This is a genomic window from Salipaludibacillus keqinensis, from assembly GCF_003226325.1.
GTDB classification, from domain to species: domain Bacteria; phylum Bacillota; class Bacilli; order Bacillales; family Salisediminibacteriaceae; genus Salipaludibacillus; species Salipaludibacillus keqinensis.
Window position 1 is genome coordinate 115,344 of sequence record NZ_PDOD01000002.1, and the last position, 57,671, is coordinate 173,014.

The following is a 57,671-nucleotide window of genomic DNA, read 5'->3' on the forward strand; positions in this document are numbered from 1 at the left end:
AAATGTCTGATTGTTCTTGTTTCGTTGGGAGTCCAGTACTTGGTCCTCCACGCTGAGTGTCTACAATAACTAACGGTGTTTCCGTGATCCCACTCAACCCTATAGCTTCCATCATTAGAGACAGACCAGGGCCAGCAGACGCAGTCAACGATCGTACACCTGCATAGTTGGCTCCGATAGCCATTGTACAAGCAGCAATTTCATCTTCTGTCTGAATGACCGTTCCACCGTATTCTGGTAACTTTTTAATCAAGTATTCCATGATTTCTGAAGCTGGAGTGATGGGATAGGCAGGCATAAATCTTGCTCCACCTGTTAAGGCGCCCAATGCAAGAGCATCATTCCCAATCATAAATAAACGGCTTTGGCCGTCTGCTTCTGCAAGTTTGAAATCACCGACATTCCCTTGAGACTCTTTCTCAAAATACTCCATGCCCGTTCGAATGGCGTCCATGTTCTTAGAGACGACCGCTTCGCCTTTTTTCAAGAAGATTTGCTCGACAACAGATTGAAAAATATCTGTGTTAATTCCTAATAAAGAAGCTGATGCACCAACGGCCACCATATTCTTCATCAAGGATGTTCCTAGTTCAGTTGCGATTTCAGTGAAAGGCACGGCAAATAGTTTAGCGTGGGACCCTTCAGGTAATTTCGGGCCAAACTTACTATCACCAATGACTACACCACCTGTACTTAGTTCGTGGTGATTAACATCGATCGTTTCTTGGTCGAATGCTACTAATATATCTAAATCATCTGATATAGAATTGGTTGCTGACGTGCTGACACGGATCTTGTTATTTGTGTGACCACCTTTAATTCGAGAAGAAAAGTGTCTGTACCCATACAAATAATACCCTTGACGATTAAGTGCCATTGAAAAAATTTCCCCAGTACTCTCAATACCTTCACCTTGCTGGCCGCCAACTTTCCATGAAAGTTGATTAATCATTTCCACTACACCCCTTTATGATCTGACAATGCTTCCTACGACATCGAATTGGACCATTATTCGTTTGTTATGTGAATGTGAATACATTCATATAACACTCTTCAATTTATGTACATCTTTGGTGTCAAATACCCATTGAGTAAATGTACTCTAAAACACCTCACCTTTCAAGACATCTTACTCATGTCTTTATTAAAAAATGAAATGAAAACGTTTTTTAAAAAAACAAGCCAAAGCTCAAGCGTCTCAATTGAGTAAGCGTTTTCACTCTTTTTTTATTACTTACCTTTATATTGTAACATAACATTCATATTTACTAAAAGCATGAAAATTCACTATTTTAAGAAAAGCTCACTATCATGAATCTATTATTATGAAAATAACATACCAATAAAAAAGACTGCCTCATAGGCAGTCTTTGTTTATCTTGGTTCAATAATTAATTTGATTGCTGTTCTTTCTTCACCATCAATTTGAATATCGGTAAAGGCCGGTATGCAAATTAAATCGATTCCGCTTGGCGCTACAAACCCTCGGGCAATAGCGACAGCTTTCACGGATTGGTTCAGAGCTCCTGCCCCAATGGCTTGGATTTCTGCCGTTCCTCTTTCACGAATAACTCCTGCTAATGCACCAGCTACAGAATTTGGATTGGATTTTGCTGAAACTTTTAATACTTCCATTTCAGTACCTCCTTTAGGACTGTTGAATATAATTAGTGGATTGTTCAGCACACTTTAGTAGACATGTACCGTGTTCATTAAGCTCATAATAGCCTCATTCACGAAAATGTGTAAAGTGTATTGATACTTTATATGAACATTACCTCTTTTTGTATATATTCAAAACCTTAAAATATATACTTTTTCCATTTCATCCAGTACTTACTCCAAAAAAGAAGTATTAGAGAGCGATGCGTTCGTGATACGACAGTTTCTTAAAAGTTACTAACATTCAAAAAAACTACAAGAATCAGGACAAACCTATGAATAAATCACAGCTTTAAATGTCAGGTTAGTCAAAGAAAGGTCGATCCTCGTTTATTGAAATACGTGAGATTTTCGTGGCTCTTCCCGTTTGATTATCAAGTTGTATCACGACTCCATTACATTGTTCCCTACCTGTTGTTACTTCAAACCTTGCAGGGAGGTTGGTTAAAAAACGTTGAATAATAACGTCTCTGTCCATACCTAATATACCGTCATACGGCCCTGTCATGCCCACATCAGTTATATATGCGGTTCCATTTGGTAAAATTCTTTCATCAGCTGTTTGAACGTGAGTATGGGTCCCAACAACGGCTGAAACTTTTCCGTCTAAATACCATCCGACTGCCAACTTTTCACTCGTAGCTTCAGCATGAAAGTCTACGAAAATAAATGGCGTCTCCTGCTTCACTTCTTCTACAATTTCATCAAGTTTTCGAAAAGGACAATCAATCGGAGGCATAAACGTTCGACCTTGAGCATTAATAATTCCTATCTTTTTGTTTCCTACTTTTTTTATGATATACCCTTTTCCAGGATTTCCATCGGGAAAATTAGCTGGTCGTATCAAATCAGGGACATCGTCTATAAATTCAAAGATTTCTTTTTTATCCCAAGTGTGGTTTCCCATCGTTAAAAGATCGGCACCTGCTTCATGGATTTCATGATAAATTTTTCTAGTTAATCCTTTTCCACTAGCTGCATTCTCACTATTGACAATCGTAATATCCGGGCGATATTTTGATTTTAGTTTTGGTAAGTACTCCTTTAATGCATTTCTTCCTGGAGATCCAACAATGTCTCCGATAAATAAAATGTTCATAATTCTAACTCCTTCTTTAAAAAACGATGTTTTTTCTAAAATGGCTAAAATACGGAATTGATAAGACTGGATTTATTTACAATCAGCTTTAATTATTCCTTTATATCTTCTATCATATTATGGCCCGTTAGTGCAAACAAAGTTCAACGATTTAAAAAATGTCTATAAAAGAAAATAAAGTGGTGAGTTGCACCACTTTATTTCGCATACTCCACTGCCCTTGTTTCACGAATCACAGTCACTTTAATATGACCAGGGTAGTCAAGTTCATCTTCAATTTTCTTCGTAATGTCTCTTGCAAGTCGGTATGAATCTTCATCCGTAATGGAATCAGGCTTGACCATAATTCGGACTTCGCGACCCGCTTGAATAGCATAAGTCTTCTCTACACCTTCAAAGGATTCAGAGATTTCTTCTAACTTCTCAAGACGTTTAATATACGTTTCTAGCGTTTCACGTCTTGCTCCTGGACGAGCGGCTGATAAAGCATCAGCTGCTGCCACTAATGTAGCAATGACAGAAGTAGCTTCTGTGTCTCCGTGGTGTGATGCAATACTGTTTATTACAACTGGATGTTCTTTGTATTTTGTTCCTAATTCAACACCAATTTCAACATGGCTTCCTTCCACTTCATGGTCAATAGCCTTACCTAAGTCATGTAACAGACCGGCTCTTCGGGCTAATTGCACATCTTCACCTAACTCTGCAGCCATGATCCCACTTAAGTGAGCAACTTCCACAGAGTGTTTTAGTACATTTTGACCATAGCTTGTACGGAATTTTAACCTACCCAAAATTTTAATTAAATCAGGGTGAAGATTGTGAATTCCCATTTCAAACGTAGTCTGTTCACCATATTCACGGATTAACTCGTCAACTTCTCTTCTTGCCTTATCAACTGTTTCTTCAATACGAGCCGGGTGAATTCGACCATCTTGGACAAGCTTTTCAAGAGTCGTCTTCGCAATTTCTCTGCGAATCGGATCAAAACCAGACAAAATCACTGCTTCTGGTGTATCATCAATAATTAAATCGATTCCAGTTAGCGTCTCTAAAGCTCGGATGTTTCGACCTTCTCTACCGATAATTCGACCTTTCATCTCATCATTCGGTAAATTGACTACAGAGACAGTTGTTTCTGCAACGTGGTCAGCTGCACATCTTTGAATAGATAATGAAAGAATTTCTTTCGCTTTTTTGTCTGCCTCTTCTTTTGCTCTCATAATAGATTCCTTGACGAGAACAGCCTTTTCATGTGTTAACTCGTTTTCCACTGTTTGCATAATGATTTCTTTTGCTTCATCTTTGGAAAATCCTGAAATTCTTTCTAATTCTAATTGTTGTTGATTCACTAGCTCCTCGACTTTGCTATTCATCTCGTCGATATCATGCTGACGTTTCGACAATCGCTCTTCACGTCTTTCAAGAGTCTCTTCCTTTTTGTCCAACGTTTCACTTTTTCGATCCAAAACTTCTTCTTTTTGAACCAACCGGTTCTCTTGCTTCTGAATATCGTTTCTGCGATCACGGACTTCTTTTTCCGCTTCTGATCGAAGCTTGTGAGCTTCGTCTTTAGCTTCTAAAATCGCTTCTTTCTTACTGGAATCCGCTTCACGTTTAGCATCTTCAATCGTTTGACGAGCTAAAGCCTCCGCACTGGAGATTTTGGCTTCTGCGATAGATTTGCGAACGAAGTATCCAACCAAGACACCGATTACTACAGTGAATAGCAAAATGAGGACTTGTACGATCAGATCCAAGACTGATTCACCTCCTCATGCTATTTCTTTGTTAGAACATAGTTCATTTCGTTTCAAGTTCATCAATTCATAAATAAAGCATTCACACATCCAGCACAACTGAAAATAAACAGTCGTTTAATGCAGTATTCTCACTAATTGTATGTCTCATTATTCATATTGTCAAGCATTGGTAAGGCTTGAAACCTATCAATATTCTCTATTACTACAGAGAAAATACCTATGTCATGGAACAAATGAAGAATGCTCCCTATAGTGGAAAATCAAGGTGCTATTCATCGGTATAGTTCAGTGGAGTGAGATTTATCTCGGAATACGAAGTTCATCTACCTCTATTCCCCTTACACATCCGGTTCTTTTCTACTCCGTTCATATGCCTTAAAAGTTTTTTAGCTATAGAAAAGACGAATTTTCTTTTGCCTACTTTTTGGAATGTCCCGCCCTCCTTATCGTGAGTATAGAGCGGTTATGTCGCAAATCCCTGCGAGTGACTTAGGCAGAACGAAATTATGAATGACAAAACAAAAGATCTCAAACATTCTTTCGTTTGAGATCTTTTATTAGGACTTATTTAAGATCTAACGGAAGGTCTTCTTCAGGTACATCAATTACTTCTTGACCTGGAACTAATCCGTGGTATTCTCGAACTTTGTTTTCAATTTCATTTGATATTTCTGTGTTCTCTTTAAGGAATTGCTTTGCATTTTCTCTTCCTTGACCCATGCGTTCTTCATTATAAGAGTACCAAGCGCCACTTTTCTGGACAATATCCAACTCAGAAGCAATGTCTAGAATAGAACCTTCTTTTGAAATTCCTAGTCCGTACATGATATCTACTTCAGCCGTTCTAAATGGAGGGGCCACTTTATTTTTTACGACTTTTAACTTCGTTTTGTTCCCCATGATGTCATTTCCTTGTTTTAGGGCTTCAGCTCTTCTTACTTCTAAACGAACAGAAGAATAGAACTTAAGTGCTCGTCCACCAGGAGTTGTTTCTGGGTTACCAAACATCACGCCCACTTTTTCACGGATTTGGTTAATAAACACTACGATCGTTTTAGATTTACTTACGGCACCTGAGAGTTTTCGAAGAGCTTGAGACATCAGTCTTGCCTGAAGACCTACGTGGCTATCTCCCATTTCCCCTTCAATCTCTGCTTTTGGTACAAGGGCTGCTACAGAGTCAACGATAACAATATCGATGGCGCCACTTCTTACAAGGGCTTCAGCAATTTCCAAAGCTTGCTCCCCTGTGTCAGGCTGAGATAATAAAAGTTCATCGATGTTTACACCTAAATTTTGAGCATAAACGGGATCTAAAGCATGCTCCGCGTCAATAAATGCTGCTTGACCGCCATTTCTCTGAACCGCTGCAATCGCATGAAGTGAGACCGTCGTCTTACCTGAAGATTCCGGACCATATATTTCAATGACTCGGCCACGTGGGTACCCACCAACACCAAGGGCAATGTCCAATGCTAGCGTTCCACTTGAGATTGTTGAAACTCGGTAGTCTGCCTGTTCCCCTAATTTCATAATGGAGCCTTTACCGAACTGCTTTTCAATTTGTTTCAAAGCCATATCTAGTGCTTGTTTTCTATCTGACATTTACACTCTCTCCTTTATATATCTATTAACTCTTTCATAAACTATGATTAAGAAATTGACGATACTACAAACATCCGTTCGCTTATTATTATAGACGGAAAAATCCGCCTTGTCAAAGGGAAAGGCGGATTTATTTTTACTGTCTTAATGTATGATGTTGTCAGGACTGCCTAGCCGTCTATTTACGTCTGGAATTCGTGCTAGTAACTACTTTCTTTTAGGACGAGGTTTAGCTGGCTCCAGATTAATTCTCGCACCGTTAACACGAGAATACTTCAATCCTTCATAAACAAATGGAGCAACTTCTTGAGGAACTTCCATGAATGTGAAATTCTCAAAGATATCTACTCTGCCAACAGTTTTCGGATTAATTCCTACTAATCTTGTTACTTCATCAACAAGGATTTTCGGAGAAAGATTCACATTTCGGCCAACATTAATAAAGAAACGTGTCATGCCTTTTTGGGCACCGGTTTCGCCAAAATCATACCCATCATCGTTCATATCGTCTCTGCTATAAAAGGCTAATTTCATAAGAGATGTGACGACTTTTTCCGGAGAATACTGATCTAATAAATCAGCTACTAATGAATCGTACAAACTTACTTCCTCGTCATCATTTTCAATGAGGTCGATAATTTGCCCTTTCCAAACGTGTTGTTGTTTCTCCACCACTTCTTCAACCGATGGCAGGTTACGAGATGGGATCGTCATTTTAATTTCCGCTTCAATGGAGCGAAGGTGTTTCATTTCTCTAGGTGTTACAAGCGTTAAAGCCATCCCGTCTCGTCCGGCACGTCCTGTTCGCCCAATTCGGTGAACATAGCTTTCCGGATCTTGTGGAATATCATAATTAATGACGTGACTTACGTTTTGAACATCTATACCACGGGCTGCTACATCCGTAGCGATTAAGAATTCAACAGAGGAGTCGCGGAATTTTTTCATGACCATATCCCGTTGTGACTGGGTTAAATCACCGTGGAGTCCATCAGCCATATATCCTCTAGCTTGGAGAGCTTCCGTTAGTTCTGCTACACCTTTTTTCGTTCGGCAGAAAATAATGCCTAAATCAATGGTTTCGCTATCAATCACTCTGCAAAGAGAATCTAATTTATTCTTTTCTAAAACTTTGTAATACACTTGGTTAATTGATGGCGCCGTAACTTCACCTTTACTGATTGTTACGTGTTTAGGTTGATTCATGTACTTATTTGATAACTTTCGAATAGCCGGAGGCATGGTTGCAGAGAAAAGCATCGTCTGCCGATTACGGTTCACTTGTTGAAGAATCTTTTCGATATCCTCAACAAAGCCCATATCCAACATTTCATCTGCTTCATCTAAAATCAATGTATGAACGTTTTGTAATTTCAATGTTCGTCGATTTAAATGGTCTAAAATTCGGCCCGGAGTTCCCACAACAATTTCTACACCACGTGTTAACGATTTAATTTGTTGTCCGATCGATTGACCGCCATATACAGGTAATGTTTTCACATTTTTAAATTTTGACAGCTTTTGAAGTTCCCCAGCAACTTGAATGGCTAACTCTCTGGTCGGCGTTAAGATCAACGATTGTACATGTTTCTCGTTCGTGATGTGCTCTAATAGGGGAATACCAAAAGCTGCTGTCTTTCCAGTGCCTGTCTGGGCTTGACCTATCACATCATGTTTGTTCAAAATTTGCGGAATGATTTTCTCTTGAATAGGAGAGGGAGCTTCGAAGCCCATTTCTTTTATTGCTTTTTTAATGTCATTGGATACTTGAAAATCTTCAAATTTCATCATTTCTATTCATCCACCTTTTCCTTACGTAAGCATTGAATTAAATAATAAAGTCCGTATTTCACAGAACGTTGCCGGATATTATCACGGCTTCCTGCAAGTTGAAGCTCGTATGAGACAACACGGTTCTTCGTTGCAATCCCAATGAATACATGACCTGGCTCATGCCCATCATGACTATCCGGCCCTGCTACACCCGTAAAGCTAATCCCTATATCACTGTTCAGTTTTTGTTTAATATTAGCAGCTAACGTTTTAGCACAAACGGAACTGACGGCTCCGTGACGCTCAAAAATCTCCTGAGATACAGACAATTCTGATTCCTTCACTGCATTACTATAACATATTACAGCGCCGGCAAAAACAGTTGATGCACCTGCAAGATCAGTTAATGTCGTGGAAAATAATCCACCTGTTAAACTTTCAGCAACTGCTAGGGTTTGCTTCGTATCATGTAATTCCTGTTGTAAGATAAGAGAAAGAGTCTGATCATCTTCACCGTAATAATAGTTTCCCAGTCGCTCAAGGATTTTAGATTTAAGGTTTTCTAATAACACGTCATTTTCCTTTTGATCTTGACCTTTGACAGTTAAGCGAAGAGTAATCTCCCCTTCAGAAGCAAGAGGAGCGATGGTTGGACTCGTCTGGTTCTCAATAAGATCGTCCAGTTTCTCCACTAGTTGGGACTCACCAATATCAAAAAACCTTAGTACTTTTGACTGAATTTGCTCCGCTGTTGATAATTGTTTTTTCAAGTACGGAATCGCATAATTTTTCACCATTGGTATCATTTCATTTGGAGGTCCTGGCAGCAGAACGATCGTTTTCCCATCTAGTTCCACAACGAGACCGCAAGCCAGCCCATGATCATTCGGAAGGATCTTAGCCCCTTCCAGAACCATCGCTTGCTTACGGTTATTATCAGTCATTACTTGGCGACGTTTCGCAAAGAAAGACTGAATCCTTTTTTCAGTAGCTTCATCATAAACTAGATCTTTATTTATCACTTTAGCTATCGTTTCTTTCGTTAAATCATCTTTCGTTGGCCCAAGTCCACCAGTGAACACTAGTAAATCTGAACGTTCCAAGCCTGATCTTACTACATCCGCTAGACGATGAGGGTTATCCCCCACAACTACATGATGATAAACATTGACCCCTATAGATGATAAGTCTTCTGATAAATACGTTGCATTAGAATTTTGGATCTGTCCAAGAAGTAATTCTGAACCTACTGCAATAATCTCAGCATTCATGTCGTTTCGTCCCTTCTCCGAAATTAAATCGATTTATTAAGGACGTGTTTATTTTTAATGAAATAATCCACACCTGAAAAAATGGTCAAGATCACGGCTACATAAATCATGAACGTATCAAAGGGGAGCGAAACCATTTCAAATACAATATTATGTAACAAAATAGCTGCTGCAGCAACAATTTGGCTGACTGTTTTCCATTTCCCCCACACGCTGGCCGCAATCACTTCTCCTTCACCTGAAGCAACAAGGCGAAGTCCAGTGACGGCAAATTCACGGCTTAAAATAACTACTGCCGCCCAAGCTGGAAACATATCCAATCCTACTAATGAAATAAAAGCAGCGGTAATTAACAATTTATCCGCTAAAGGATCGAGAAATTTACCCATATTTGTAACAAGGTTATATTTACGTGCATAATAACCGTCTAACCAATCTGTCGCGGCGGCAATTATGAAAATGATTGCAGCGATAAAGTGGTGGACCGGGATTTCTGCCCCAAGTAACCCCAGCTCTCCCCATTGAAAAGGGATTAGGAGAAAAATCATAAATATCGGAATGAGGATAATTCTAGAGATGGTAATTTGATTTGGTATATTCACTTTGAACCTCCTAACTTAATCGTGTTTCCCTTGTTATGTATGAGACCTATTTAATTTTATCAAAAAGACTAACATATTGCGAATAGTAGCTTGGAAAAATAATCAAAAATCTCCTTCTCTATTCTCTTTAGTAGCCTAAATCAGTTACCTGTTTTTCGATTGATGATTTGTTATCACTTCCGTAAAGAGGTTGCAGTTCGTCCGAGAAAAGAAGTCTTTGCAATCTGGATTAAGACAAGAATCCATTCAATTATCGCGCCCTGTGCATCATAAAAGGAAAGAAAAAGCAGCCCTTAAATGAAAGAGCTGCCTTAAAAGATGTGAATCAAGAATCACTGTTTTGAATGATAATGTATTGACGATGATCGTCAGAAGAATATTCTAGTAGTTCCTCATTTACATACAATTCTGCGGTTCGAACATTCCCCATATTAAAAGTAACTTCTGACTCCTCTGAAAAATCGAAACTTTCTTGATCTCCATCTGAGTGAGTTCCTTGGTGAAGCTCATCCCCATCTCCGTTCGTGATAGCTAGCCAGCTATCGCCAGTAAACTCCATTGTCACCTCGAAAGACTCAGCATCACTTAAATTATAAGTGGACCTGTTCCCTTCGGTTCCTTCCAATGATAACGTCTGTTCTGCTGGTTCTTCGTCTTCTTCATTGTTTGCATTTTCATTTTCCGGTTCTTCATTTGTTCCATTTTCATTACTATTTGCATTATTATCAACGTTTCCGTTGATCACCGGCTCATTTTCTTCTTCCTCATTGTTATTTACTGAGTCAATCATGTCAATCTCTGACGAACTTTGTGATTCTTCTCTAGACACACCTGCCGAGTCACTGCCGCTATCAAGTCTCATAAACCAAAACGCCGTAGCAATAGCAATAATAAACAATATAGCTATCAGGGTTGGGATAAGAGAAGACATTTTTGATTTCTTTTTCACTGTTTTCGGCTTTGACCGGTTTACACGAGGTGGTAAATCGGTCGGCTCCCTTTTCGGTTTTGGCAATTCATCATGATGCTCTTCAAATACCATCTCAGGGTCTAATCCCACCGCTTCACAGTAACTTTTCACAAAAGCTCTGCCATAAAATTCCCCAGGCATCTTCGAAAAATCACCTTCTTCAATGGCGAGTAAATAGCGCTTTTGTATTTTTGTGATTTTTTGCAACTCTTCATGAGAGTAGCCTTTCTCTTCTCTTGCCGTTTTTAACCTTAGTCCTAATTCTGACACTCTAAACACCTACCACTTAACTAATATCAAATGATGAGAAGCCAGACTCCACCGCATCATATGTAATTTCTTCGTTTTCGTCGCTGCGTAATTCAATAATATAATCAAAATCATCCAATGTATATTCTGTTTCCCGAACAAAAATATCAGGGTGTTCTACTACTTTCGTAGCAGGAAGACGCATCATTTCCGAGACTAGCATTTGATGGCGCTCTGAGGCACGCATCGTTGAAACGATCCCATCAATAATGTAAATATGGTTTTCAGACATTTCATCATCCGCTAACGTACTCCGAATCGTTTGTCTTAGCAATGTTGAAGATAAAAACGACCACCTTTTATTCGCACATACACTAGCAGCTACAACCGACTCTGTCTTTCCTACACGAGGCATGCCTCGAATTCCAACTAAGCGATGCCCTTCTTTCATAAATAACTCCGCCATGAAATCTACGAGCACACCTAATTCATCACGAACAAACCGGAATGTCTTCTTCTCATCCTCGTCCCGCTCGATATAACGTCCATGACGGATCGCAAGTCGATCCCGTAGTTTAGGCTGTCTTATTTTCCGCAAAGTAATAACATCCATTGTCTCCATAATGAATTTCAGTCTCATAATGGCCTCGTCACTTGAACTCTTAATTAACATTCCCCTTCGTCTATGCTCCACTCCATTGATCGTGACGATATTTATTCGAAGCATTCCCAATAGCGATGCTATCTCTCCTAATAAACCAGGGCGATTTTCATGGATTTGATATTCCATATACCATTCCTTCTGTTCCATAGGACAACCCCTCTCGTCATATTTAGTCAAAATTCGCCAATCCTTTTTTATCCTCTTTCATAATCATAATTGATTTTAGATTGCATTAAAAGAGATTTATCACATTATTAGTAAAATAGATACCATATCATTACTCAATAAGAAATTTCAAGGGAATATGTATGTATGATGACCTAAATAAAGTCAAAAAGTACCGCCATGATGACGATACTTTTCTCTCTCATGAAATCTACTGCCGTTGAACCAGTTTGACCATCATATTAGCAATTGCGTGTTGTTCCTCTTCAGACGCTACATGCCATAGATCTGCCAACACTTTTTCTTGTTCATTCTTCGGTTTCACTTCATTTGATAAATATTCTCCAACTTGATAGGCAACTTCATTCACAGTGTTCTGATCCATTCCTTCTTCTTCACCTTGATGCAATCTTTCACCTAAAAAGTCTTTCCACTGTTCCCAGTTATCTAGTACGGACATACTCATATTCCTCCTTGTATGCTTGTATTAACAATCATTACATAGCTTGTCTCAAAGAAGGAATAATATTCGCTGGAGAACATTTTTTTAACAATACCATGCCCCGTTAACTGAAATAATTTGACCATTAATGTAACGTGCATCTTCTGACAAAAGAAAGGCCACAGTACCTGCAATTTCCCGTGTTGAACCTAGACGTCCCGCCGGAATATCTTCTTTAAGAAGTCGAATATCCTCTGAGGAATAGTGAGCAAGCATTTCCGTATCAATTGCACCAGGTGCAATTCCATTCACTTGCAATCCGCTAGGGGCTACTTCTTTTGCCAATGCTTTGACAAAGGAATTCTGTCCGCCTTTCACCATAGAGTACGTCACCTCACAGGAGGCGCCAGTAAGTCCCCATATAGAGGTAATCATTATGATATGTCCTCTTTTCATGGATAACATTTTTGGCAAAAACATTTTTGTAATTAACGAAGGAGTCGTTAAATTAATCGATATTTGTGAAGTCAATTCCGACGTTCCAACATCTTGAAAGAGTGTTGTTTGTCCTGAACCAGAATTATGTACGATTACTTCCGGTTGGAGATTTAAATGGTTGATTTTTTCAAGTGTTTCTGACGTGTGACGAAAATCTGCTTGAAGAAGGGTACACGATTGACCATACTTGTCTTCAATCGTCGCCTTTAATTGCTCTACTGAATCCCGATTTTGACAGTAGTGCAGAACGACGTCATACCCAAGAGAAGCTAAACGGAGGCTGATCGATCCTCCGATGCCTCCGCTTGCCCCTGTAATAAAAGCTAATGGTGAGGAGCTATGCACGTAAACCTTCCTCTTTTACCACTAAACATTTACTTATTTGGGTATCTAGGTCAAAATGACTCTTCATCGTTTCGGTCAAATCTTCTTTCGTCAGCGACTCCAATGTCGGGATTACTTCAAACAAATCCATGTCGTTAAATTTGTAACGAGTAAACTGGTTCGCTATATATTCTGGAGAGTTCATTGCTTTTAAGAAGTAGCCTATTTTTTTCTTGCGGATACGTTCTATTACATCCTCTTCAAGACGTTTTTGTTTAAAGTTACTAAGCAATTCTTCAATACGGTCAGCCAATTTCTCCGGCTCACTAGAATCTCCACCAATCACAGAAAAGCCAAATCCATGCTCAGCTGTGAAATCAAAGCTGAAACTATCGTCAATGAGCCCTTCCCCATAAAGGGTCTGGTAGTTCTCAGAACTTTGCCCAAACATCATCTCAAGCAATAATTGCAAGGACAATTCATGTTTTAATAATTCTTTTCCTTGTTTGTTAGGTGTTCGTTCTTTAATGCCCACAAGACACTTTCCTGTATTCACAGGCATAGGGATGACTACTTTTTTCTCCCGTACTTCTGCCGGTTCATCCTCAACATACCTTGTGATTTCCTTTTGATCAGCAAATGATTTATCTGCCTGATTTTTCCGTACTTGGTTAAGGATCTCGTTAGGGTCCACATTACCAACCACAAACAATACCATGTTACTAGGATGGTAAAACGTATGGTAACAAGTATAAAGCAAATCCTTCGTTGTTTTATTAATCGATTCAACCGTGCCAGCTATGTCTATGGATACCGGGTGGTTTTTATACAACGCTTTTAACAGACCAAAAAAGTTCTGCCAATCGGGATTGTCTTCATACATCTTGATTTCCTGCTCAATAATTCCCTTTTCTTTATCAACAGATTCTTCAGTAAAATAAGGATGTTGGACAAAATTCAATAAGGTGTCCAAATTCTTTTCCACATTCATCGTGCTTGAAAATAGATAAGCCGTTCGTGTGAAACTAGTAAAGGCATTAGCTGAAGCACCTAATTTACTAAAGTCTTGGAAGACATCCCCTTCTTCATCTTCAAATAATTTATGTTCTAAAAAATGCGCAATGCCATCTGGCACTCGTAAAGCTTCTTCTTCATTCAAAGGAATAAAATGGTTGTCAATAGAGCCATATTTCGTTGTGAATGTTGCGAATGTTTTATGAAATCCTTGTTTAGGAAGAACATACACTTTTAAACCGTTAGATAATTCTTCCACGTAGAGGGTTTCTTGCAATTGGTCAAAGGTCACCTTATTCATTAGCAGCTTCCTCCTTTCCTTTTAGAAAGTAAACAGTGTCCAATTGGATTTTTTGGGCCACTTTAATAATTTCTTCTTTGGTTACTTGATCGATTTTTTGTAGCCATTCATTTATAGGGACTGCTTTACTTGCAAGTTGATTATGGTATTCCAGTTCTATACGCCCTCTTGGCACATCCATTGTTTCAAGGACCTGGTTTTTGTAGACGGCTTTGGTTTGATCTAAATCTGCATCAGTAAATTTCCCTTGCTTCATTTCTTCCATTTGTTCAAAGATAATTTTCGTTGCCTGATCATACTTAGAAGATTGAATTCCTGACATGACGATCAGCAGGCCTTTATGACTCTCCACTCTCGATGCTGCATAATAGGCCAAACTTGCTTTTTCCCGAACGTTAATGAACAACTTGGAATGAGAAAAACCACCAAAAAGACCATTAAATAATTGCAAAGCAAAATAATCATCATCACCATATGTGACGTTGGTTCGATAGCCAATGTGGAGCTTTCCTTGTTGAACCGACTGTTCTTCAATGACTTCATTCTTTTCCTTCTCCTGAAAAAATTTATTTTCAGTAGAAACGTTGTCCTCAGGTGCTGCACTTTGTAGAGGGAAATATTTTTCGATCATCTTTTTCAGATCATCTACTTTCACGTCCCCCATCACATACAGGTCGATCTGATCTTCCACTAAAGCCTGTTGATAATATTCGTATAAGTTAGAACCATCGATTGCTTCTAAATCTTCTTCGTATCCTAAAACATGTAAACCGAACGGCTCATCTTCACACATTTCTTCTGTTAAGCGTTTGTTAGCGAATCGCATTTTATCATCGTAGACAGAAGAAATCTTTTGCCGGTGTGTTCTTTTTTCCTCATCGAGCATTTTAGAATCAAACTGTTTATTGGAGATCTTAGGATGAAGAAAAACAGATGAAAGTAGTTTTAAACCCCGATCCATTAGGGGCTCGCTATCTTTCAAAAATTTCTCGTTAGCTAAATCCATTCGAAATGAGATGATTTGTTGTTCGCCTTTTTTTGCAACATCTCCACTCAATGATGCACCATAAAGTTCCTCTAAGGCGCTTCGGATATGCTGTCTTGTGGGATAATCTTTTGTACCTGTTTGCAGAACGCTTGGCAGAATCGACCTCTTTGTGACTGTTTCTTTTTGTAAAGGGGCATTCATTTGTATAACAATGGTATTTGTTTTAAAAGTGGTAGACGGTATGACGTGCACACGAACCGGACCAACTTGGTAATGGACTACTTGTTCTTGTTCCATTTCTTTCCCTCCTTCTGTTATTCATAATATACCTAGAAAACGTATGATTATGTTTCTTTCCTTAATATACTAATTTTACGAAAGGATTGAATCTATAGCAAATATTAAAAGCAGCTTACTTAACGAAGACTAGAGTTCATGCCATAGTGAAGAAACAATTCCATCAGAACCAAAGGCGTTTTGTTATCCTTCGTTTCTTTTTAAAAAAACAGTGCCTACAAGTCAATGATGTAGGCACTGGTGAATATGAGTATTAATATACTCTTTTTCTTAACACGTGGAACTTGAACTTATCTGCACGAAAGTAATTAATAGAGTATAAAACAGGTTGTTCCTGTTCATCGTAATGCATTTGCTTTAAAACAAGAAGCGATGTTTCTGGATCACATTGCAAGATTTCAGATATTTTCTCGTGATAACCAAGGGGTTCAATCTGAGTCATCGCATAGGCAATAGTAGTACCCGATTTCTCAAGTTGATCAAATATAGACTGATGCTCATGTGACACATAATCAGGTAAATGTTGTTTAGGAATTTTATCAAGACAATAAACAACAGGTTCACCATCTGCTGTTCGAACACGTTCTATAACAATCATTTCATTTAGTTCTTCATCCAGGAAACGGCTACAGTCCTCTTCAGATGGACTATTAATTGAGGAAGAAAGGAAGTTGGTTCCAGGCTCTTTGTTCCCTCGTTTAATCATATCTGTGACACTAAACAATTCTTCAATTCCAGATGAAAACAGTGGCTTCGTATTAATAAACGTGCCTACGCCATGTCTTCGAATAATCACACTTTCATCTTCAAGCATCCTCAATGCTTCACGTAACGTAGCACGACTGACACCTAATTGCTTTGAAAGTTGAAATTCTGAAGGGAGTCTTTCCCCTGTTTGATAAATACCTTTGTCAATATCTTCTTTGATTTTATCGATCACTTGCAAATATAGTGGTCGTTGATCGGATTTAATCATTTAAACTCCCCCTGCAAAACAAGTTACTCATGATTCAATATAGTAAATGTAACATGAAATTCCATTTCAAACTATGTTTAAATAAACGTTTTCATACATTTTATTCAATAATATGGTGATCAACTTCGTTGATCACCATAAGTAAAGCCTTTTGTTATGACGATTCGTTCGACATCGAGTCTTGTTCTTTAGATATAAGCACTTCCCGTGGTTTGCTTCCTTCGTAAGGTCCAACTACACCTCTTACTTCCATCTCATCAATCAATCTTGCTGCACGAGCATACCCAACGCGAAAGCGGCGTTGCAACATGGAGACAGAAGCTGTTTGCATTTCTGTAATTAATTGAACGGCATCGTAATAAAGCTCATCTTGAACTTCTTCTTTAACAGGATCCATCTCTCCTTCTTTAGGCATCATTTCCTCTGCATATTGAGCCTTTTGTTGTTCAATACAATGCATGACGATTCTTTCTACCTCTTCATCTGATAAAAAGGCTCCTTGGATTCTCGTTGCTTTTGAGGCCCCGACAGGTAAGAAGAGCATGTCACCTTTACCTAAAAGTTTCTCTGCGCCATTCCCATCTAATATGGTTCTCGAGTCAGTTGAGCTCGATACACCAAAGGCAATTCTAGACGGAATATTGGCTTTAATTACACCAGTAATTACGTCAACAGATGGACGCTGTGTAGCAATTATTAAATGGATACCAGCGGCACGTGCCATTTGAGCAAGTCGAGTGATCGCATCTTCTACTTCAGAAGAAGCTACCATCATTAAGTCTGCTAATTCATCCACAATCACGACGATAAATGGCAGAGGTGAATAGGCTTCTGCTTCATCACGCTTTTTGTTTTCTTTTTTAATATATGCATTATAGCCTTCTATATTTCTTGTACCTGATGCCGCAAACAATTCATAGCGACGTTCCATTTCATTCACTACTTTTTTCAATGCTTGAGAGGCTTTCTTCGGTTCCGTCACTACAGGTGATAACAAATGAGGAATACCGTTGTAAACATTAAGCTCAACCATCTTTGGATCAATCATCATTAATTTCACTTCGTGGGGCTTGCATCTCATGAGAATACTAATGATAATTCCGTTTATACAAACACTTTTACCGCTTCCTGTCGCCCCCGCTACAAGTAGGTGGGGCATTTTATTCAATTCCGCAATGACCGCTTCCCCTGAGATATCTCTTCCTAGAGCGATCGCCAAGTGATTTTCTTTATTTTGCATAACGGTAGAGTCGAGAACTTCTCTTAAAGTTACAAGGGAAACCTCTTGATTCGGAACTTCAATCCCAATAGCTGATTTCCCTGGGATCGGGGCTTCCATTCGAATATCTTTTGCCGCAAGTGCTAACGCTAAATCGTCTGTTAAGTTGACAATTTTACTCACTTTCACGCCAGTACTTGGATATACTTCATATTTTGTTACCGCGGGCCCAAGATGGACTTTTGTTACTTTTGCGTTCACACCGAAACTTTCCAGCGTCCGTTCAAGCTTCCTCGCATTTTTTGAGAGCATGGCATGTTCTTTAGCTTGACTTGATTTAGCTGGGTTTGATAATAAATCTATTTCGGGAAGCAAGTAATCAGCATTCTCTGCAACCGCTACTACTAAAGAGGTTGTCTGTTTATGAGCATCCTCAACAACTGAAACATTTTCGTTCGTTTTTTCTTTGCTACTTTTATTAATAGGTTGATCAATTGGTTCAGACTCAATTGGCGTGACATCAATTCGATCTTGTTTTTTTGTTTCCGAAGCATTTTCTTCTTCATAAGCCGTTTTCGTAAAATCGTAAATAATCGGTTCTTCTAAAGGAACCTCTTCACTTTTAGGGTAAGATTCTTTCTCTGTTAGAGATCGTTGATGTTTTCTTGCTTTTTTCTCATCGATCCGGTCTTTGATTTTCATACCGAGAGCTTTTGAACTATCGACTAATTTATCTTTCATCGCTCGTAATAGATTCGCTGAACCTCCACTATTGTTTTTCACAAAATCAATGAACGATCTTCCTGTAACTAATACGATAGAGGCAATCATCAGACCGATAGCAAATACCACTGTTCCATGAGAAGAAAAAAGGACATGACTGACAGAATACCCGACAGCACCAAGCATTCCTCCCCCAAGGTCGTTGGTGATTGCCGTTCCTTGCAACTGTTGCCAATATAAATCCCATGTGTTCCGCACCACAGAACGGTCGATAAAATCAACTCTTGTTCCTAGTTCTCTGAACAGTTGTACATGACTTAACAATGTTAATGAAAAAACGAATAAATAAATTCCAATATACCGTCGGCTCCACAACACAGGCAGTTTTCTTTTCAGCATTAAATACAATGAAAATAAGCACAATGATATCGTTAATAAAATATGCCAACTCCCTAAGAAGAATCGGAATAGCTCTATTAACCCTTCTCCAACTATACCGAGTGAAGCAAAGGTGACGATGGAAATAATAAATAAAAATAATCCTGTTAATTCAAATGTTAATTGTTTTCGCCACTTTTGTGTCTTCTTTCTACGCTTTTGTGCCATCTAATCACCTCAACATAATATCTCACTACAAATGCAAGAAGCAGCCGATCGATCGGCTGCTATTCCTGACATTCACGAACGCTTGTTTCATTAATTATAGCACAGAGAGAGGATTTAATACTAGAATTGGCAAGAATTTGTCTTGTTTATTTCGAGGGTTTATATGGCTGTCCCGGAGTATACCGGGGATCTAAAAATAGATTAGGATCTGTCGACAATAATCGAACGATTCTATACTCATCGCTAACTTGCTCCAACATGAGCTGTCCTCCTGGAATATCAACAACTTGCTGCGCTTGATAATCTGATTCTTCGACGGGAAAGATCGAATCTATCTGTTGATAAGTGTATAAAATCATTGAATCACATCCTTTTTCTCTCCTTTGTTTTGTTCGATTAATTCATTTAATTTCCTTATTGCAGGACCTAAACCTCCCACTTCATTTATGATCCCTTCATTCACTGCATCTATCCCGATGACGTTTGTTCCAATATCTCTAGTTAGGTTTCCTTTTGACAACATTAAATCTTTAAACTTTTCTTCTGTAATGGACGAATGCTGGGTAACAAAACGGATGACTCTATCTTGCATTTTATCTAAGTACTCAAAGCTTTGTGGGACACCTATCACAAGTCCTGTTAAGCGGACAGGATGAATGGTCATTGTAGCACTTTCGGCAATAAAGGAATGAGTGCCTGCTACCGCAATAGGAACCCCTATGGAATGTCCTCCTCCTAGCACGAGTGTAACGGTTGGTTTAGACATAGAAGCAATCATTTCTGCAAGGGCCAACCCGGCTTCTACATCCCCACCTACCGTATTTAAAATTAACAAGAGTCCTTCAATTTTAGGATTTTGTTCTGCGGCGACTAATTGAGGGATCACGTGTTCATATTTGGTTGTCTTGTTTTGTGGTGGCAACTGCATATGGCCTTCTATTTGACCAATGATGGTCAGGACGTGAATATTACTTGCCTCCATTTGCGGAACATTCGTTTGTCCCAATTGCTGAATTTTATCAAGAATGCCGTCACCCTTTTCGTTTTTGTCCGGTTCAGGCTTTTCTCCTTGGTCTTGTTGGTAATCGTGAGTGTTTCTCATCATTTAATCCTCCCTTTTCCTTTTAGTATGGAAGAAGGGAGACGATTTCATGCAATGACAATCGAGAACAAATTCGGTGAGGGACGCAACATAAAATGGAGAGACTGCAACAAATAAAGTAAATATATGAACAAAAAAATCCAAAAGGGACAGCTAAAAGCTTGTCCTTTTCGGATTTACGACGATTCTATTCATTAAGTTTCCATAATAATTGGCATGATCATTGGGCGCCGTTTCGTCTTTTCATATAAGAAACGACTTAATTGATCGCGAACTTGCCCTTTTAATTGTGCCCACTCTGTTTGATTTTGCTCTATTGATTGATTTAACGTCTCAGTCACTAATTTCTCAGCGTTCTTTATTAATTCTTCAGATTCTCTCACATATACAAAACCTCTCGAGATAATGTCCGGACCAGATAGAATCTGATTATGACGTTTGTTTAACGTCACAACCACAACAAGGATACCGTCTTTTGATAGAAGGCGACGATCTCTTAACACGATATTGCCAACGTCTCCAACTCCTAAACCATCAATTAACACATGACCAGAAGTTACTTTATTCGCTAGCTTCCCTTTTCGCTTTGTAAACTCGACCACTTCTCCTTTTTCAAGAAGGAAGATTTTACTATCGTCTGTCCCTACAGTCTTAGCTAAGTTGCGATGAGCGTGTTGCATACGGTACTCTCCACTAACAGGAATGAAATGTTGAGGTCTAATCAAGTTCAACATCAACTTCAATTCCTCTTGACTAGCATGACCTGAAACATGAACTTTTTTCGTTTTTCCATAAACGACTTCAGCTCCGGTTCTAGATAAGAGGTCCACCATCTGTGAGACAACTTTTTCGTTCCCAGGATCAGGCATAGCTGAAATAACAATTCGATCATATTTCTCTATTTTCACTAACGAGTGTGACCCTTTAGCCATTTTAGCTAGACAACTCATAGGCTCGCCTTGACTACCTGTAGTTAGTATAACTATTTGTTCCCGATTATATTTTTTCATGTCTTGCTTGGAGATTAGCGTGTCATTTTCATCTTTTAAATAACCTAGATCTGTTGCGATTCCCACAGAACGTTCAATAGGTTTCCCAATGACGACCACTTTTCTCTCTTGTTTCTCCGCAGCATTTAGTACTTGCTGAATTCTGTGAATGTGAGAAGAGTAGACAGCAACGATGATTCGCCCGCTCGCTTCATGAAAGGCATCTTTCAAGCCCTCCGCTACGAATGATTCAGAAGGTGTATTTCCCGGAATTTCTGCGTTATGGCTGTCTGATAAAAGGCAAAGCACACCTTTGTCACCGATTTCAGTCAATTTCCCCATTTCAGTAGGCATTCCATCTACAGGATTTTGATCAAACTTAAAGTCTCCTGTGTAAACAATTGGACCCTGGGACGTATGAACAACAATTCCCAACGAATCAGGAATACTATGGTTTGTCCGGAAAAAGCTAATAGGTGTTTTTCCTATTTTGATTTTTGAATCGGAATGAACTTCTACAAAATTTGGTTGATGGCCTACTTCCACATCATCACAGTGGTCTTTCACTAGTGCTAATGTTAGCTTGGAACCATAAACAGGTACTTTCAAATCTCTTAATACATACGGTACAGCTGCAATATGGTCTTCATGGCCGTGACTAAGAATAATTCCTTTGATTTTCTCTTTATTTTCTACAAGATACGAAATATCTGGGATCACAATATCCACACCAAGCATGTCATCCGCTGGGTGCATACACCCTGCATCGATGATCATCATTTCGTCATCTAATTCAATCACATACATATTTTTCCCGACTTCACCTAATCCACCTAGGGATAATATGCGTATTTTTTCTGTTTGTTGATTCGACAATGGTAAATCCTCCTAATTAAATGATCTATTATTATACTTTCTAACTCGATCCGTTCACCCTCTGTTCATTAGTATAACGTATTCGCGTTTTCAACTACAAGTAAGAATAAACGAAACCAAGTTGAATTCGTTAGAATCTATAACAAATAGCTTTAACTAAACTTTTTTTCTCCCCTTCTCAAGTCACAAAAAAAGGGCTGTCTCAACAGGGTCCCTTTGAGAACAGCTCCTTTTTATCTCACCATATATTATTCAATCATTTTACTTTATCTCATCAAAAGACCTAGTCGTTCTTTTTCTCAATCTATAAGGCTTTTAATTCAACCCCCCTACAAAACGTCCTGTATCAATTGCCGCTCTTCCGAAGTTAAGGGGAGGAGTGGAAGTCTAACCCCTCCTACATCCATGCCTTTTAATTGTAACGCTGTTTTCACAGGAGCAGGACTTGGTGCGATAAACATCCCTTTCATAATAGGCAACAGCTTTTGATGAATCGATGCTGCTGTGTGGATGTCACCTTTTTTGAATGCTTTAACCATGTCTTGCATTTCCGTGCCTATAATATGACTGGAAACTGAAACGACACCGTCAGCACCTACGGCTAATGAAGGTAGTGTCAAACTATCATCACCACAGTATAAGGCGAAGTCATCAGGTGTATTCGAAATAATAGCCGTCACTTGATCTAAATTACCACTTGCTTCTTTCACAGAGGTGATATTCGGAATTTTCGAAAGGGCGATGACCGTTTCAGGAAGCATATTTACTACAGTTCTTCCCGGAACGTTATATAGCATGACGGGAAGGGAAGTCTTCTCAGCAATGGTCTTGAAATGTTCATACATACCTCTTTGTGACGGTTTGTTGTAGTATGGAGTAACAAGCATGATTCCGTCTACTCCAACTTTTTCAGCTCTTATTGTTAACTCTGCTGTAGCATACGTATCATTCATACCAGTTCCAGCATATACAGGAATTCTACCGGCAGATGCTTTTACTGCATAGTCGTAAAGGACAGCTTTTTCCTCAATACTTAACGTAGCTGATTCCCCTGTCGTCCCTCCAACGATCACCCCGTCCGTGCCATGATCGATTAGGTAGTTCATTAACTTGGGGATTTTTTGAAAATCAATATTCCCTTTAGAATCAAAAGGTGTAACCATTGCTGTTAAGACATTTCCTAAAGTCATCATCTTTCACTCCTTACTTTCCTTCATTTTCTATCAAAAACATTTCGTGAAGTGCATTGACAGCTTCAACCATATCTTCTTCTTTCACTAACACCCATATGGTCGTGTGAGAGTCAGCCGATTGTAATATTTGTATATGCCGGTCTGTTAAAGCTTCAACAATTTTAGAAGTGATCCCAGGGACACCTGTCATCCCCGCCCCAACAGCTGAAACTTTCGCACAGTTCTGTAAAACCTCAGGATGTAAATTCATCTCATTCAACACTTCAACTGTTAATTCAGTTAGGTGACTAGGTACCGTGTAAGCTACTCCAAACGGATGAATATTAATAAAGTCTACAGATATCCCAGCTGTCGCCATAGCTTTAAAAACCTTTGCCTGAAGATCAAATTCACCATCTGCGGCAGTCACTTTAATCTGAGAAACATTTTGCACATGAGCAATGCCTGTCACAGGTCTCTCAACAATATCTCTGCCTACTATAGAAGATGTACTCGTAGTAATTAATGTGCCAGTACCACCTTCAGAAGTCGATCTAATCCTTATTGGAACTTTTGCCTGCATAGCGACTTCGACAGCGCGAGGATGAATCACTTTGGCTCCTTGATATGCCATATTGCAAATCTCATTATATGTGACGACTGATAAAGGTTTAGCACCCTTGACAATTCTAGGATCCGCCGTCATGACACCAGCCACATCGGTGAAAATATCTACTACTTCAGCTTTTAATGCGGCACCAAGAGCTGTGGCAGACGTGTCAGAACCACCCCGCCCGAGGGTTGCGGTGGTTCCTTTAGCTGTCTCTCCTTGGAAACCGGTGACAACGATCACATCATATTCATTTAGAGCTGCCGTGATCCCTTCCACTTTCATTTCTGTGATCTTTGCATTCGTATAGTCTTCCGTTGTGCGAAAGCCCGCTTGCGCTCCTGTCATAGCGAGAGCCTTTAACCCTTTCATTTGAAGAAGCGCTGAGAATACAACGGAAGAGATCGTCTCTCCGCATGAAGACAGTAAATCCTGTTCACGTTTTGAAACAGTGGAAGAAACACCGCCCACTAACCCTAGAAGTGTGTCAGTGGCGTAGGGGTCACCGGATCTTCCCATTGCTGAAACCACAACGACAACCTTATAGCCATCTTTCACTGCCTCTCGAACGTGCTCGGACGATTGATTTCGTAATTTGTCTGATTTAAGTGACGTGCCTCCAAATTTTTGAATAACTATTTTCATCTCTTTATCCCTCTGCCTTTACTTATGTTCTGCGGTTATTTTAACAATCCTAATTTTATTAATGAAAAGCCAATCTGCACCGAATTAAGAGCAGCGCCTTTTAATAAATTATCAGCGACGACCCACATGTGAAATCCTTTTTCTTGGTCAAGATCTTGACGAATTCTACCAACAAATATATCATCTTTCCCTTTTGATTCTGATGCTAATGGGTATACTTGGTTTGCCGGGTCATCCTGCAACGTTACTCCAGGTGCATCGTTTAATAGCTGACGAACTCCTGTAACATCTAAACCATCTTTCTCCACTTCAATATAAACGGACTCTGAATGTCCTGTTTCTACAGGTAGTCTCACACATGTAGCTGCTACTTGCAGGGAGTCATCGCTCATGATTTTTTTCGTTTCATTGATCATTTTCATTTCTTCAAAGGTATAGCCATTCTCTTGGAATACATCAATTTGCGGAACAGCATTAAAAGCAATTTGATAATGCTTCTTATCACCAGATACAGGTAATATTTTAGGCTCAATCTCTTCTCCATCTAAAATTTGACGAGATTGGTCATACATTTCATCAATGGCGTTGACGCCCGCTCCAGATACTGCTTGATATGTAGACACTACAATTCGTTTCAATCCATATGCTTTACGAATCGGTTCTAATGCAGCGACCATTTGGATCGTCGAACAGTTTGGATTACTTATAATTCCTTGATGCTTTTCTAAATCTTTCTCGTTTACTTCAGGAACGATTAGCGGGACACCTTCAGTCATTCTAAAGGCACTAGTATTATCAACCACAATCGCGCCCCTCTTAACTGCTTCTGGTGCTAATGCTTTGGAAACGGACCCTCCTGCACTAAATAGAGCCAGCTGAATCCCTTCGAATGAATCTGGCGTTGCCTCTTGTACAGTTAGTTCATCACCTTTAAAAGTGATTTTTTTCCCTGCCGACCTTTTTGAAGAGAGTAACTTTAAAGACGCAATAGGGAATTCCATTCTCTCCAATGTATCAAGCATTTGTTCTCCTACTGCACCTGTTGCTCCTACTATTGCTACGTGAAAACCTTGTTGTGTCATGATTAGTTCTCCTTTCAAATATTAAATCAATTTTGTTATCATATACGACAATTATATACAACATAGTCGTCGTCGTTAAGTGAAACCTTAACGACGACTCAAACTATATGTTATTCATTTTAGCAACAGTTCACGATAATTGCATTAATCTTTGTATCTTTCTATGAGAACAGGTTGAACTTGCTCCCCTTTTAATGCATGTTCTATAGTTGCTGTAATCCTTGTCATGTCAGCGACGAGGGAGTTTGGTTTCTTAAAAGGATGGTCCTGACCTAGAGGCACAAAATAAATATTTTTGGTGGACATTAATTTCATGATATTCACGCCATTTAACCCTAGAGCATCATTTGTAGACACGGCAATCACGACTGGCCGACCTGTTCGCATCGTCGCTTTAGCTCCCATTAAAACAGGTGAATCTGTGAGAGCATTAGCTAATTTACTCGTTGAATTTCCTGTTAATGGCGCGATAATCATGCAATCCAAAGGTGTTTTCGGACCAAATGGCTCTGCTTTCACGATCGTATTTACGATAGGCTCTGGTGTAATTTCTCTGATTTTAGTTAGCCATGAATCACTCGTACCAAACTTTGAATCTGTTGATTCCATTGTGTAGGATACAAATGGGGTCACCTTCGCCCCCATTTCTACAAGTTTTTCCATTTCGGGCAAAACTTCATGGTAAGTACAGTGAGATCCTGTTAGCCCAAACCCGATATGTTTTCCTTTCAATGTCATTTACCTTTGCCTCCTTCTTCCTTCTCCCATTGAGTTTTCAAAAGTGTTGATAATAAATTTGCTAATTGAACTCCAGCTGTCTTTGGTGCCACGAGTCCAGGAAGTCCAGGGGCTAAAAGAGCTTTCACTGCACGTTTTTTAGCGAATTCGAAATTTGTCCCACCTGGATAAGCCGCAATATCTATAATGAAGGCGTGACTAGGCATTTTAGATATGACTTCTGATGTAATGACAAGTGCTGGAATTGTATTGACGATCATATCTGCATCTTTAACCACATGAACTAATTCCTCAAGGGGGTATGGATCTAAGTTCATTTCATAAGCTCTAGCTCTAAGAGCGCCCTCTTTGGCTACGACTTTCACGTTGGCTCCTAGCGAATGAAACAATCTTGCAATTGTTGTACCGACCCTCCCAAACCCTGTAACCACGACGTTTGAGCGATGAATCGTCACGTTCGTGTTTTGGATCGCAAGCATTAGGGTTCCTTCAGCTGTAGGAATAGAGTTGTATATGGCCAAATCGTCTCTATTCATAAGTTCAATTAGTTCCCTATCCGTTTTCTTCACTAGCAAGCTTAATGTATCAGTTGAAATTCCAGTGTAAATTTTGGTTTTTTCAGGTGTATTTCCAAGCCATTTTTCAGTTAAATATAACTTTTCTCCTGAGAAAACACTATCGATCTCGTGATCATGTTTCATTCCATTTACTGGTAGAATAATGGCGTCAAGCTGACCAATCTGAATCGTAGCAAAGGAAGTCTTCTCCACACCTAAAAAACCGTCATCTAATTGATCGTATCCAATCAAATAAACCGTGGCATCTAATTTCGTTAATCGGCGAATCACTTCTATATAGCGTAAATCTCCACCAATGATTGCTATTTTCATGCCTGTTAACACTTACTTCCCACTCCCCTCTCCTTAATTATGAAAGGGAATACAAGAGCCTTGCGACGTGCTCATCACATCTTATGTGGGTAATAATGATTGGTGAATAGAAGTCATGTTTTGTTTCTTCACTCACAAAAAAAGTGCCCCTAATGTTAGGGGCACCCTCATACTTACTATCAATCAATGTGGAACTTCAATAATGATCATATCTGCACCGATTTTTTTGATTTGATTCCAATAGACAGTGACTTCTTTTTCTCGTTTTCCTAAACCAAACCACTTTAAAGTAGGAATGACAAAGGCTTCAATCTGTCCACTCTTCTCATCTATCATCAAATCTGTCTGACCCAAGACACCTAATCTTTCACCTTTGTGATAATCGATGATTTCCTTTTGACTAATTTCACTTAATCTCATGTGTACATCCCCCTCCGCTTTATTACAAACTTATGCGCGGAGAGTCTAATGTTATTCACCGTTTATTGTAAAGATTTCGGTAATTGTCCGTCTGGACTAATTAATGTTAACGAAAAGTCGTTGGCAAAAATCTCTTCACCGACTTGTTTTACTTCTTCCATTGTCACTTCATCAATCGCTTTTGTAATTTCATCTAACGAACGATGTTTTCCAAGCAACAGTTCATTTTTTCCGTTACGGCTCATGCGGCTGTTTGTACTTTCAAGTGCTAACATGAGTCCGCCTTTTAACTGTTCTTTCCCATTCCTTAATTCTTTATCTGAGAGACCCATCTTACGAACATCTGTCAACGTATCCATGATAACATCATATACTTCGTCCAACTGATTTAGTGCAGATCCTGAATAAATAGTTAACATACCAGAATCTTTGAAAGCCGAGTGGTATGAAAATACTGAGTACGCTAAGCCGCGATTTTCTCTGATCTCTTGAAACAATCGGCTACTCATTGATCCACCTAAAGCATTATTCATAAGAATTAACGGATAAATACGATCATCTTCAATTGGATAACCATCAAATCCTAAACATAAATGGGCTTGTTCCGTATCTTTTTTACGGGCCATTTTTTCAGGAAGAAAGGATGGCTTCTCCAATTGAGTTGTATTCTTTTTCCTTTCAAGTGAAGCAAATAACTCTTGCACGTATTCCACAAAACTCTCATCAACATTCCCGCAAATGGAAATAACGACATTTTCAGCATGGTAATATTGATCCATAAACGAAAACAAATCATCTGGTGAAAATGAAGATAAGGTTTGTTCCGTTCCTAGAATAGGGTATGCCAACGGATGATCACCGTAGCTGGCTTTGCTTAATAAGTCGTGTACTAAATCGTCCGGCGTATCTTCATACATCTTAATTTCTTCTAACACAACGCCCTTTTCTTTTTCTAGTTCTTTTTTTTCAAAGATTGAATTAAAGTACATATCTGCAAGGACATCTACAGCATACTTAGCATGAGTATCTAACACTTTTGCATAATAGCATGTATATTCTTTAGACGTTAAAGCATTCACATGGCCGCCTATGGAATCAAATGATTCGGCAATTTCATGTGCAGATCTTTTTTTTGTTCCTTTAAAGAACATGTGCTCAATAAAATGAGATAATCCATTCTCATTCTTTTTCTCAAATCGAGATCCTGTACCTATCCAGATGCCTACAGATACAGAGCGAACAGTGTGATTTGGTTCGAATACGATACGCAAACCATTGTTGTTGACAAAGCGTTTAATCACGTAAAATCCTCCTACGATGTTTCATATATTATATAGCAATGTTCGTCGCCACTTTTCTCAAGAACCTCTTACAGCGTTTGTTCTTCAAACTATCGTTGTTCATTCAATACTTCAGACAGAGTTCCTGCCCTTAGTTCCTTTTGATTGATTCCTTCTATCATCTTTTCTAACCCGTTTACAGCAGAAGCAGTAGGATGCATTAAGATCAGAGACCCAGGTTCGACATTTGAAACCACACGATCTGCCATCTGAAAAGGGTCTGGTTTTTTCCAATCAACGGTGTCTACCGTCCATAATACAGTATACATATCTAAATCTCTAGCGATCTTCACTACTTCCCCGTGAAAACTGCCACTTGGAGGAGCAAACCATTGAGGTGTCACATTTAGTGCAGCTTCAATTACTTCATTGGTACGTGTCATTTCATCATGAATTCGTTCTCTTGAAAGCTTTTGAAGATCTGGATGTGAGTAGGCATGATTTCCTATTTCATGACCTTCTTCTTTTATCATCATAGCAAGATTAGGGTTATTTTTCACCCATGATCCATCTAGGAAAAAAGTGGCCTGAATTTGATGTTTATGAAAGATCTTCAGCAACTGAGGTAAGTACTCATTTCCCCATGAGACATTGACCATGAAGCCAACCATAGGTTTTTCGCTGTTTCCTCTGTAGATCGGCTCTGGAGGTAAATCTTTCAACGTTATTTCTGGAGGAATTTCTTGAAAGACAAGTTGACTTTCTTGAAACCTATCTTGTTCCTTCATCTTTTCAAAGGATTTCTGTACATCGATTCTTCGACCACTATACCCTGGCACCGCCTTCCAAACAGGATCTACTTTAGCATCTATTGGTGCCTCATCTAATTGTTGTTTATATTTGAGAATTTCCATATATAAAGGGTTCTCTTCTTTCATGACTTGTTCAGCCTGGCCCCTTGTCTCTATGACATAGTTACTCGTAAATGGATTTTGACCAGCGGCAATCGTCATTGTCATTAACAGAAAAAAAGTACCAGCTTGCACAAAGGCTCGTTTCAGCATTATCATACCTCCTCATTAAAAGGATTATGCTGAAACTGGACAAGGTAGAACTTTAGAGACTATTATCCACCGCAACGTTATGTAGAACCAACACTCTCTTTTTATGTAAGACTAAAATGTGCTTATACGGACAGAATTCTTCTGAAATGAATAGAATCAAAAAAGAGCTGCATGAGAATTCATACAGCCCTTATTTATAAATTCTTATTTCGTTTCATCTTGCAATAAAACTTTGCGAGATAAGTTTACGCGACCTTGGTTGTCGACTTCAGTAACTTTTACCATGATCTCATCACCGATAGCAACAACGTCTTCAACTTTTCCAACACGCTCCTTGGCTAGTTGAGAGATGTGGACAAGACCATCTTTACCTTTGAAAAGTTCAACAAACGCACCGAATTTTTCAATTCGCTTCACTTTTCCTAAGTATGTCTCGCCAACTTCAACTTCTCTTACAATATCTTCAATTGTTTTTTTAGCTTTGTTATTCATTTCTTGGTCTAGGGAAGAAATATAGACCTTACCATCTTGCTCTATATCGATCTTAACTCCTGTTTCTTCAATGATTTGATTGATAATTTTTCCGCTTGGTCCAATAACATCGCGAATCTTATCAGGGTGAATCCTCATCGTTAAGATCTTCGGAGCATAAGCATTTAATTCAGTGCGAGGCTCTGCAATAGCCGAAAGCATATTTTCTAAAATAGCTAAGCGTCCTTCTTTAGCTTGTGATAGAGCTTCAACTAAAACTTCTTTATTGATGCCATCAATTTTTATATCCATTTGAATTGCAGTTATACCTTTAGAGGTACCTGCGACCTTGAAGTCCATATCTCCAAGAGCATCTTCCATCCCTTGAATATCGGTAAGAACAGTCATGTCTTCTCCGTGCTTCACAAGCCCCATAGCAATACCTGCCACAGGAGAAGTTAGCGGAACACCTGCTGCCATCATAGCTAACGTACTTGCACAAATACTTGCTTGAGAAGTTGAACCATTCGATTCAAGAACTTCAGATACAAGACGAATCGTGTACGGGAATACTTCTTCAGAAGGAATGACTTTCTCTAATGCCCGTTCTCCTAGAGCACCATGTCCAATCTCACGTCGACCTGGACCACGGATTGGTCCCGTTTCACCAACACTAAATAATGGGAAGTTATAGTGGTGCATAAATCGTTTAGATTCTTCAATTCCTAATCCGTCCAGTACTTGAACATCACCTAAAGCGCCTAAAGTACATACACTTAGTGCTTGAGTTTGCCCTCGAGTAAACAAGCCAGATCCATGAGTACGTTGCAAGATATCAATCTCTGAAGCTAATGAGCGGATTTCATCCTTTTTACGACCATCAGGACGAATATTGTCTTTCGTAATTAACTTACGAACACAGTCTTTAAGTAATTTATTGAGAACTTCTTTAGCGTCTTTCGTACGATCGTTTTCCTCATCAGCATAATCTTCTATAACTTCGTCAAATACTGCTTTGATTGCTTCTTCACGAGCACCTTTTTCTACAACAGTCGCTGCATTAATTAGTTTTCCTTCTGCTTTTTCACGGATTTCTGCTTCTAATTCAGCGTCTAAGGTTAGAAGTTGAACTTCCATTTTTGTCTTACCGACTTTAGCGATAATCTCTTCTTGGAAAGCAACCAATTTCTTAATCTCATCATGGCCGTACATAATGGCATCTAAAATCGTTTCTTCTGGCACTTCATTTGCACCAGCTTCAACCATGTTAATCGCATCTTTCGTACCAGCGACGATCAAGTCAATTTCACTTTTTTCCATTTGGTCTGTGCTTGGATTAATGATAAATTGACCATCAATAAGTCCAACCGTTACCCCTGCAATCGGTCCGTCGAAAGGAATATCTGAAATAGACAAAGCCAAAGATGATCCAAGCATCGCAGTCATTTCAGGTGAACAGTTTTGATCATTACTCATGACCATGCTGATTACTTGTACATCATTACGGAATCCGTCTGGAAATAGCGGACGAACAGGTCGGTCAATTAAACGGCTAGTTAACACCGCGTGATCACTTGGACGACCTTCTCGTTTGATAAAGCCACCCGGAATTTTACCTGCGGCATATAATCGCTCTTCGTAGTTAACAGTTAATGGGAAGAAAGGTAGGTCTTTCGGCTCTTTAGAACCTGTTGCTGTGGAAAGTACTGACGTATCTCCGTACCGTACCATTGCAGCCCCGTTTGCTTGCTTTGCAAATTGGCCTACTTCCACAGTCAATATTCGTCCAGCCCACTCCATAGAAAAAATTTGTTTTTCTTGATTCATATTATTTATTGCTCCTCTCAAAATTGAAATCCTTGTTTAATATAATTATTCGCTTTTTTGTATGTATTAAACCTGATGTATGATCAGAAAAGCGTAAAAATGGTGTGATTTGTAGTTAAAATTATCTATTAAAACTCTTTATTAGAAAGGTATTTACATTTATACCCTAGCTTTTATATCATATCAGAAAATATCAGGTTTCGAAATAGTCTATTTCATAGAGGATGCTTGTTCTATTTAAATCACTGTTGAACTTATATGAGCATTTCCAATTCCGGCTCAAGTGCTACCACGAGGCTGACACGAGAACACGATTTTTACCACAGGATTTTCGGGAAAATACGCTATCAACATTATATATATCACAAATCCTAATTCTACAGCCTACTTAAAAATAAACATAAAGAAAAAGCGGGAGAATCTCCCGCTTTCGTAATTATCGACGAAGACCAAGCTTGTCGACAAGTTGACGGTAACGAGTAACATCTTTATTACGTAAATACGTAAGTAGGTTACGGCGTTGACCGACCATTTTCAAAAGGCCACGACGTGAATGGTGATCCTTTTTGTGTGTGCGCAAATGTTCGTTTAACGTAGTAATTTGCTCCGTAAGGATAGCTACCTGAACTTCAGGAGAACCAGTATCATTCTCATGAGTTTTGAATTGACCAATAATTTCGTTCTTTCTTTCTTGAGTTAATGCCATCCTGTTCCACCTCCTTCTATTTCAATCCCCAATTGCTGAGCATACGTTGGTGACTCGTATTGCCAAGCATTGGTTCCTAACATAGTACATCATACTAGTTTTCATCATAAATTTCAAGTTTTTTTGCAAGAAATTCGTCCTTCACCGAGGGAAAGAGTCTTTTCACTCGTTTGAATAACTAATAAAACTGTTGAGCCTTTTCAATATCAGCGCTAATTTGTTTTTTCAGCCCTTCGATTGAGTCAAATTTCTCTTCTCCTCTAATCCTTCCTAGAAATACAACTTGAACATGCTCATCGTATAAATTTTCATTGAAATTCAATACATGCACTTCAATTGTTGGTTTGAGAGGGGATTTGTCATGAAATGTAGGCTTATACCCAACGTTACAAACACTAGGGAGATTAGCACGGCCCTGAGAGATTAACATGCACGCATAGACCCCTTTAGCTGGAACCACAGTTCTCTCTACTGGATCAATGTTAGCTGTTGGGAAGCCAATCGTTCGACCTCGCTTTTCCCCGTGAACCACTTTTCCAGATATATTGAATGGTCTGCCTAAATAGTCGTTCACTTTACTCATATTCCCTTCGTTCAAAGCTTGGCGAATCTCTGTTGAACTGATCTTTTCATCACCATGTGATACTTGGTCAACGACCGAATGCGAAAATTGACTTCTGGAATGGAACGGCAGTGTCTCCATTGTCCCTTTGCCCAAACGGCCATATGAGTAATCAAACCCCGCAACAACATGCTTCACATTTAAGTCTATTAAATATTGATCAACAAATTGCTGAGGAGATAGATCAGCAAAAAAACGATCGAAAGTAACAATAAATAAATAATCGATCCCCATCTCTTCCATCAGTTCTATTTTCTCAGGAAGAGGAGACAAATATTGAATCGTATGTTGTTCTTCTTTTCTTAAGACCTCTTTCGGATGAGGAAAAAAAGTCATCACTGCTGATTTGATATTTCGTTTCTTAGCTTCGCTTTTGGCCACGTCAATTACTTTTTGATGTCCTCGGTGTACGCCATCAAAAAAACCGAGAGCTACAACCGTATCTGGAAGAGTCAAAGGAGCATGTGGGTGTTTTAAACGTATGATTTCCAATGGTGCCACCTCATTTATTTCTATACTCATTCAGTTATTAACTACGAATCGTTCTTATCATTTTTTCTGGTTTCATTTTCCCTGCCCGTTTCTCGTCCCTTTTATAAAGGGCAAGGCATTCCCCTTGTTGATTATACAAAGCCCACACGGATTCGTCTACATTTGACACTTCCTCTGGAATGGAGAGGATGGCTCCTTGAAGAATTCGCTCCTCCATGTTCTCATCAACTTTCAAAACCGGAAACATGGATAAAGCTGTTTCGATTGAAATGAGACATTCCTCTTCCTCTTCACGTTCAACTGCTTCATCTAGTTTCTCAAGGGTCAGGCAATCTTTTCTTTGAAATGATCCTGAAGACTCTCTAATTAAATGAGACATGTGAGCCGGAAATCCAAGCTTTTCACCGATCGTTACAGATAGTGTTCGTATATAAGTACCCTTACTACAAACGGCTCTAAAGGAAAAAGAAACGGTGCCGTCTTCATTTCTGCGAGGGTCTGATAGTAACTCTAACTGATAGATGGTGATCATGCGGCTAGGTCGTTCTACTTCGATCCCTTCTCTAGCATATTCGTATAATTTTTTTCCTTTTACTTTCACAGCTGAATACATAGGTGGTGTTTGCTCCAAAGGACCTATGAGACTGGTCAAAACAGAAGAAGCCTCTTCTGTTGAGATGAGACGATCTACAGATAACTGGTTCACCATGTCCCCAGAAGAATCTTCTGTAGTCGTTGAGAAGCCTAAAGTTACTTCACCAATATACGTTTTATCGTTGGCAGTTAAATACTCGACGATTTTCGTTGCTCTCCCTATGCAAACAGGAAGAACCCCTTCAACATCTGGGTCCAGTGTTCCGGTGTGTCCCGCTTTTTTTGTACCAAATCTTTTCCCTACTTCTTTCACTGCCGTGAAAGATGTCATCCCTGCTGGTTTCCATAATGGAAACACGCCCATTAATTCTCGATTCATATGATCATTCCGCCTCCAAATATGCATAGAGAAAAGAGGATAGAGTTGACTCTACCCTCTTTCTATTATTTATCTTCTTGATTAAGCTTTCGAAGTAACTCATCGATCCGGTTACCTCGTTCAATACTTTCATCAAACGTAAATGATAATTCAGGTGTTTTTCGAAGCTGGATTCTCTTGCCAATTTCAGATCGGATAAATCCATTGGCAGTCTCTAACGCTTCTAACGTTTTCTTACGTTCATCATCTTCACCATAAACAGTAATAAACGCTGTTGCCTGCTGCAAGTCTCCTGTTACATCGACAGCTGTGACTGTAACAAAGCCGATGCGAGGGTCTTTTAATTCACGTTGAATGATATCTGTTAATTCTTTCTTGATTTGTTCTCCGACTCGATTGGCTCGAACTTTACTCATTTCACGACACTCCTACTAAAATAGACTTGATAAACTTGAATAAGATATTAAAGCCACTCCCAAGTGATCTTTGTTAATTCAAGATCATCATATGTTTCCAAAAGAGAGATCGCCCGTTGCAATTCTTTTTCTACTTGTTTTCTTTCGGATCCTATTGAAACAATAGCCCATTCTGTTCTTTGCCAAACATCTTGATAGCCAATTTCAGCAATTGAGACATTTAAACGCTGTCTCATTCGTATGGACACGCTCTTGGTTACAGAGCGCTTATCCTTTAACGAATGTGAATTATAAATCATCGCCTCGACGACAATGGTAGCTAAAATCAACGCTTAATTTCTTCCATAATATAAGCTTCGATGATATCTCCTTCTTTTACATCATTGTAATTTTCAAGAGTTACACCGCACTCATAGTTCTTGGCAACTTCTTTCACATCATCTTTAAAGCGTTTCAAATCACGAATACCGCCTTCAAATACGACGATACCGTCACGAATCAATCTTACAGAAGAATCACGAGTGATTTTCCCTTCCGTTACATATGATCCGGCAATTGTACCAATTTTAGACACTTTAAAGACTTGACGAACTTCAACTTGACCAATGACTTTTTCTTCATATACTGGGTCAAGCATTCCTTTCATCGCTGCTTCCACTTCTTCAATAGCATCGTAAATGACACGGTGCAGACGAACTTCTACTTTTTCAACATCCGCTGTTCTTTTAGCATTCACATCTGGGCGAACATTAAACCCGATGACAATTGCATTTGACGCAGAAGCGAGAATAATATCAGATTCGGCAATGGCACCTACACCAGTGTGAATAATATTTACTTTCACACCTTCAACTTCGATCTTTTCAAGAGAACCTTTCATTGCTTCAGCTGACCCTTGAACGTCTGCTTTAACAATGACGTTAATCTCTTTAAGTTCACCTTGTTGAATTTGGTCAAACAAGTCATCAAGACTTACTCTAGATGTTTGTTTTAGATTTGCTTCACGTTGTTTCATAGCGCGAACTTCACCGATTTGGCGAGCTTTTTTCTCGTCTTTAAACACGCGGAATTGGTCACCAGCTTGAGGCACTGCATTTAGTCCTGTGATCTCAACTGGCATAGAAGGATCTGCCGATTTAACTTTTCGTCCAATATCATTTACCATGGCTCGAACTTTACCAAAGGCGTTCCCTACGACAATCGGATCACCAACATGAAGGGTACCCGCTTGAACTAGAAGGGTAGCTACAGGACCTCTCCCACGATCTAATTCAGCTTCAACAACTGTTCCCATTGCAGCTTTGTTAGGGTTTGCTTTTAATTCTCCTACTTCTGAAACAAGAAGGATCATTTCAAGTAAATCATCAATTCCTGTACCGTTTAGAGCTGATACGTTTACAAAGATCGTATCTCCGCCCCAAGCTTCAGCAACTAATTCATGCTCTGTAAGTTCTTGCATCACACGGTCAGGGTTAGCCCCTTCTTTATCAACCTTATTAACGGCAACGATGATTGGTACACCTGCCGCTTTAGCGTGGTTAATTGCTTCTACCGTTTGAGGCATAACACCGTCATCTGCCGCTACAACAAGAATCGTAATATCTGTTACTTGCGCCCCGCGTGCACGCATCGTAGTAAAAGCAGCGTGCCCAGGTGTGTCTAAGAAGGTGATTTTCTTGCCGTTTTCTTCTACTTGGTAAGCGCCAATATGCTGGGTAATTCCACCTGCTTCACCGGCAGTTACTTTCGTGTGACGAATGCTGTCTAGTAACGTTGTTTTACCGTGGTCAACGTGCCCCATGATCGTAACAACTGGAGAGCGTTCTTGAAGAAGTTCTGGATCATCATCTTCAATAATGGATTCGAAATCCGTTTCATCGATAATAATTTCTTCTTCAACTTCTACCCCAAACTCTTCCGCAAGAATAGCAATAGTATCTTTGTCAATTTCTTGGTTAATTGTAGCCATAACTCCAAGGAACAAAAGCTTCTTAATAATTTCAGATGGTTCTTTATTTAGTTTATGAGCAAATTCTCCAACAGTTATTGGAGTGCTGTATATGATTTTTGAAGGCATCTCTTTTTTCACGTCGTTTTTCTTACCACCTTGTGTATGTTGCTTTTGATTTTGTTGCGGATTTCTTTTCTTGTTCTTATCTTTTTTATTGGGTCTATTCTTTGGATCATCTTCTTTAGACGTTCGTTTCCGAGGTTTTTCTTTAGATGGTTGATCATCAGAGTTTTTCTCGGGACGACGCTTATTATTGGCTTGATTTGGTGCTGTTTTTTCGTTCTTTTCTGCCGAACCTGAAGCCGGTTTCTCAAGCTTTTGAACCGTTTCATCCGTAATGACACTCATATGGTTCGTCACTTCAATTCCAAGTTTTTTCAAGCGGTCAATCACTTCTTTACTCGTTGTGTTATGTTCTTTTGCATATTCATATATACGCATTTTACTCATATACATACCTCCTGTATTCATCACAAACCCTCTTGAACTACGAGGTCATCTGCTATGAATCTTGCTCAATAACTGAGCGAAATTTATTTGCAAAGCCTTTATCTATGATTGAAATGGTCACCCGCTCCGCTTTTCCAATCGCTTGTCCTAGAACGAAGCGATCTTTGAAAATAATATAAGGAGTATCGTAATAGTGACATTTATCAGTAACTTTTTTAATCGTATTTTGTGAAGCATCTCCTGCGATAATGACAAAATGAGCTTTTTTTGTTTGGATGGACTTAACGACAAGTTCTTCACCCGTAATTAATTGCCTAGCTCTTTGCATAAGTCCTAATAAAGACATCCATGCTTCATGACTCATGTTAGCGATCCTTTTTCATGATAATGGAGCAATTCGTCATATATAGAATCAGGCACCTTTGTTTTCAAGTGTCTAGATAGACTGCCCTTTTTTTGTGCATCTTTAATGACAGAAGCATCGTTTGAGATGTATGCTCCCCTGCCTGACTTCTTCGAGGACGGGTCGATAAACACATCGCCTTCAGGAGATCGCACAATTCGAATGAGTTCTTTCTTCGGTCTCATTTCTTGAGTGATGACACATTTTCTTAGGGGTATTTTTTTTGTACCTGCCATCTTTCCCCCTCCTAATTCTCTTCGTAATCTACCGCATCTTCATAATCAGTGTCAATCGCTTCATCATCTTCCCATGAGTCTTCTTCCAATGGAGCATTAGGATCGTAAATTCCTAATTCTTCTGCATCTGTCTGACTCTTAATATCAATTTTCCAACCTGTAAGTTTTGCTGCTAGTCTTGCATTCTGACCACGCTTACCAATGGCAAGAGAAAGTTGATAATCAGGAACGACTACTTGAGTCATTTTTTCTTCTTCATTCACTTTGACTTGGACAACTTTAGAAGGGCTAAGAGCATTGGCCACGTATACCTTTGGATCTTCGGACCAGCGGACGATGTCGATTTTTTCGCCTTTTAACTCGTTAACAATCGTTTGAACACGCTGTCCTCTTGGTCCTACACATGAACCTACAGGATCTACTTCGCTATCCTCAGCGTGAACAGAAATCTTAGACCGTTCTCCAGCTTCTCGAGAAACAGACTTGATCTCTACAGTTCCATCATATATCTCTGGTACTTCAAGCTCAAATAATCTCTTTAACAATCCTGGATGTGATCTTGAAATCATAATTTGTGGACCTTTAGTTGTTTTTTCAACTTTTGTAATAAACGCTTTAATTCGATCATTATGACGATAGCTCTCATTTGGCATTTGTTCGCCAATGGGCATTAGTGCCTCGACTCTTCCAAGATCAACATAGATAAACCGGTGATCTTGACGCTGAACGATCCCCGTCATGATATCTTCTTCCCGATCGATAAAATCAGAATAAATAATTCCCCGTTCTGCTTCTCTGACACGTTGAGTAACCACTTGCTTAGCCGTTTGAGCTGCTATTCTTCCGAAGTCTCTCGGTGTAACTTCTATCTCCACAACATCATCAACTTCATAAAGCGGGTTGATTGACTTCGATTCTTCTAGAGATATTTCTAAACGGGCGTCAAATACTTCTTCCACCACTTCTTTTCTAGCGAAAACACGAATCATCCCTGATTCACGATCAATGTCCACTCGAACATTTTGCGCTGAATTGAAGTTTCTTTTATACCCTGTAATAAGGGCTTGTTCAATTGCCTCTAAAATAATTTCTTTATCAATACCTTTTTCTTTCTCAATGGTTGCTAACGCATCCATAAATTCACTGTTCATGGAAGTTAGTACCCCCTTTCATATTTAAAAAGCTATCGCTAATCTTGCTTTGGCCACTTTGTCAAAAGGAATCGTTTCAGTGACGATTCTAGTCTTGACTTTGATTTCAATCGTGAGATCCGTTCCGTCGAAGTTGGAAAGCTTCCCTTCGAATGCTTTCTCACCATTGATAGGAGCATACGTGGTAACATGAACGTGTTTCCCCACAGCTGCTTCGAAATCTTTTTCTTTCTTCAAGGGGCGCTCAGCTCCCGGAGAAGAAACTTCTAAATAATAAGCTTGCTCGATCGGATCGTGGTTATCAAGTGCTTCACTTAAACGCTCACTTACTGTTGTACAATCGTCTAAATCCACGCCTTGATTCTTATCTATATACACACGAAGAAACCAATTTTTACCTTCTTTTTGGAATTCTACATCAACTAACTCTAGTGATAGTTCGTCTAAGATAGGAACGACAAGCTGTTCTACTCTTGATTGAACGTTGTCTGACATAACTGAACCTCCTTTAATAACAGATCTTTCGCTTGAATTCTTAATCATTATCACATTTCCTTGAATTGGAAAACCATTAAGTGCAAAGAAAAGAGTGGGTTCCCCCACTCTTTTTGCAACCGATATAATCTGTGTCCTTCATTAATATAACACAATCGCAAGGGCCATGCAAACGCCCTTCCGTTGAATAACCCTCTTTAAAACAACGACAGCTGATTGGAATCAGGCATACCCTCTAAGCAACCATGATCATCTAAATTCTCTAATACGGTCTTGGTAATTTTACTTCTCTCTCTTAAGTCTTGCTTTGAAAGAAACTCTCCGCCTTCACGAGATTTTTCAATGTTGATTGCAGCATTTGTACCAACCCCCGTTAAAGCATTAAATGGAGGTATTAACGAATCGCCATCGACAAGGAATTCTTTTGCTTTAGAACGGTAAAGGTCGACCTTCTGAAATGAGAATCCTCTTTCACACATTTCAAGGGCCAATTCTAGAACCGTCACTAAACTCTTCTCTTTCGGCGTCGCATCAAGACCTTTACTATATATTTCTTCGATTCGTTTTCTAATGGATGCCGAACCGCGATTCATTGTGTCTAATTCAAAATCATCTGCTCTCACGGTAAAGTAAGTTGCATAAAACAAAATCGGATGATGGACTTTGAAGTAGGCAATTCGGACAGCCATAAGTACATAAGCAGCTGCGTGAGCTTTCGGGAACATGTATTTGATCTTCAAACAAGAACCGATATACCAATCTGGAACCCCGTGCTTTTTCATTTCTTCTACCCATTCTTCTTGAAGTCCTTTTCCTTTACGAACGAACTCCATGATCTTAAAGGCAAGAGAATGTTCCACACCTTTGTATATGAGGTAAACCATGATGTCATCTCGGCACCCGATGACGTCTTTTAATACACATGTACCTTGAGCGATCAAATCTGCTGCATTATTTAGCCAAACATCTGATCCGTGAGATAAACCTGAAATTTGAACAAGTTCGCTGAATGTGTTTGGTTTTGTCTCTTCAAGCATCTGACGAACGAAACGTGTACCAAATTCCGGGATCCCATATGTTCCAGTCTTACACATAATTTGCTCTTCCGTTACTCCTAATGCTTCGGTTCCACCAAATAGCTTGAACACTTCTGGATCGTCTACAGGAATGTCTTTCGGATCCATCCCGCTTAAGTCTTGCAACATCCGAATAACTGTCGGATCATCGTGACCAAGGATATCCAGCTTCAACAGATTATCGTGAATGGAATGAAAATCAAAATGTGTCGTTTTCCATTCAGACTCGCGGTCATCTGCCGGGAATTGGATGGGCGAGAAGTCATAAATGTCTAAATGATCAGGGACTACGATTATCCCCCCAGGATGTTGTCCGGTAGTCCGTTTCACCCCAGTGCACCCAGAAACAAGTCGGTCAATTTCCGCTCCTCTTAATTGGAGAGATTCATCTCCTTCATACCCCTTAACATATCCGTAAGCTGTTTTCTCCGCTACCGTACCAATCGTTCCGGCTCTGTAAACATAATCTTCACCAAAAAGCTCTTTCGTATAATTATGAGCGACTGGTTGATAATCACCGGAAAAGTTCAAGTCAATATCCGGGACTTTGTCTCCTTTGAAGCCTAAAAATGTTTCAAAGGGAATGTCATGACCATCTTTATCATAAGCTGTGCCACATTTTTCACAATCTTTGTCAGGCAAGTCGAAACCTGAACCTACCGAGCCATCATTGAAAAAATACGAGTGTTTACAAGATGGGCACACATAATGAGGAGGCAGAGGATTAACTTCTGTTATTTCTGTCATTGTAGCGACAAAACTTGACCCTACTGACCCCCGGGAACCAACTAAATAACCATCTTCTAATGATTTCTTAACCAATTTCTGTGAGATTAAATAAATAACAGAGAATCCATTGCTAATAATGCTTTTTAGTTCTTTTTCCAATCGATCCACAACTAGCTTTGGCAAGTCATCTCCATAAATACTTCTTGCTCTCGTATAACACATTTCGCGCATTTCTTCGTCTGCCCCTTCAATATGAGGGGTATACAAATCATCTGGAATTGGTTTAATCTCATCCATTTCATCAGCGATGGCTTGACTATTTTCTACAACAATTTCCTTTGCTTTCGCCTCTGGCAAAAAGCTGAAGCATTCAAGCATTTCATCCGTCGTTCGAAAATGAACTTTAGGCAACGTTTGCTTGTTTAAAGGATTCGCTCCGCCTTGAGATGCAATTAATATTTTTCGGTAAATATAATCTTCCTCTTGTAAATAATGAACATTTCCAGTTGCCACAACCCTTTTATTTAAGGTCTCGCCAATTTTAATAATGTTTTTGATCATGTCTTTTAAAGCTAGTTCATCTCTTACGATTTCTTTTTCGACGAGGTGAGCATAGTTTGATGGAGGTTGTACTTCTAAATAATCATAAAAGGCAGCAACTTCTTCTACTTCTTCAGGAGATTTCTGCATAAGAGCATCAAACACTTCGCCTTTGTCGCAAGCTGATCCAATTAGTAGACCTTCCCGATGTTTAACCAGCTCTGACCTTGGAATTCTTGGCACTCTGAAAAAGTAGTTTATGTGAGACATGGAAACTAACTTATATAAGTTTTTCAATCCTTCTTTGGTCTTTGCATAGATAATACAATGATTAGGCCGTTGTTTTTTATAATCATCTGACGTTTTCTGTTCATTTAAGGCTTCATGGGTGTAAATCTCTTTTTCTGTTGCATCCTTTATCATTTTCCATAAAAGGTGTCCTGTCGCTTCTGCATCATAAATTGCCCGGTGATGGGCTACTAATTCAATGTTGAATTTCTTACATAATGTATTTAAACGATGGTTCTTAAACGTCGGATAAAGCAATCGCCCTAATTCAAGGGTGTCGATAACGGGATTTTTTACTTTATCATAGCCAATTCGCTGATAACCGGCATTTAAAAAGGCCATATCAAAGCTTGCATTATGGGCCACGAGGACATCATCACCCATCCAATCATGAAACTTCTTCAATACTTCATCAACTTCAGGTGCCGTCTCAACCATATCATCTGTGATCCCCGTTAAATCAATAATCAATGGACTAAGTTTTTCATGAGGGTTTGCAAAAGACTCAAACTTATCAATCACTTCTCCCTCTTTAATTTTCACTGCGGCTAACTCGATAATGGTATTGTACACAGCTGAAAGGCCAGTGGTTTCCACGTCAAACACCACATACGTCTCTTCACTAAGTTTTCGATTGGCCGGATTATAGGCGATCGGTACTCCATCATCTACGAGGTTTGCTTCCACCCCATAAAGAATTTTCACGTCATGCTTGGAGCCTGCACCATAGGCTTCAGGAAATGACTGAAGAACAGCGTGATCGGTGATGCCAATCGCTTTATGTCCCCATTTTTTCGCTTGCTTTACATACTCACCCATCCCCGTCATAGCATCCATTTGACTCATAGGTGAATGGAGATGGAGTTCTACACGCTTTTGATCTTCTGGAGCACGGTCTTGCTTTTCTTCAGGAGTCACTTGTTGAAAATCTTTCGCCATCATAACAAGGTCCCGTATAAACGTATCATGTTGCACACTTCCCCGTACCTTTAACCACATGCCTTCACTGACAGATTCCAAAACTGGGACATCTTCTTTGTCATTAGAAAACATTTTAACCATAATTGAATCCGTATAATCTGTGATTTTAAAGATAAGAAGGGTTCTACCGCTTTTCAATTCGCGAGTCTCAGAGTGGAACACATATCCTTGAACGGCAATTCTACGTTCTTCTTCAATGATGTTGCTAATCGGCTGAAGATCGTCTTTGATTTTCACTCCCATCGCCACTGCTCGATTGTGTTGGAGGTCTTTAGACTTTTCTTCCTGTTTTTGTTTCTCAATCATTGCCTCAACCACTTTGTTATGGTCTTCCTCTTTCTTTTGCTCAACGAATCGATCCATAGCTTCCTTGGATTCTTTAATTGTCGTCTGTAATTGCAAGGGACCAAAACCTACATCGATCAGTGCTTGTTGTAAAGGTTGAAAGACTCGTCTTTGAATCATTTCAGCTTCCGTTTCGTTTAAAACAGCGATGACGACTTTATTTCCATCAACCGCCGGCACCTGTTCTTGTAATCTGTGAATTAATCCGTTCGTAACGCTTCTAAGCTGTTCTACAAAGAAAGGCCAATAGTGCTGCAAATGCTTGGTAGCATTTACTTCTTCCTCATATCGAATCGTAAAGTGTACATCAGCTATATGCTTTAACCCTTGTTGTATACGACTCTGGAATAATTCAAAAGCTTGAAAGGAAAGCATTTTTGGGAGAACAAATTGAAAATGCCACTTTTTTTGTTTCGTATAGACTTCCAATTTTTCTATGTAAGAACCTTTCAAGTCAGTTGAAATTAAATCTCCAGGCATGACGACTTGTTCCATTAATAATTGAAATCGCTCTTGCCTGATTTGCTTATCTTCACTCATTTGTTGCCTCCTCAGAGATGTAAGAGTAACAGAAACACAGGAGGTGGTATCCCCTTGTATCGTTCGTGCTTCTGTGGGGATACCACCTGGTTATTTAACCTACATATTTCTCTATCATTTCCTGAAGATCATTCTCATGAACTTCAAACATTTCTCCTGTTTTTCTCACTTTCACTTCCACAATTCCTTCACTTGCTTTCTTCCCAACAGTGATCCGTAATGGCAGACCGAATAAATCCGCATCTTTAAACTTCACACCTGGTCTTTCTGCTCGATCGTCAAACAGAACATCATAGCGTTTCTTTTGCAACTTCTCATAAAGGGCTTCAGCCAATTCTCGCTGATCGTCTTGTTTTACGTTTACAGGAATAAGGTGTACATGGAAAGGCGCTACACTTAGAGGCCATACTATGCCATCTTCGTCATGATGCTCTTCAATAATCGCTGCCACCGTTCTTGACACACCAATGCCATAAGAACCCATTACCATTGGTTGAGCTTTACCTTGATCATTTAAAAAAGAGGCTCCTAAAGCTTCACTGTATTTTGTACCAAGCTTAAATACATGTCCCACTTCGATACCTTCTTTGAATTGAATGGTACCGTGACCATCTGGTGAAGGATCTCCTTCTTGAATATTTCTTAAATCAGTATAATCCGCAACTTGAAAGTCTCGTCCAGGATTTACATTCTTAAAGTGCTTGTCCACTTCATTGGCTCCACAAACGGCATTAACAATCACTTCAATCGCATGATCGGCAATGACTTTCACTTCCTTATCGATGCCTACTGGACCGATAAATCCTGTTTCTGTATTGACCCATTTCTTTGTCTCCACGTCATTAGTTAATTCAACGCTTGATGCATCAAAGAAGTGTTTGATTTTCACTTCATTCACTTCATGATCTCCTCTAACTAAAACGAGAACCGGCTCTTCATCCACGATAAAAAGCATGGATTTTATACAGTTGGATTGTTCGATAGAGAGGAATGTCGTAATGTCTTCAATAGACTTTTTTCCTGGCGTTTCAACTGTTTCTAGTTCTTTCACTGGATCTGACGATTTTTCATAATCGACCTTTACAGGTGCAATTTCAATGTTCGCAGCAAAATCTGATGAGTCTGAATAAGCAATGGTGTCTTCGCCGACGTTTGAAAGAACCATGAACTCATGAGTATCTTTTCCACCCATCGCCCCAGAATCTGCCACAACGGCTCTGAAATTCAAATCACATCTTGTGAATACTTTCGTGTAAGCATCGAACATTTTTTGATAGCTCTCATCAAGACCGTTAAAGTCTTTATCGAATGAATAAGCATCTTTCATTAGAAACTCTCTGCCTCGTAAAACACCAAACCTTGGTCGCCGCTCATCACGAAATTTTGTTTGTATTTGATAAAGAGTCATAGGAAGTTTCTTATAGGATCTCACATCATCTCTGACGATCGTAGTAATCACTTCTTCATGTGTTGGTCCTAATGCAAATTCACGATCGTGACGGTCTTTGAATCTCATCAGTTCCGGTCCATAGGCTTCCCAACGACCCGACTCTTGCCACAATTCTGATGGTTGAATGGAAGGCATGAACATTTCTTGAGCTCCTGCTCTATTCATTTCTTCGCGGACGATATTTTCAACTTTTTGTAATACTTTCAATCCTAATGGAAGAAAGGAGTATACACCGGAAGTACTTTGACGAATCAGTCCTGCTCTTAACATTAATTGATGACTTTTCACTTCTGCATCGCTTGGAATGTCCCTTAAAGTTGGTGCCAAATAATTGTTTTGTCTCAATGTAAAGCCACCTCTGCCTTCATATATTGGGTTGTGTTGTTTTCATGTTAACTCTCTATATTTGTTACATTCGGTTCCCTTGATCATAAACATGGAATTGATCGTTACTCTATGGATATGAATTAAAGGAAAAATTTATTGATATCGTTCCATGTGACAACGAGCATTAATAACATAAGCAGTGCGAAACCGACAAAATGCACAATTCCCTCTTTTTGAGGGTCAATCGGCTTGCCTCTGATTGCTTCTAAACCTATGAATATAAGACGTCCGCCATCCAAAGCTGGCAATGGAAGCAAGTTGATAATTCCCAGGTTGACGCTTAAAATGGCTGCCCATTGAAACAACACTAAAATCCCCATGGCTGCCACTTCACCGGTGTAATTATAAATACCAACGGGACCTGCCAAGTGATCTAAGCTAAACTGTCCAGTCACAAGCATTCCTAGAGCTTCAATAATCAACACAGTAAACTCGTAGGTTTGCGTAAATCCGAATAAAATTGATCCACTAATGCTTTTTTCCATTGGAGCTGTAACGCCAATAACACCTTGTTCCTCTTCCTCAGGTCCCATTCTTTCTTGCGTAGTCATCGCTACATCAAACTGTTCACCGTCACGTTCAACTTCAAATTGCAATGTTTCATTAGGGTGTTCTTGAATGATCATGGTCATCTCTTCCCACGTTTGCACATTCTCACCATCGATAGATAAGATCCTATCTCCACTCTCAAGACCCGCTTCAATGGCCACACCGTCTTCTGTGACATCACCTACAACTGCTTCATCTACTGGCATACCTGCAACCATTGCGTAAGCCATCAAGACAAATACAGCCAACACGAAGTTCATAAGGGGCCCGGCAAAAATAGCCATGGCTCTTTGCCCTACGGTTTTCGATCCAAACTGACGATTATACGGTGCAATTTGGGTTGCTTGCTCATCATATACGTATTCAGCTTTTTCATCGATTTTATAGGTAACTAATTCTTCTCCATCTTCAATGTATCCTTGAACGAATAAATCATGTTCTAAGTCTATTTTCTCTACTTGAATAACTTTAATATCTGTATGTTTAGATTTGTTGTTAATGATCATTCGGCTTACTTTACCTGCTTGATTAAATAACAGGCCGATTTCATAGCCTGGCTTGATTTGAACCATTTCCGGGTCCTCACCGGCCATCCGAACAAATCCACCTAAAGGAAGTAATCGGATCGTATAAATCGTTTCACCTTTCTTGAAAGAGAAAATCTTCGGTCCGAAACCAATAGCAAATTCCCGGCATAAAATGCCTGCGCGTTTGGCAAACACTAAGTGTCCCCATTCGTGAATAAAAACTAGTAAACCGAAAATAACTATCACTGCTATTAGCGTATTCATTCTAATTCCACACCCTTTAATTGATGGCTCTGTAATCCTAACTGTTCATTTTGAAAAAAGTGATCGATCATGTTATGCAAATCGCACGTTTTCTTCAAAATGATAACCAGTCTTTTACACAGCCTAATTGATATAAGATAAAACGATTCTCCGAGTCTCCTCATCAACACCGACAATATCTTCTAATGTTGGCGAACTGAGTGCCTTATGCTCATCTAATGCCCGATCAACAAAGTCTTCTATTTGTAAAAACGAGATTTTCCCTTCTAAAAACAGAGATACAGCCATCTCATTGGCAGCGTTTAAGACCGTTGGCGTGATTCCACCTTGTTTTCCAGCGTCAAAGGCCAATTGAAGACATTTAAACCGATGATAGTCCATTTTTTCGAAGTGAAGGGCGCCAACTTCCCATAATTTTAACCTTTCTCCACCTTTTAAATCAAGCCTGTTAGGTTCGGATAGGGCATATTGAATTGGAACTCTCATATCTGGTGTACCTAAGTGGGCAAGGATACTACCGTCAATGTATTCGACCATGGAATGAATAATACTTTCTTTATGAAGTAAAACATCAATCTTTTCATAAGGCATGTCAAATAGCCATTTCGCTTCAATGACTTCCAATCCTTTATTCATCATTGTTGCGGAATCAATCGTGATCTTTGCTCCCATTTGCCAGTTTGGATGTTTCAAGGCGTCATCCACCGTAACATCTTTTAACTCTTCTCTAGTCCGATCTCGAAAGCTTCCACCAGAGGCTGTAAGAATAAGTTGAGATACATCTTTGTGACTATTCTCATGTAAACATTGTTGAATTGCCGAATGCTCACTATCAACAGGGATCAAACGCACCCCCATCTTTTTACTTAATTCAGTTACAATATGTCCCGCAGTCACCAGAGTTTCTTTATTTGCAATGGCAATATCCTTACCTGATTCTATCGCTCTTAACGTAGGTTCTAATCCAATTCTACCCATAACTGCATTTACTAAAATATCAGCCGCACCGTAACTTGCCACTTCAATTAATCCTTCTTTTCCGTAAAGAACCGTCGCCGTGTACTGAAGTTGTTGCTTTATTTTATCTGCTCCTTCTTTTGAAGAACAACTGATCATTGCCGGCTGAAATTCGACAATTTGTTTCATTCCCGTCTCAATATTATTGCCAAAACTTAACCCTACTAATTGAAATTGATCCGGATGAGAACGAATGATATCCAACGTTTGTTCTCCGATAGAACCTGTAGAGCCAATTAGACTGATTTTTTTCATTATAATAATCTCCTCACCATTTGAGCACATACATTTCTCTTCTCTTGACTACTTATCAAACGTGCTTACTTATTAGTATAGGAATCCTAGTAAATATATGATAGGCATGACGAAAATTAAACTATCAAAACGATCCAAAATTCCCCCATGACCTGGTAAGACATGTCCAGAATCTTTTACTGCGTAATGACGTTTAAATGCTGATTCAACTAAATCTCCTAATTGGCCGGTAAGGGATACAACTAACATGAATAAGATCGCGATCCCCCAAGAAGGAAAGATTGGAATAAACAACGTGAAAATAGCGCCTATAATAATTGCTAATGCCGTTCCACCTAATGAGCCTTCGATGGTTTTTTTCGGACTAATTTCAGGCCATAATTTCCGTTTCCCAAACCGTTTCCCAGCAAAATAAGCGCCTGAATCAGTCGCCCAAACGAGCACAAGAATAAAGAAAATAAGCCATAAACCGTTATCTAGGAAGCGCGCGTACATAAAGTAATGGAAACCGTAGCCTACGTATACAGAAGCTAGAATGACAAACCCCGCTTCATCAAATGTAAAAGAATTCTTTGTTATAACTGTTAGTGCCAATAATACCACGATCAGCAATAAAAAAAGTTCTAATCTTTGCAAGTGAATCCAATTTAATGAGACGAGGTTTTCTGGAATTAGTAGCAACCACATAAACAACATTCCTGTTGCCCCTCTAATCGAAAAAGGTTGAATTCTTTTCATCCTTAAGAGTTCCCACATAGCGATTGTGGCTAATGCGATCATGAGGAGGGTAAATGGAATGCCCCCCAAAATAATCAACCCTATAAAACCTGCTCCCCCAATGACTCCTGTAATTAATCGTTGCTTCATGACCTTCCCGCCTTTCTACACTCCACCATATCTTCTTTGTCTGTTTTGATATACGCAAATGGCTTCTTTCAAATGATGTGGAGAGAAATCCGGCCACAAAACATCCGTAAACCAAAATTCTGAATAAGCAAGCTGCCATAGCATGAAATTACTTAATCGAATTTCTCCGCTTGTACGAATAAGTAAATCGGGGTCGGCTAAATCAGAGGTCATCAAATGGTTAGACAGAAGAGATTCAGTGACATCTTCTATCGCTATATTCCCTTCGTCTATCTCTGAATATACAGATTTAATTCCCTCAATAATTTCGGAACGACTCCCATAATTCAATGCAAAGTTTAAGATCAAACCGTTGTTATTTTTGGTTGATTCAATTGCGTTGTCTACTGCTCGTTTGGTGTATTCAGGGAGTTTTTCTCTATCACCTGTTATACGCACAACAACGTTCTCTTCTATTAACTTCGGCAATTCCGCGCTTAAAAAACGCTCCGGTAACCGCATCAAAAATTCCACTTCCGGTTTAGGGCGTTTCCAATTTTCCGTGGAGAAAGCATAGAGAGTTAAAACTTCTACTCCCAGCTCATTAGAAGAACTGACAATTTTCCGAATCACATTCATTCCTTCACGATGGCCCGCAACTCTAGGGAGTCCTCTTTTTTTTGCCCAACGACCATTTCCATCCATGATAATGGCTATGTGTTTAGGAATGTTTTCTATTGAAGGTTCTAATTCATGCTTTACCTCTTTATGTTCACTTTTATTTCTACCCGTTAATTTATTAAGCATTTCATATCCTCCAGCATGATTCAAATAACTACATTTAATTATTATATCACCATTCTTTTTAACTCATTTAAACTCTTATGTAGTTCCCATTGTTTTTAAATGATTTACTTTCCATTCTATCACGAACGACCCCTAGGTATAAGATGGAAATCTTATTTTTCGTCATTTCTTAAGAAAATAGCCGATCAATCGGGGCAATATGATAAGTGAAGAAGGAAAAAGCAGACATGAACACAGTATAAAAGACCCTCTAAGGTAAGAAGGTCTTTTACTTACTGACTGATTATTATACTTCGCGAATATCTGCTTCTTTTTCTTTAGAGATCTCATCAATGGACTTAATCATTGAATCTGTTAATTTTTGAACTTCATCTTGGCCACGACGTAATTCATCTTCGGTCATTTCGCCATCTTTTTGCAATTTCTTTAATTCATCATTCCCATCACGGCGAACGTTACGAATCGCCACTTTAGCATCTTCAGAATAGCGACCTACTAACTTAACCAACTGATTACGACGTTCTTCAGTTAATGCTGGAATGGTGATACGAATTATATTCCCATCACTTGTAGGTGTTAAGCCAAGGTCCGCTTTTTGAATGGATCGTTCAATATCTGAAATGGAAGACTTGTCAAATGGTTGGATCAAAAGCATACGACCTTCAGGAACCGTAATAGTAGCTAATTGGTTCAAAGGTGTCATCATGCCATAATATTCTACTTGCACTTTATCAAGAATGGATGGGTTTGCTCTTCCTGCTCTTAAAGTACTAAGTTCTCTCTTAAAAGCATCGATCGACTTGTTCATTCTTTCTTTAGCTTGGTTAATTACTTGTGTAGACATTAATCTTTCCCCCTTATAATTGTTCCAATATCTTCACCAATGACAGCTCTTCTAATATTTCCTTTTTCAGAGATGGAGAAGACGATTAGTGGAATATTATTATCCATACATAAAGATGAAGCCGTTGAGTCCATAACAGCAAGTCCATCTTTAAGTAAATCCAAATAGGTTAAACGCTCATATTTAAATGCATCCTTATCAATGGATGGATCCGCATTATACACGCCGTCAACTTTATTTTTAGCCATAAGGATTACATCAGCTTCAATTTCAGCGGCTCTCAATGCCGCAGTAGTGTCTGTAGAGAAATAAGGGTTACCAGTACCTGCAGCAAAAATCACAACTCTCTTCTTCTCTAAATGACGGATCGCTCTTCTTCTTATGTACGGTTCAGCAACTTGTCTCATTTCAATAGATGTTTGAACTCTTGTCTGTACGCCAATGTTTTCTAAACTGTCTTGAAGCGCTAAAGAATTCATCACAGTCGCTAGCATCCCCATGTAATCTGCTGTTGCACGATCCATCCCCCTGGCGCTGCCGGCAATACCTCGCCAAATGTTTCCGCCACCAACGATAATCGCCACTTCTACATCCAAAGCGATGATATCTTTAATTTGGTCGGCAATCGACTGAAGCATGCTTGAATCAATTCCAAATCCTTGATCACCTGCTAATGCTTCGCCACTTAATTTCAAGACTATACGATTGTATTTTGGCTCCTCCATAGTACCCTCCAGTTTCGAATCGCTTTATTGCGTGAATGAGTTTTTATTTGCTAATTTTTTTTGGAAAAAGGGACACAATGTGCCCCTCCCCAAAAACAATTATTTATTTACTTGTGACATAACTTCTTCAGCAAAGTTATCTTCACGCTTTTCCATACCTTCTCCAACTTCATAACGGTAGAAAGTTTTGATTTCAGCACCTTTAGAAGCTACGAACTTGCCAACTTTTTGATCGCTGTCTTTTACAAATGCTTGCTCATTCAAGCAAGTTTCTTCAAAGAATTTACCAAGACGACCTTCAACCATTTTGTCAACGATGTTTTCCGGCTTACCTTCGTTCATCGCTTGTTGCTTAAGTACTTCACGCTCGCGGTTCACTTCATCTTCAGAAACCTCTTCACGGCGAACATACTTAGGGTTAAGGGCTGCTACATGCATAGCAACGTCTTTAGCCGCTTGCTCGTCTTTAGTCCCTTCAAGAACTGTCAATACGCCGATACGTCCACCCATGTGGATGTATGCACCAAACGCTTCGTTTTCTCCGCCTTCAACGACTGCGAAACGACGAAGGGAAATTTTCTCTCCGATTTTAGCAATTTGATTCGTAATGAAATCTTGAAGAGTATCCCCTGTTTCACCAAATGGTTGTGCAAGAGCTTCTTCAACAGAAGCAGGATTGTTAGTTAAGATATGCTTTGCAACTTGGTCTACCATGTTGATGAAGTTTTCATTTTTAGAAACAAAGTCTGTTTCAGAGTTGATTTCAATGATTGCTGCGCGGTTACCTTCAGTAACGATATGAGCAAGACCTTCTGCAGCTACGCGATCCGCTTTCTTAGCTGCTTTAGCGATTCCTTTTTCACGTAGGAAGTCAATCGCTTTATCCATATCTCCATCTGTTGCGGAAAGGGCCTTTTTGCAGTCCATCATCCCTGCTCCCGTTTTTTCACGAAGTTCTTTTACCATTTGTGCTGTAATTGCCATAACAAATTCCTCCTTGATTGAAATCAATTTATATTTGTATTCTTTATTCTTAAGTAAATCATAGTGCTTAGATCGATTCCCTTTTAAAAAAAGAGTGATAAAGGGTCAAGCCCTCTATCACCCTTGTGGACGAACAATTAAGCAGTTGTCTCTTCACCCTGATTAGCTTCAATGATTGCATCTGCCATTTTAGCTGTAAGTAAGCGAACGGCACGGATAGCGTCATCGTTACCTGGAATGACATAGTCAATCTCGTCAGGGTCACAGTTCGTGTCTACGATCCCAACAATTGGGATATTTAATTTATGAGCTTCTGCCACTGCGATACGCTCTTTACGAGGATCGATAATGAATAAAGCATCTGGTAAACGGTCCATATCTTTAATACCGCCTAGGAATTTCTCAAGACGATCCATTTCCTTGTTAAGAAGTACAACTTCTTTCTTAGGAAGAACGTCGAACGTTCCGTCTTCTTTCATTGTTTCAAGTTGAACTAAACGAGCGATACGCTTACGGATCGTATCAAAGTTCGTTAACGTTCCACCTAACCAACGTTGATTAATGAAGTACATGCCACAACGTTCAGCTTCTTCTTTCACTGAATCTTGTGCTTGCTTTTTCGTACCAACGAAAAGCATTGTACCTCCTTGTCCTGCTAAGTCGCGAACAAAGTTAAATGCTTCGTCCACTTTCTTAACCGTCTTTTGCAAGTCAATAATGTAAATACCGTTTCTTTCTGTGAAAATGTAGCGATCCATCTTAGGGTTCCAACGACGAGTTTGATGTCCGAAATGTACCCCAGCTTCTAATAGTTGTTTCATGGAAATCACTGCCATATTCACTCACCTCCTCTGGTTTTTTAAATCCTCCGCTTATTTCACCTTTTACGCAAGACTCATTTGTGAGCACCCTTGGTAAAATCCATAAGCGTGTGTAGTAACACCGAGAAATAATATACCATATCCTTCCCTCGATAACAAGGCATGTTCAGAAATTATTTGTAAAATTTAAGAAGAAGCTCGACTTCTCCTGCACCCATTTGCATTTTTTTAGCGATTTCTCTGTGGGAGAACCCTTGTTCACTTAATGAAAGAACTCTCGCCGTATTGGAGGAATCAAAAGAAACCTCCTCCTTTTCTTCAGAAGGAGCTGGTGGTTCATAACGATTATACTCTTCAGTAATATCAGCTTCCATTTCCTTCTCAGTACTTGTCGTCGCTTCGTTTTTAAGTGCTGATTTACGTGATGAATGAGACGCTTTCTTTATTTCATTTTCGTCTTGAACAATTGGATCTGATAACTCCGACTTTCCTTTCAATACATCTTTTGAGGGCATCCTTGAAACTCTGCGAACGAGTCTTTCATTGTTTTCTTTCATTTCCGTTGTATAGGAAACTAGTAGGTCTTCCATTTCTTTGATCGTCTTTTCCTGATCTAACGGTTTATGGCTTTCGATCCTCTGATAAAGAACGATCATCACAAAAAAACTCACTAAGTGCAATACCAAACTGATTATTACTAAATATACCATGCTGTTCTCGTACTCCTTTTACCATGAAGCATTAAAGCGAATGATTTAATAATGGTGCTTTGACTGTCCGCTCTTTTCTTACTTATCTATTGGAATTAGGTTGTGATCCCTACTAATTCCTTAAAGAACCTTATCTATTTCTATGATAACATCTATGAGCATTTATAATGATTCAAACTTGATTTCACTCCGCTCCATTCGGAAAACAACGTGTTCATGAGGGGAAGTTATTTTTCTTCTGTATTTCCCGAAATGCAAATCAGCATTTGGATAAACCATTTTATAAACACGAATGGTTGCCTCTTCTTGGTTTTCAAACAGATCATGCAAATCTATCAATTGGTCTTTCGCCCGATTTAGAAGATTATGCGTTTCCACTAAAGAATTGCGTATACGAAGTTTCATCACTTTTTCTTTCGGTGTTAAGGAGCTGTTTTTTTCTTTATCCACTAATCTTTTCAATAGTAATCCAAGCTTCTGTAAATCAGCTTGAGCTTCATTTAATTCTTTTTTATACTTTTTTTCTGAAGCTACAAAGTGTTGACTAATACCTAAAAAGAGCGTTGTAGGAGTGTTCATCTGATTTCCTACTTCGTTTACTTCCATCCCTTTTCCAGACGAGACCATGCCACCTACAATATTCCCTCTGCCTTGTTTACAGATGACACAACCTTTCGCATCCACCTCGCTGTGAAGGATCGATTTTGAAACGTTTACATTTCCGCCAGCGACAATATTCGCTTGATTCAAAAAGCCTGCTTGAACGTCTCCTTTTGCTTCTATTCGACCGTTCCCTTGAGCGACAACTCCTTGTTGGATAAAGATGGACCCATCTGAATACAACTTTGCTGACTCAACAGTGCCATGAACACGGATATCACCTTTTGCTTTTATCTCAAATCCAGATGGCACACTCCCACGAATGTTTACATTTCCTATAAAGTCTACATTTCCAACTTTTAAATCAAGATCTCCATTGACTTCGTAAACAGGAAAGACATGGATCACTTTCGGCTCAATAGAAACTTGACCATCAACCGTAGCAATAATCTCTGTTTCATCACTAGCTATTCGCGTGTTCTTCCCTGCCCTTAATTTGAGATCTCTTCCTGGTTTAGCTGGAATTTCCTCACCGTAAACGGTCATCCCACTCTGCTCTTTTGTCGCACTTATCTTTTTACCTACAATGGTACCGGCCGAGACAGAAGGAATTTCAAGAACTTTTCTTAAATTCACATCTTCTTGATCATTTTTATCTCCATCGTCCAACTTCGTCGTAACTTGATCAAAAATAGACAAAATATAGGCATCTTTTCCCGGTACCGAGCTTTTTCCTTTAGCGACGACCACCGGCAATTCTACTTTTTCAGCTATGATACGTTGTACCGTTTCTTCGAGCAATCCATATGTAATTCCACACTCTTCTAAAAAAAGTTTCAATTGATTCACGTCTAAATCTTCCGGAAATGATTGGTGCTGTTTCAATTTCGCTTGTAAGCGATCCTCTGATACATCTAATTCAAATATGTCATGTAACTCTCCCAATGACAGATCCCCCTTGAGAAAAAACCTTGAATTTATCTATTAAGAACACGATGAATGGCGTTGCTTTTCCATCAGTGAATTATTTGAATATGGATCCATCGATGTGCTTTAATTTTTGCTGCAGCTTAAATAACGTCTTAGAATGAATTTGTGAAATTCTTGAGGTAGACAAATTCAAGGCTTCGCCAATTTCCGTGAGTGTGAACTCTTCAAAGTAAAATAAGCTGATTACTAATTGTTCATTTTTGTTGAGTGTTTTCAGAACGGCCGCTAACTCTTCATACTGAGCCTTTTTATCAATAGTTTGATCAGGCGTCGGGGTTTTATAGTCCATGATCGTGGAGGCATAAGTGTCATTTTTTTGACTATCTTTTGTTGGTTCATCAAGCGACAGTAAGTTTGACATAAAGCTTTCGTTCATTGTGTGAACCACATCGTCTTCCTTTAAACCTAATTCATTAGCCACTTCTTTAGGAGTGACAAAACGACCATGTCGTTGTTCTAATGATTCAATCGCTTGTTCTATTTTCTTAGACTTGTCGCGAATAGATCTTGGAAGCCAGTCTTCTTGCCTTAAACCATCAATGATCGCTCCTCGTATTCGAAAAGAGGCATACGTATCGAATTTTAAATCTCTAGTATGATCAAATTTCTCCAAAGCATCATAAAGCCCGACTAAAGCATGGCTTCTTAAATCGTCTTGCTGAACACTTCGAGGTAAATTCACACTAATTCTTTGAACATGGTAATCTACCAAATGTAAATAGGCTTCTACTAACCTGTCTCCTGCAGACGTTTTACGTTCGGAAATCCAGCTGTCCCATTCTTTTTGAAGTGATGGTGATTCGTTTGTTTTAGGCATAGGAATCCCCCTATTCGCTCATTAAGTCTTTGACATGTTCGCTCGTCTTTTTTATTTCTTGTTCATCCATGTTCTTCTTCACGGGTACTTCGTTACGACCCGATCCCACTTTTTCTTTAGAGGGACTCGCTTTACTCACCTGTTCCTGAGGATCTTGGGATGTCTTTAAATCTATAGTAATCCACTTCCACAAGTGACTAAAAATGAATCCTAAAATCACCGCTATGATTAGAGCGATGCCTCCCCT

General features: G+C 39.3%; 52 protein-coding genes (2 of these 52 cut by a window edge). All 52 read right to left on the reverse strand.

Features of this window, described 5'->3' with window-relative positions:
- Positions 1 to 952, reverse strand: partial view of a 2-oxoacid:acceptor oxidoreductase subunit alpha gene (locus tag CR194_RS07715; RefSeq protein ID WP_110609101.1) — the 5' portion only. It extends 791 nt beyond the left edge of the window; 952 of the gene's 1,743 nt are visible here — the first part of the coding sequence; it begins with the start codon at positions 950 to 952; its stop codon lies off the left edge, out of view.
- Positions 953 to 1,374: 422 nt separating this feature from the next.
- Positions 1,375 to 1,635 carry a stage V sporulation protein S gene (locus CR194_RS07720; RefSeq protein WP_110609102.1) on the reverse strand — a complete coding sequence of 87 codons (261 nt, stop codon included), beginning with the start codon at positions 1,633 to 1,635 and terminating at the stop codon, positions 1,375 to 1,377.
- A gap of 331 nt (positions 1,636 to 1,966) precedes the next feature.
- Positions 1,967 to 2,761, reverse strand: coding sequence for a TIGR00282 family metallophosphoesterase (locus CR194_RS07725; RefSeq protein ID WP_110609103.1), 795 nt, complete (start codon positions 2,759 to 2,761; stop codon positions 1,967 to 1,969).
- A 197-nt stretch (positions 2,762 to 2,958) separates the two neighbouring features.
- A complete protein-coding gene (gene rny, locus CR194_RS07730; RefSeq protein WP_110609104.1) occupies positions 2,959 to 4,521 on the reverse strand; it encodes a ribonuclease Y in 1,563 nt (520 codons plus the stop codon).
- Between the two features lie 567 nt (positions 4,522 to 5,088).
- A complete protein-coding gene (gene recA, locus CR194_RS07735) occupies positions 5,089 to 6,129 on the reverse strand; it encodes a recombinase RecA (RefSeq protein WP_110609105.1) in 1,041 nt (346 codons plus the stop codon).
- Positions 6,130 to 6,336: 207 nt separating this feature from the next.
- Positions 6,337 to 7,920 carry a DEAD/DEAH box helicase gene (locus CR194_RS07740; protein ID WP_110609106.1) on the reverse strand — a complete coding sequence of 528 codons (1,584 nt, stop codon included), beginning with the start codon at positions 7,918 to 7,920 and terminating at the stop codon, positions 6,337 to 6,339.
- 2 nt (positions 7,921 to 7,922) lie between these two features.
- Positions 7,923 to 9,173, reverse strand: coding sequence for a competence/damage-inducible protein A (locus CR194_RS07745; RefSeq protein WP_110609107.1), 1,251 nt, complete (start codon positions 9,171 to 9,173; stop codon positions 7,923 to 7,925).
- A gap of 23 nt (positions 9,174 to 9,196) precedes the next feature.
- Entirely contained in the window at positions 9,197 to 9,775 is a 579-nt protein-coding gene (gene pgsA / locus CR194_RS07750; RefSeq protein WP_110609108.1) for a CDP-diacylglycerol--glycerol-3-phosphate 3-phosphatidyltransferase, read from the reverse strand.
- Between the two features lie 325 nt (positions 9,776 to 10,100).
- Positions 10,101 to 11,015: a helix-turn-helix domain-containing protein gene (locus tag CR194_RS07755; RefSeq protein WP_158282204.1), complete on the reverse strand. Its 915-nt coding sequence runs from the start codon at positions 11,013 to 11,015 to the stop codon at positions 10,101 to 10,103.
- A 16-nt stretch (positions 11,016 to 11,031) separates the two neighbouring features.
- On the reverse strand, positions 11,032 to 11,805 hold the full coding sequence (locus CR194_RS07760; protein ID WP_110609110.1) for a YmfK family protein: 774 nt from the start codon (positions 11,803 to 11,805) through the stop codon (positions 11,032 to 11,034).
- Positions 11,806 to 12,034: 229 nt separating this feature from the next.
- Positions 12,035 to 12,283 (reverse strand): DUF3243 domain-containing protein, encoded by a 249-nt coding sequence (locus tag CR194_RS07765; RefSeq protein ID WP_110609111.1) that lies wholly within the window; start codon positions 12,281 to 12,283, stop codon positions 12,035 to 12,037.
- A gap of 87 nt (positions 12,284 to 12,370) precedes the next feature.
- Positions 12,371 to 13,108: an elongation factor P 5-aminopentanone reductase gene (ymfI, locus tag CR194_RS07770; protein WP_110609112.1), complete on the reverse strand. Its 738-nt coding sequence runs from the start codon at positions 13,106 to 13,108 to the stop codon at positions 12,371 to 12,373.
- Entirely contained in the window at positions 13,101 to 14,402 is a 1,302-nt protein-coding gene (yfmH, locus tag CR194_RS07775; RefSeq protein WP_110609113.1) for an EF-P 5-aminopentanol modification-associated protein YfmH, read from the reverse strand. Before yfmH ends, ymfI begins: the two co-directional genes overlap by 8 nt.
- Positions 14,395 to 15,687 (reverse strand): EF-P 5-aminopentanol modification-associated protein YfmF, encoded by a 1,293-nt coding sequence (yfmF, locus tag CR194_RS07780; protein WP_110609114.1) that lies wholly within the window; start codon positions 15,685 to 15,687, stop codon positions 14,395 to 14,397. Before yfmF ends, yfmH begins: the two co-directional genes overlap by 8 nt.
- Before the next feature lie 253 nt (positions 15,688 to 15,940).
- Complete coding sequence (locus CR194_RS07785) at positions 15,941 to 16,663, reverse strand: GntR family transcriptional regulator (RefSeq protein ID WP_110609115.1); 723 nt, start codon at positions 16,661 to 16,663, stop codon at positions 15,941 to 15,943.
- 154 nt (positions 16,664 to 16,817) lie between these two features.
- On the reverse strand, positions 16,818 to 19,211 hold the full coding sequence (locus CR194_RS07790; RefSeq protein WP_110609116.1) for an FtsK/SpoIIIE family DNA translocase: 2,394 nt from the start codon (positions 19,209 to 19,211) through the stop codon (positions 16,818 to 16,820).
- Between the two features lie 146 nt (positions 19,212 to 19,357).
- A complete protein-coding gene (locus tag CR194_RS07795; RefSeq protein WP_110609117.1) occupies positions 19,358 to 19,570 on the reverse strand; it encodes a YlzJ-like family protein in 213 nt (70 codons plus the stop codon).
- A complete protein-coding gene (locus CR194_RS07800) occupies positions 19,567 to 20,316 on the reverse strand; it encodes a ClpP family protease (RefSeq protein WP_408640736.1) in 750 nt (249 codons plus the stop codon). Before CR194_RS07800 ends, CR194_RS07795 begins: the two co-directional genes overlap by 4 nt.
- A gap of 191 nt (positions 20,317 to 20,507) precedes the next feature.
- The gene (locus CR194_RS07805) at positions 20,508 to 22,178 is read right to left on the reverse strand and encodes a ribonuclease J (protein ID WP_110609119.1); all 1,671 of its coding nucleotides are present in this window, start codon (positions 22,176 to 22,178) and stop codon (positions 20,508 to 20,510) included.
- Positions 22,179 to 22,507: 329 nt separating this feature from the next.
- Positions 22,508 to 23,371, reverse strand: a complete 864-nt coding sequence (gene dapA / locus CR194_RS07810; protein ID WP_110609120.1) for a 4-hydroxy-tetrahydrodipicolinate synthase — start codon at positions 23,369 to 23,371, stop codon at positions 22,508 to 22,510.
- A 10-nt stretch (positions 23,372 to 23,381) separates the two neighbouring features.
- Entirely contained in the window at positions 23,382 to 24,605 is a 1,224-nt protein-coding gene (gene dapG / locus CR194_RS07815) for an aspartate kinase (RefSeq protein ID WP_110609121.1), read from the reverse strand.
- Positions 24,606 to 24,640: 35 nt separating this feature from the next.
- A complete protein-coding gene (asd, locus tag CR194_RS07820; RefSeq protein WP_233254340.1) occupies positions 24,641 to 25,690 on the reverse strand; it encodes an aspartate-semialdehyde dehydrogenase in 1,050 nt (349 codons plus the stop codon).
- A gap of 141 nt (positions 25,691 to 25,831) precedes the next feature.
- On the reverse strand, positions 25,832 to 26,425 hold the full coding sequence (locus tag CR194_RS07825; RefSeq protein WP_110609123.1) for a dipicolinate synthase subunit B: 594 nt from the start codon (positions 26,423 to 26,425) through the stop codon (positions 25,832 to 25,834).
- Positions 26,422 to 27,315 carry a dipicolinic acid synthetase subunit A gene (gene dpaA, locus CR194_RS07830; RefSeq protein WP_332888664.1) on the reverse strand — a complete coding sequence of 298 codons (894 nt, stop codon included), beginning with the start codon at positions 27,313 to 27,315 and terminating at the stop codon, positions 26,422 to 26,424. Before dpaA ends, CR194_RS07825 begins: the two co-directional genes overlap by 4 nt.
- A 183-nt stretch (positions 27,316 to 27,498) precedes the next feature.
- On the reverse strand, positions 27,499 to 27,735 hold the full coding sequence (locus CR194_RS07835) for a YlmC/YmxH family sporulation protein (protein ID WP_110609125.1): 237 nt from the start codon (positions 27,733 to 27,735) through the stop codon (positions 27,499 to 27,501).
- A 62-nt stretch (positions 27,736 to 27,797) separates the two neighbouring features.
- Positions 27,798 to 29,036: a M16 family metallopeptidase gene (locus CR194_RS07840; protein ID WP_110609126.1), complete on the reverse strand. Its 1,239-nt coding sequence runs from the start codon at positions 29,034 to 29,036 to the stop codon at positions 27,798 to 27,800.
- 89 nt (positions 29,037 to 29,125) lie between these two features.
- Positions 29,126 to 30,079 (reverse strand): polysaccharide deacetylase family protein, encoded by a 954-nt coding sequence (locus CR194_RS07845; protein ID WP_110609127.1) that lies wholly within the window; start codon positions 30,077 to 30,079, stop codon positions 29,126 to 29,128.
- A 204-nt stretch (positions 30,080 to 30,283) separates the two neighbouring features.
- On the reverse strand, positions 30,284 to 32,377 hold the full coding sequence (pnp, locus tag CR194_RS07850) for a polyribonucleotide nucleotidyltransferase (RefSeq protein ID WP_110609128.1): 2,094 nt from the start codon (positions 32,375 to 32,377) through the stop codon (positions 30,284 to 30,286).
- 436 nt (positions 32,378 to 32,813) lie between these two features.
- The gene (rpsO, locus tag CR194_RS07855; protein ID WP_110609129.1) at positions 32,814 to 33,083 is read right to left on the reverse strand and encodes a 30S ribosomal protein S15; all 270 of its coding nucleotides are present in this window, start codon (positions 33,081 to 33,083) and stop codon (positions 32,814 to 32,816) included.
- 178 nt (positions 33,084 to 33,261) lie between these two features.
- On the reverse strand, positions 33,262 to 34,197 hold the full coding sequence (locus CR194_RS07860; RefSeq protein ID WP_199228170.1) for a bifunctional riboflavin kinase/FAD synthetase: 936 nt from the start codon (positions 34,195 to 34,197) through the stop codon (positions 33,262 to 33,264).
- Positions 34,198 to 34,234: 37 nt separating this feature from the next.
- Positions 34,235 to 35,170 (reverse strand): tRNA pseudouridine(55) synthase TruB, encoded by a 936-nt coding sequence (gene truB / locus CR194_RS07865; protein WP_110609131.1) that lies wholly within the window; start codon positions 35,168 to 35,170, stop codon positions 34,235 to 34,237.
- Between the two features lie 65 nt (positions 35,171 to 35,235).
- Positions 35,236 to 35,586, reverse strand: a complete 351-nt coding sequence (gene rbfA, locus CR194_RS07870; RefSeq protein ID WP_110609132.1) for a 30S ribosome-binding factor RbfA — start codon at positions 35,584 to 35,586, stop codon at positions 35,236 to 35,238.
- A 47-nt stretch (positions 35,587 to 35,633) separates the two neighbouring features.
- Positions 35,634 to 35,915, reverse strand: a complete 282-nt coding sequence (locus CR194_RS07875; protein ID WP_110609133.1) for a DUF503 domain-containing protein — start codon at positions 35,913 to 35,915, stop codon at positions 35,634 to 35,636.
- Positions 35,912 to 38,047 carry a translation initiation factor IF-2 gene (gene infB, locus CR194_RS07880; protein ID WP_110609134.1) on the reverse strand — a complete coding sequence of 712 codons (2,136 nt, stop codon included), beginning with the start codon at positions 38,045 to 38,047 and terminating at the stop codon, positions 35,912 to 35,914. The genes CR194_RS07875 and infB overlap by 4 nt, the downstream gene beginning before the upstream one ends.
- Before the next feature lie 52 nt (positions 38,048 to 38,099).
- Positions 38,100 to 38,411, reverse strand: a complete 312-nt coding sequence (locus CR194_RS07885) for a YlxQ family RNA-binding protein (protein ID WP_110609135.1) — start codon at positions 38,409 to 38,411, stop codon at positions 38,100 to 38,102.
- On the reverse strand, positions 38,408 to 38,686 hold the full coding sequence (gene rnpM, locus CR194_RS07890; protein WP_110609136.1) for an RNase P modulator RnpM: 279 nt from the start codon (positions 38,684 to 38,686) through the stop codon (positions 38,408 to 38,410). The genes CR194_RS07885 and rnpM overlap by 4 nt, the downstream gene beginning before the upstream one ends.
- Before the next feature lie 11 nt (positions 38,687 to 38,697).
- Positions 38,698 to 39,837, reverse strand: a complete 1,140-nt coding sequence (nusA, locus tag CR194_RS07895; protein WP_110609137.1) for a transcription termination factor NusA — start codon at positions 39,835 to 39,837, stop codon at positions 38,698 to 38,700.
- Between the two features lie 24 nt (positions 39,838 to 39,861).
- Complete coding sequence (gene rimP / locus CR194_RS07900) at positions 39,862 to 40,332, reverse strand: ribosome maturation factor RimP (protein ID WP_110609138.1); 471 nt, start codon at positions 40,330 to 40,332, stop codon at positions 39,862 to 39,864.
- Between the two features lie 197 nt (positions 40,333 to 40,529).
- Positions 40,530 to 44,831: a PolC-type DNA polymerase III gene (locus CR194_RS07905; RefSeq protein WP_110609139.1), complete on the reverse strand. Its 4,302-nt coding sequence runs from the start codon at positions 44,829 to 44,831 to the stop codon at positions 40,530 to 40,532.
- 94 nt (positions 44,832 to 44,925) lie between these two features.
- Entirely contained in the window at positions 44,926 to 46,626 is a 1,701-nt protein-coding gene (locus CR194_RS07910) for a proline--tRNA ligase (RefSeq protein WP_110609140.1), read from the reverse strand.
- Positions 46,627 to 46,748: 122 nt separating this feature from the next.
- The gene (gene rseP / locus CR194_RS07915) at positions 46,749 to 48,008 is read right to left on the reverse strand and encodes an RIP metalloprotease RseP (protein ID WP_110609141.1); all 1,260 of its coding nucleotides are present in this window, start codon (positions 48,006 to 48,008) and stop codon (positions 46,749 to 46,751) included.
- Between the two features lie 123 nt (positions 48,009 to 48,131).
- On the reverse strand, positions 48,132 to 49,280 hold the full coding sequence (locus tag CR194_RS07920) for a 1-deoxy-D-xylulose-5-phosphate reductoisomerase (RefSeq protein ID WP_110609142.1): 1,149 nt from the start codon (positions 49,278 to 49,280) through the stop codon (positions 48,132 to 48,134).
- A gap of 72 nt (positions 49,281 to 49,352) precedes the next feature.
- Positions 49,353 to 50,147 carry a phosphatidate cytidylyltransferase gene (locus CR194_RS07925; RefSeq protein WP_110609143.1) on the reverse strand — a complete coding sequence of 265 codons (795 nt, stop codon included), beginning with the start codon at positions 50,145 to 50,147 and terminating at the stop codon, positions 49,353 to 49,355.
- A gap of 15 nt (positions 50,148 to 50,162) precedes the next feature.
- Positions 50,163 to 50,933: an isoprenyl transferase gene (locus tag CR194_RS07930; protein ID WP_110609144.1), complete on the reverse strand. Its 771-nt coding sequence runs from the start codon at positions 50,931 to 50,933 to the stop codon at positions 50,163 to 50,165.
- A 286-nt stretch (positions 50,934 to 51,219) separates the two neighbouring features.
- Entirely contained in the window at positions 51,220 to 51,777 is a 558-nt protein-coding gene (frr, locus tag CR194_RS07935) for a ribosome recycling factor (protein ID WP_110609145.1), read from the reverse strand.
- Positions 51,777 to 52,502, reverse strand: a complete 726-nt coding sequence (gene pyrH / locus CR194_RS07940; protein WP_110609146.1) for a UMP kinase — start codon at positions 52,500 to 52,502, stop codon at positions 51,777 to 51,779. The genes frr and pyrH overlap by 1 nt, the downstream gene beginning before the upstream one ends.
- 99 nt (positions 52,503 to 52,601) lie before the next feature.
- A complete protein-coding gene (tsf, locus tag CR194_RS07945; RefSeq protein WP_110609147.1) occupies positions 52,602 to 53,486 on the reverse strand; it encodes a translation elongation factor Ts in 885 nt (294 codons plus the stop codon).
- A 137-nt stretch (positions 53,487 to 53,623) separates the two neighbouring features.
- Entirely contained in the window at positions 53,624 to 54,322 is a 699-nt protein-coding gene (rpsB, locus tag CR194_RS07950) for a 30S ribosomal protein S2 (protein ID WP_110609148.1), read from the reverse strand.
- Between the two features lie 158 nt (positions 54,323 to 54,480).
- The gene (locus CR194_RS07955) at positions 54,481 to 55,017 is read right to left on the reverse strand and encodes a DUF6115 domain-containing protein (RefSeq protein ID WP_110609149.1); all 537 of its coding nucleotides are present in this window, start codon (positions 55,015 to 55,017) and stop codon (positions 54,481 to 54,483) included.
- Positions 55,018 to 55,179: 162 nt separating this feature from the next.
- A complete protein-coding gene (locus tag CR194_RS07960; RefSeq protein WP_158282205.1) occupies positions 55,180 to 56,562 on the reverse strand; it encodes a DUF342 domain-containing protein in 1,383 nt (460 codons plus the stop codon).
- 79 nt (positions 56,563 to 56,641) lie between these two features.
- On the reverse strand, positions 56,642 to 57,424 hold the full coding sequence (locus tag CR194_RS07965; RefSeq protein WP_110609151.1) for a FliA/WhiG family RNA polymerase sigma factor: 783 nt from the start codon (positions 57,422 to 57,424) through the stop codon (positions 56,642 to 56,644).
- Between the two features lie 10 nt (positions 57,425 to 57,434).
- On the reverse strand, positions 57,435 to 57,671 hold the 3' portion of the coding sequence (locus tag CR194_RS07970) for a hypothetical protein (RefSeq protein WP_110609152.1). It continues 105 nt past the right edge of the window; the window shows 237 of its 342 coding nt (coding positions 106–342); its start codon lies beyond the right edge, outside the window; the stop codon is at positions 57,435 to 57,437.

Coding starts and splice junctions, on each gene's coding strand:
- rseP (WP_110609141.1), bottom strand. CDS start 48,008: ATGAATACGCTAATAGCAGTGATAGTTATTTTCGGTTTACTAGTTTTT.
- CR194_RS07720 (WP_110609102.1), bottom strand. CDS start 1,635: ATGGAAGTATTAAAAGTTTCAGCAAAATCCAATCCAAATTCTGTAGCT.
- truB (WP_110609131.1), bottom strand. CDS start 35,170: ATGAATCGAGAATTAATGGGCGTGTTTCCATTATGGAAACCAGCAGGG.
- CR194_RS07925 (WP_110609143.1), bottom strand. CDS start 50,147: ATGAAGCAACGATTAATTACAGGAGTCATTGGGGGAGCAGGTTTTATA.
- rpsB (WP_110609148.1), bottom strand. CDS start 54,322: ATGGCAGTGATTTCCATGAAACAACTATTAGAAGCTGGGGTACATTTC.
- rpsO (WP_110609129.1), bottom strand. CDS start 33,083: ATGGCATTAACTCAAGAAAGAAAGAACGAAATTATTGGTCAATTCAAA.
- CR194_RS07845 (WP_110609127.1), bottom strand. CDS start 30,079: ATGCTGAAACGAGCCTTTGTGCAAGCTGGTACTTTTTTTCTGTTAATG.
- dapA (WP_110609120.1), bottom strand. CDS start 23,371: ATGATGACTTTAGGAAATGTCTTAACAGCAATGGTTACACCTTTTGAT.
- CR194_RS07725 (WP_110609103.1), bottom strand. CDS start 2,761: ATGAACATTTTATTTATCGGAGACATTGTTGGATCTCCAGGAAGAAAT.
- CR194_RS07965 (WP_110609151.1), bottom strand. CDS start 57,424: ATGCCTAAAACAAACGAATCACCATCACTTCAAAAAGAATGGGACAGC.
- infB (WP_110609134.1), bottom strand. CDS start 38,047: ATGAGTAAAATGCGTATATATGAATATGCAAAAGAACATAACACAACG.
- CR194_RS07795 (WP_110609117.1), bottom strand. CDS start 19,570: ATGATTTTATACACTTATCAACAGATAGATTCGATCTTTCCCGTCGAA.
- pyrH (WP_110609146.1), bottom strand. CDS start 52,502: ATGGAGGAGCCAAAATACAATCGTATAGTCTTGAAATTAAGTGGCGAA.
- CR194_RS07835 (WP_110609125.1), bottom strand. CDS start 27,735: ATGAGATTAAGTGAAATTAGTCAAAAGGAAATCATCGATTATCACAAA.
- dpaA (WP_332888664.1), bottom strand. CDS start 27,315: ATGAAAATAGCAATCATTGGTGGAGATTTACGCTATATAGAAGTGATT.
- CR194_RS07740 (WP_110609106.1), bottom strand. CDS start 7,920: ATGATGAAATTTGAAGATTTTCAAGTATCCAATGACATTAAAAAAGCA.
- CR194_RS07790 (WP_110609116.1), bottom strand. CDS start 19,211: ATGGCACAAAAGCGTAGAAAGAAGACACAAAAGTGGCGAAAACAATTA.
- CR194_RS07920 (WP_110609142.1), bottom strand. CDS start 49,280: ATGAAAAAAATCAGTCTAATTGGCTCTACAGGTTCTATCGGAGAACAA.
- CR194_RS07765 (WP_110609111.1), bottom strand. CDS start 12,283: ATGTCCGTACTAGATAACTGGGAACAGTGGAAAGACTTTTTAGGTGAA.
- CR194_RS07955 (WP_110609149.1), bottom strand. CDS start 55,017: ATGGTATATTTAGTAATAATCAGTTTGGTATTGCACTTAGTGAGTTTT.
- CR194_RS07800 (WP_408640736.1), bottom strand. CDS start 20,316: ATGATGAGAAACACTCACGATTACCAACAAGACCAAGGAGAAAAGCCT.
- yfmH (WP_110609113.1), bottom strand. CDS start 14,402: ATGAATAAGGTGACCTTTGACCAATTGCAAGAAACCCTCTACGTGGAA.
- CR194_RS07745 (WP_110609107.1), bottom strand. CDS start 9,173: ATGAATGCTGAGATTATTGCAGTAGGTTCAGAATTACTTCTTGGACAG.
- tsf (WP_110609147.1), bottom strand. CDS start 53,486: ATGGCAATTACAGCACAAATGGTAAAAGAACTTCGTGAAAAAACGGGA.
- recA (WP_110609105.1), bottom strand. CDS start 6,129: ATGTCAGATAGAAAACAAGCACTAGATATGGCTTTGAAACAAATTGAA.
- nusA (WP_110609137.1), bottom strand. CDS start 39,837: ATGAACAGTGAATTTATGGATGCGTTAGCAACCATTGAGAAAGAAAAA.
- CR194_RS07905 (WP_110609139.1), bottom strand. CDS start 44,831: ATGAGTGAAGATAAGCAAATCAGGCAAGAGCGATTTCAATTATTAATG.
- CR194_RS07785 (WP_110609115.1), bottom strand. CDS start 16,663: ATGATTAAATCCGATCAACGACCACTATATTTGCAAGTGATCGATAAA.
- CR194_RS07825 (WP_110609123.1), bottom strand. CDS start 26,425: ATGACATTGAAAGGAAAACATATCGGGTTTGGGCTAACAGGATCTCAC.
- CR194_RS07885 (WP_110609135.1), bottom strand. CDS start 38,411: ATGAGTCATGAAGCATGGATGTCTTTATTAGGACTTATGCAAAGAGCT.
- rnpM (WP_110609136.1), bottom strand. CDS start 38,686: ATGGCAGGTACAAAAAAAATACCCCTAAGAAAATGTGTCATCACTCAA.
- rimP (WP_110609138.1), bottom strand. CDS start 40,332: ATGTCAGACAACGTTCAATCAAGAGTAGAACAGCTTGTCGTTCCTATC.
- yfmF (WP_110609114.1), bottom strand. CDS start 15,687: ATGGAACAAGAACAAGTAGTCCATTACCAAGTTGGTCCGGTTCGTGTG.
- CR194_RS07760 (WP_110609110.1), bottom strand. CDS start 11,805: ATGGAACAGAAGGAATGGTATATGGAATATCAAATCCATGAAAATCGC.
- pnp (WP_110609128.1), bottom strand. CDS start 32,377: ATGAATCAAGAAAAACAAATTTTTTCTATGGAGTGGGCTGGACGAATA.
- CR194_RS07930 (WP_110609144.1), bottom strand. CDS start 50,933: ATGCTTAATAAATTAACGGGTAGAAATAAAAGTGAACATAAAGAGGTA.
- dapG (WP_110609121.1), bottom strand. CDS start 24,605: ATGAAAATAGTTATTCAAAAATTTGGAGGCACGTCACTTAAATCAGAC.
- frr (WP_110609145.1), bottom strand. CDS start 51,777: ATGTCTACACAAGTAATTAACCAAGCTAAAGAAAGAATGAACAAGTCG.
- rbfA (WP_110609132.1), bottom strand. CDS start 35,586: ATGAGTAAAGTTCGAGCCAATCGAGTCGGAGAACAAATCAAGAAAGAA.